Raw genomic sequence first — 57671 nt, forward strand, 5'->3', positions numbered from 1 at the left:
GCCGATCCGCGGCTGTCCCCGGCCCACAAGCTGCACAGGGGCCTGTCCGCACTGATGACGGTCGGCCGCCGTCAACCGCACCTGTACCGGCTGATGTTCGCCTACCCGGCAGGCGACCCGGCCGTGATCCACGCCGCGAAGCAGGCGGGCGATCGCGCGATGGACGAGTTCCTCGCCATCATCGGCGGTGTAGTCGGCGCAGAGCACACCCGCCGATTCGCGCCGCTGCTGTTGACCAGCGTGCACGGGATCACGGACATGGAGGTCAACGGACACTTGTCCGCGGACAAGTGGCACATCACGGCCGAGGAACTCGTCACGACCCTGGTAGCCATGATCGACCGACAGGCCCACAGCGGGTAGCCGTGCGGCAAGCGGCCAAGGCGCTGCTCCCGTTGTCACGCGAGTTCTGCCAGCCGGACAAGGATCGGGCGCAGCGGCCGGGCCCGGACGCGACCCGCTGTGCGACGACCGCCGCCAGTACTGGACGGCGCTGGACCCGCGCGCGTTCGACCGTATCGACGCCCGCTCCCCGGCTGACCCGGCCGTCAGGTCGTACGGTCGAGCGGCGTGATGCGGAGCCCGCCGCGCGCCGTCGTGCGGACGGCGGGCGACGGGCTCCCTGGTGGAAACGTGCCGTTACGGCGCTCAGCAGGGGCCGAAGGAGCTCAGCTTGTCGTTGGTGTCGCTGCCGATGTTGGACGTGGAGCGCCCGGCCCCGACCGGGCCGAGAACCAGCGTGCCGTTGTTCACGCGCCAGAACATCTTGTTCCTGAAGTTGGTGTCGGCGTAGATGCAGATGTCGCGGTTGGTGCGGTTCCAGAACGAGCTGGTGTGGTCGTTGATGTTGAAGCCGAACGGCGCGGTCGCGGTGCCGACGTTCGGGACGTTGGCGGCGCTGCCGAAGAACAGACCCCGGTAACCCGTGTCGCCGAAGATGCAGAACATGCCCGGCTTGCACAACGCCAGCTTGTCAGCTGCGGTCTGTGCGACGGCCGGCGTGGCGGTGGAGGTGGCGATGGCCAGCGCGGCCAGGGCGGGGGCGGCGAGGGCGCGGACGATGCGAGAGATCATGAGGGTGCTTTCCGTGATGTGGTGGACGTGCTGGTGATGGGGTCGTGCGGTCAGGTGCGGGCGCAGGCGGCGAAGGAGCTGGTCGCGTCGTTGGCGAGCTTGCCGACGTTCGGGGTGAACTGGTTCGGGGCGATGCCCACGGCGATCGCGGTGCTGTTGGGAAGCTGCCACTGGAGCGGGGTCCTGAAGTTGGTGTGGGTGAACAGGCACATCGTGCGGCCGGTGCGGTTCCAGAACGAGCTGGTGTGGTCGTTGATGTTGAAGCCGAACGGCGCGGTCGCGGTGCCGACGTTCGGGACGTTGGCGGCGCTGCCGAAGAACAGACCCCGGTAACCCGTGTCGCCGAAGATGCAGAACATGCCCGGCTTGCACAACGCCAGCTTGTCAGCTGCGGTCTGTGCGACGGCCGGCGTGGCGGTGGAGGTGGCGATGGCCAGCGCGGCCAGGGCGGGGGCGGCGAGGGCGCGGGCGACACGAGAGAACATGAGAGTGCTTTCCTTGGGTCTGGGGTTGTCCGGGGACGAAGGCAGGGAGCGGCCCGCGGGTCGCTCGGTGGCGAAATACGCGCTTGGTCGCGAGGTGATCGGGGTCACGGCGGCTACCGGGAGGGCTCAACGGGGTGGTTGGCTCTGATCACGTCGCCCGGGTCGTAGGTCTGCTTGACCCGCCGCAGCCGCCGCCGTACATGGTCGGGCTCGAAGCCGACCCCGTCGTCCGGCCGCCGCCGTTCGGTGAAGTTGCGGTAGGCCAGCGGCGCCCGCCAGGGCGCGAGGACGGCGGCGAGCGTGTCGAGGGCCGCGTGCACGGCGGCCGTGGAGGACGCGTCGAAGGTGAGGCCGCCGGAGAAGACGGCGAAGGCCGCGTCCAGCGAGGACACCGCGCCGCCGGGCAGGGCGTCCGGGGCCAGGGCGCCGCCCAGGTGGCGGGCCTCGACCGTCAGCAGCGGTACGTCGGCGTCAGGGCCGGCCACGGCCAGCAGGGCCGCCAGCGTCTCGTCGGTGAGAGCGGCGAGCTGGAAGCCGTCACCGGTGGCCGGGGTGGGGCCGGGCGGGTCCAGGTGCAGCAGGTCGAGCCGGGACGGTGGCGTGGGCGCGAAGGTGTCGAGCTCGGGACCCAGCTCCCGCAGCGGCGCGAGCAGGGCGTCGGCCGCTTCCTGGCCGAACTGGGCGACCGCTTCGACGGCGACCAGCGAGCGGCCTCGGAAGGGCTGCGGAACGTCCTCCAGCGGTGGGAAGCGCAGCAGCCGGCCCAGGGAGGTGATCGCGTCCGGCACGCCGGCGGTCCAGTCGCGCCACCGGGTCAGCACCTCCCCGGCCCGCTCGATCGGCCAGTACAGCGCGCCCGCGTACACCTCGGTGATGGGGAACAGGGCGAACTCCAGCTCGGTGACGATCGCGTACGCGCCCCCGCCGCCCCGGAGCGCCCAGAACAGGTCGGGCTCGTGGCCGGCGTCCACGCGCAGCACGCGGCCGTCGGCGGTCACCACGGTGGCGCCGGTGACGTGGTTGGCGGCCAGGCCGTGGGAGCGGGCGAACCAGGACAGGCCGCCGCCCAGGGTGTAGCCGACCACGCCGACGTCGGAGGCGGTGCCGGCGAGCCCGGCCAGGCCGTGCTTGGCGGCGGCCGCGCTCACCTCCGACCACACCACCCCCGCGCCCACCCGGGCCAGCCGCCGCACGGGGTCGATGTGCACGTTCGCCATCTCGAACGTGCGCAGCAGGATGGTGTCGTTCAAGTGTCCGAGCGGGGCGGCGTTGTGGCCGCTGGACTGCGGCGCGACGCGCAGGCCACGGGCGCGGGCCGTCTTCAGTGTGGCGGCCACGTCGGCGGCCGAGCGGGCCAGCACCACGGCGGCCGGACGCTGGTCCACGGCCAGCTGCCAGGCCGCGCGGGCGGCGTCCCAGCCCGCGTCACCGGGCAGGACCAGCGCTCCTTCGAGCCGCGAGCCCAGCGCCCGCAGGCCGCCGGCACCGTCAGCGCCGGGGCCGGGGCCGGGAGCAGGAGTGACAGGCATCGTTCGTCCTCTTCGATCAGTGATTGGTCGTCGTCCTGATCGACGATGGCGGGACGAGGACGCCGATCCCATCCCGCCCGCCGGGGGCATTCAGGGCCGCCACCCCCCGCGGCTGCGGGATCGGTCAGGCGGATCAGGGGCGGCGGCTCGTCGCGGGCCCGCCTGATGTCACGACGCCGGCCCACCCCCCTCAGACGGGGGATGGGAACCCGTGGGACGGCGTGCGACCATGGCGGCGTGGACACCATCGGGGGGTTGACCGGCGTGCGCGCGTGCGCCGGTGAGCAAGCGCTGGAAGTGTCGGGCAAGGGGTCGGAGGTGTTCGCGGCGGCCGCGCGCCGCCTGCGCCGCGTGGTTCCCTACGACGCGGCGGCCTGGATCGGCACCGACCCGGCGACCGTCCTGCCGGCCTCGCCCATGCGCGTGGAGAACATCGGCCAGGAGCACTGCGAGACGTACTGGCAGCGTGAGTACGGCGCGCACGACGTGTTGACTTTCCGCGACGTCGCCCGCTCGGCCGCCGCCGTGGCGACGCTGCGGCAGGCCACCGTCGGCAATTTAGGCAGGAGCGTGCGTTTCCGGGAGTTCATGCGCCCGCTGGGATACGTCGACAACCTGCGCGCCGCCTTCCGCATCGGCGCGGGCGTGTGGGGGGTGGTGGACCTGTTCCGCGCCGCCGACCGGCCGCCCTTTGACGAGCGCGACCTGCGGCACGTGGCCGCGCTGGGGCCGGAGATCGCGCTGAGCCTGGCCGGGCTGGCCGTCGCCGGCAGGCAGGAGGGCGGGGTGTCAGGCGCTTCCGACGCGCCGGGAACGGCGCTGTTCGACGCCGGCGACCGGGTGATCTTCGCCGACGCCCAAGCCGAGCACTGGTTCGCCGAGTTGGGCGGCTCTCCTTGGCTGCCCTTGACGGTCAGTCTGCGGACGGGAGCCGTCGCCTCGGTGGTGGCGCGGGCCAGGGCCGTGGCCGCCGAGCGCGAATCCGGCCCCGCCGTCATCCGGGTGCGCGGCGGGAGCGGGCGCTGGGTCAGCATCCACGCCTCGGTGCTGCAGGACGGCCGGGGCCAGGCGGGGCCGGTCTCGGTGGTGTTCGAGCCGGCGACGGCGACGCAGATCGTCCCCATCATCGTGGAGGCGTACGCGCTGACGCAGCGCGAGCGCGAGGTTACCGAGTGCGTGGCGCGCGGGCACACCACCGCGGAGATCGCCACGCGGCTGCGGCTGTCGTCGCACACGGTGCGCGACCATCTCAAGGCGATCTTCGCCAAGGTGGACGTCAGCAGCCGCGGCGAGCTAGTGGCGAGGCTGTTCGGCGAGCACGCGAGCCCCCTCCTGCATGCCCCCGGCGCCGATATCGGGCACGTGGACGTTTGAGAGCCGCCGCCGGCGCTGCTGGCCAGGCTCGCGCTGGCGGCCGGTCGCCCGGCTGTAAGGCGATGACCGACACGACCGCCCTGCATCTCGTTCACCGGGCGCAGGTCGATCAGGCCCGGCACGCCAAGGTCTCCACCGAACCCGGCGCGATTCAGGCGGGTTGCGTTGCGATGGCCGGGGGTCGTCGGTGTCGGCCTGGCATACGGCAGCGGTCACGAGCTTGCGTGATTCGCGAAAGGTTGCCTTTGCTCGGGAGAGCGTCATCATACAGTCTGAGTGATCCTATGAGGACTGCGGGGGCGCCATGCCTGGTGGAGCAGCCGAACCGATCGTGGTTCTGGGCGCGGGCCTCGCCGGGCTCGCCGCCGCGATGCGCCTGTCGGCAAGAACGGTCACCCTGGTCGAGCGCGAAGAGACGGTCGGCGGCAAAGCCAGGACTCACCGGCGCGACGGTTTCACCTTCGACGTCACCGGCCACTGGCTGCACCTGCGCGACGCCACCGTGCGCGCCCTGGTCCATGACCTGCTCGGCGGGGACGGCCTGGTCGACATCGGCCGCCGGGCGAAAGTCTGGATCAACGATGCGATGGTCCCCTATCCGCTGCAGGCCAACATCCACGGGTTGCCGGGGGAAGTCCGCAGACGCTGCCTGGCCGGATTCCTTCGGGCACGGGCGGGGCGGCTGGTCCGTCGAAGGCCGCCGCCCGAGAGCTTCCACGACTTCATCGTCGCCCAGTATGGGCAGGCCCTGGCCGACCATTTCTTCACGCCGTACTACAGCAAGTTCTGGGGCCTTTCGTGCGACAGACTGACCTTCGACTGGCTGTCGGGCTATTTCCCGACGCCGAGCACCGTCCAGGTGGTCGGTGGGGCGCTGGGCATCAGGCAGGACCGCGTGGGGTACAACGCCCGGTTCCTCTATCCGGCAAAAGGCGGCATCGACCTGCTGCCACGTGCGCTCCTGGAGGCGGCGAACGAGGGCGGGCGGCTGAGCGTGCGCCTTTCCACGGACGTGGAGGAGATCGACCTTCAGAGCGGCCGGATCAAGCTGACCGGTGAACCCTCGTGGCTGGACTGGCAAGCGCTGGTGTCCACCATTCCGCTGCCCGACCTGCTCGACCGCATCCCGGGGTTGCCGCCTCACATCGCCGCCGCCCGCCGCGCACTGTGCTCGATCCCCCTGCGCTACCTCAACGTCGCCCTGCGGTCGCCGACGATGATGCGCGAGCATTGGGTGTACCTGCCCGAAAGGCCATACCCGTTCTACCGCATGGGCGTGTTCACCAACGTGGTGCCGGAAATGGCACCGCCCGGCTGCGCCGCCCTGTGGGTAGAGGTCGCCGACCGGAGCAGCCTGCTGGACCTGCCCTCGGTGATCAGCGGGCTGGAGCGCATGGGCGCCATCGGCTCAGCCGACGACGTGCTGTTCGTCGAGCAACGCGATGTCGAGCATGCGTACGTGGTCTTCGACGACGCCAGGCGGGCGGCAGTGGACCTGCTGCTCGGCTGGCTGGCCGGGCACCGCGTGTTCTCGTGCGGCCGTTACGGCGGTTGGACGTACGGCTCGATGGAGGACGCCATCCTGGACGGTTCCCTCGCGGCGGGCCGGGTGATGGCGCTCAGTGGACGACAAGTTCGACGAGGAGAGTGCGATGTTAGCGGAGATCCCCTTTGAAGCTCTTGAGAGCTTTCTGGGTGACCGGCAGGCGCCGGGCGACATGTCGGACTTCTGGAAGGCGTCGCTGGCCAAGGCCGCGCGCTCGCCGCTCGACGTGCGGGCCGAGCCCGTACACGACACCCCGCTGCGTACGGTGGACGTCTTCGACGTGACGTTCGCCGGAGCCGGCGGCCACCCGATCAAGGCGTGGTATCTGGTACCGCGAGGCCTCGACGAGCAGCGCCCGACGGTGATCGAATACATCGGCTACGGTGGCGGCCGAGGTCTGCCGCACGAACTGCTCTTCTGGTCGGCGTCCGGCTACCCGCATCTCATCATGGACACGCGCGGCCAGGGCAGCGCGTGGCGGACCGGCGACACCGCCGACCTGGGCGCGTCCGGACTGCCCCATGTGCCGGGCTTCCTCACCGACGGCCTGCCGGACCGGGACGTCTACTACTATCGCCGCCTGTTCGTCGACGCGGTCCGGGCCGTGGACGCCGCCGCCGAGCTTTCGCATCGCGCCTCAGCCGCGCTGGTCACCACGGGTACCAGCCAGGGCGGCGCGCTGTCGCTGGTGGCCGCCTCGCTGCATCCGGGTGTGGCCGCCGCCATGCCCAATGTGCCCTTCCTGTGCAACATCCGCCGCTCGGCGCATGTCGCCACGACGGGGCCGTATCCGGAGTTGGTCAGGTGGTGTCATACGCACCGCTCCCTGGTGGACGGGGCGTTCGAGACGCTCGCGTACTTCGACGTCGCGCTGCTGGTGGATCAGGCGCGCTGCCCGGCGCACTTCGGCGTCGCCCTGCATGACACCACCTGTCCGCCCTCAGGTGTGTACGCCGCCTTCAACCGGTACGGCGGCCCGAAGGACATCGTCGCCTACGAGTTCAATGGTCACGAGAGCGGCGAGGCTCACCACCTCGATCTCCAGGCCAGATGGCTGGCCGAAACCCTCGCCGGGTAGTCGTTCACCACCGGCCCGACGATCGGCTCGTCTCGCAGGTGCGCCGCCCGAACTCGCCCTGGCCATAGCGGTAGACCGTCAGGGGCGCACGACAGCGGCCGGCCAGGCCTTCGACTCGTCGACCCTGGAGATCAGGCTGACGTCACGGATGTCGCCATGGTTGAGCACCCACATGAGGAAGCGCTCTACCCCCAGACCGAAACCGGACGTACGAAGGGGAGCCACTTCTCGCATCCGTACATACCAGGCATATTCGGATTCGTTCACTCCATGCAGGGCCATGGATTTGCGTAGTCCCTCAGCGTCCGCGTGCCGCTCGCCGGCGCCGGCCACTTCGCCCATCCCGAAGTAGAGGTCAGCATTATTTGCGATTTTTCCGGAAGGGTCGACGAATGCCTGGTAAAAGGGGACTGCGAGGCTGTCGAAGTGACGGACCCAGACGAACTCGCTGACGCGTTCCATGAGGAGCAACTCACCCTTGCGGGTGAAAGAACGCCAAACTCCGTTATCCAGCACCGCGCCGTCCTCATCGTTCACGACGCGCACGGCCTCCTCAAAGGTGAGTTGTTCGAACGCCTCGCGACGGCCCACCATGCGCTCCAGGTGAGAGATATCCCCACGCGCTTGTGCCAAGCGGTCGCCCAGGCGGTCAAGAACCGAGGCCGCCAGGGTGCGGACATATCCATCGACATAGCGAATCAAGTCGTCCAGATCACCGATGATTTCAGCTTCGCTGTGGGTGAATTGGCCTAGATGGGTCGAGTCAGGTTCCTCCGCACGGAACGAAGGCATGATGGTGTAACAGCCGCTACGAGCCATCCTGCACCCGTACTCCAACGCGAACTGCATGGAGTCGGCGAGATAGGTCGGAACCCCGTTGACCTTCACCGGAACCGGCTCCGAGTCGCTACCCAGAGCAGTGGGACAGGTGATCGTCCTTGTGGTCAGGGGCAACTGCAGACTCTTGAGACCCCGTGAGCTCGCATAGGTCACGGTGGTCGGCAGAATAACGTCGTGGAGGTCGGCAACAAGCGCAAACCAGGGAGAATGCAGCGCCGCAACCATAGATTCCGGAGCATTGTGGTCTGATATCTGCGGGGGGTTCACAGGGGTGTCGAACGATCCAGACATCGGCACAGAGACGCTTCCCTCTCTATCACGGCGCAGTGGTGGGTGCGGGAGCAATATTCTGGTTGTGGCGCAGGATGTTCTCCGGGTCATAGCGCTGTTTGACCTCGGCGAGTCGCTGGTAGCGCTCGGCACCGTAGACATCCGCGGCCTTGGCGTTCTCATCGTGCACGTAATTCACGTAGACGCCCGCCGACTGGAACTCCCGCAGCCGGTTCACGCTCCTTCTGGACCAGGCGATGTTCTCGGCGTCATCTTCGGGGTCGGTCCACTGAGCCGATGCGGTGAAGATGTATGGCGCGTCTCGATGCGGAAAAGCGGAGTTCTCGTCAGGAACGTCCGTCATCGCTCCCCTCAGGAACTCGAAATCGATCGAGGAGCGGCGCGAACGAATGTCCCGCGCCGCCGCTACGAAACTCGCCGCGACCCCGGCGGGAAACTCCCGGAGATAGCAGGACTTGGTGTAGTACCGGTGACCATGAGGCTCGCCGTGGTCGCCGAGCGACTGCAGTTCGGGATAGGTGAGGGTCCGGATTCGGGAGGCTTCGGGAACAGCGGTCTCGAACAGGGGGGCTGTCCGGGCCTGGGCTTCGGCGAGGTCACCGAACCATGCGGCGGTCAGGAAGAGGAGCGGCTCGTGGCGTAACTTTTCCGGGATCCACTCCTGGACTCCGGGGTAGGCCAGGCTGCCCACAGTGTGCAGGTCGCGGCATTGCCGTTCCGCGAAGTCCCCATACGCGGCCAAGGCTGCCGATGCCGCGTCCAGCGTGTAGGCCCCGCTGTGCAGATGAACAGGACCGCATGGGCGCAGCCGTAAGGTGAAGCGGGTGACAATGCCGAAGTTTCCGCCTCCACCACGCAGCGCCCACAGTAAATCCTCATACTGATCCTCGGTTGCCTCGACGATCGAGCCGTCCGGCAGGACGATCTCGACCGCCATGATGTGATCGCAGGTCAAACCCCACTTGCGAGCCAACCAGCCATACCCGCCACCCAGCGCGAGCCCGCCAAGCCCTGTGTGCGAGACCACTCCGGCTGGACACGCCAACCCCAGGGGTGTGGTTGCGGCGTCAAGGTCACGTAGAAGGCAACCACCCCCGGCATGGGCCAGTCGTCCGGCGACATCGACTGCCACCTCGCTCATCAGCGAGAGGTCGATCATGACGGCATTGTCGGCCACAGCAGTACCGGCAACGTTGTGGCCGCCGCCGCGTACGGTCACCCGGAGATTCTCGGCGAGCGCGTACCGCAGGGCCAGGCTCACCTCGGCGGCTGTCCGGCAGCGCGCGATCAGTGCAGGTCTCCGATCGTGCATGGCATTCCACACGCGCCGTGACACCTCATATTCCCGGTCACGTGGAAACAGGAGGCGCGCGCCCAGGGCGGACTCGAGTTCGGACATCGAACCGCTTCGGGAAGTCAGTTTTCCCATCGTGTCCCGCCATCCCGGCCAGGGCCGATCGAAGAGGGCGGGCTCGTGTCGGGCTGGTCTCCGGAGCCTTCCGCAGCCTGGTCGGTGGAGATGGTCAGCGGGCCGTCAGGAGGCGATGAAGGCTCTACGGAACGAGCGGTGGCATGCAGGACGTCCATCCAGACCCGGTTGAGCAGCGTGATCAGCGCCAGGATCAGCCCTACGGCCACCAACGTGCGCAGCACAGTGCTGTCGGGGATGGCTCCGGCCAGCGCCAGGATACACACGGCAAGGTCGGCGATGGTGATCGTGGCGACGGTCAGGGCGTAGGCGCGCACTCGGGGTTTGGTCCAGAACCGTACTCCATCCGCCGAACCACGCGGACGAAGGTGGCGCCGCTGGGTTCGCAATCTCTCCAGGAACCGCGAGTCCCATACGAAAGCCAACAACAACACCGGCAGGACCTGGGCAACGGTGGCGTAGAAATCACGCGGCATAGGGCTCTCCGACGAATAAGGGTGAACCAGACAGCGGCTGATCGAGGTTCACGCCTTCCATGCCTTGTCCCTCTTGTTCGCGGCGTTCGGCGTGAGCGGGGTGGGCAGGATCAGCTCGTCGAGCAGGGCGACCTGGAGACCACGGATCAGGCAACGTCGGATGCCGGAAGCGTCGCGCGTGATCTCCGCCTCCGTCTTGGAACGGCCATCCGTCACGCTGACGTGGGCGCATTCACCGCCGAAAAGCACGGTTCCCGGTGCGAGTGCCGCCAGCGCCAGGGTGATGCCGCCGGTAAGGGGCAGCCCCGGGTGCCATTGGCCGAGGTATATGGTCCGGCCGACTATTTGCCGTCCAGGCCCCCGACACGCGATGGCCGCTTTGGGGAACTCGCCGTCCAACGGTCCGCCGAGCAGTGCCCCGACGTGACGCCGCAGCCGGCACAGCCGGTCGAGAAGCGCCGGCCCAGGGTCGCGGGCGATCAGTGTGTCCGCGGTCGCACCGATGTCCGCAGCGTGGACGATGACATAGGGGTTCATCGCGTCCAGCACGCTCACCGGCACGCCTATCGAGTCGGTCGGCACCGCCAGCACGAACTCGTCGGCGCTCCGTCCAGCCAGGCCCTCGGTGAAGTCGGCTTCGACCAGTTCCCAGCTCGACCGGCGTCCGCATCGGCGGATCGAGGCCACCACACCCGTGCACCGATTACGCATCCGAAGGTCCGTACGCCCGGTTTCATCCGACACGGCGAGCATGGCCGCCACCATGGAATTGCCACAGTCGCCGCGCGTCTCCACGCGTATGCCGGCACCTGCTGCTGCCCCCCGTACCTGTATGAAGTCCACCAGGACTTCGCCATCGTGCACGCCCCGTATCACGATGGCCTTCGTGCAGGTCCATCCTCGGGCCCAGACGAGCGGCAGCAGCTCGGACACGTAAGCCCCTTGGTCGTCCACCGCGAGACCGGGCTCGTCGAAGATGGCGGTGACCGATGGTGCGGCGCTCGTCGTGGCGATCCGGATCCGGGTGTCCATCGGTTCGTTCACCGCCGTAGGGGAGCGGGCGAACGGGACGAACTCACCACAAGGCCTCTTCCAGCGCGGCCCGCATCGCGAGTCCGAAAGAGTCGAGGAACAGCGGGTGGACGGAGGTGTGGGAGCCGACATTGGCGCCGTTCATCTCGATCGGCGCGATCCGGCCCGTCTCGGTGATGAGGAAGTCGACCGAGCCGTAGGCGAACGGCAGCGCCATTCCGGTCGTGACCCGCTCCGCAGTGACCGCCCGGCTCCACAGCAGGACCGCCACCCGCCCGAGTAGTTCGAGCTCCTTCTCCCCGATGCCGAGTACGGCCAGGACGTCTGGATCCGACAGCGGCAGTTCGCGCGGGATGGGCACCGCCTCGGCGTCAGGTGGAGCGTTGAGGTTCGTCAAGCACGTGGCCGTGCCGAGCTCGTCCCGTTCGCCGAACGGGATCTGCGCGAGGCCGACCGCGCCGGGGATCGCGCGTAAGGCTGAGGCCTGTGGATCGGCGACCACGAACATCCGCAGGTCACACACTCGGCCGTCGATCTTGCGGGACTCGACGAACGTCGAGAGCGTGATCGGGTAAGGGTCGGCTCGCCCGTACGTGTCCGCCATGGTCGCCTCCATCGCATCCAGGACCTCCTCGACTGCGCGTCGCCGTGGCTGGGAGCCGCGGGGGCCGAGAAACGAGACGGCGGTGCCGCGTGAGGACGCGAACGGCCGGTAGACCACACCGTGCCCCTGCGCGAACCACGCCTCGCTCGCCGCGACCGCCTCCGCGCGGTCCCATGCGACGCGTCCCTGCGGCATCGTCACACCGAGGCCGGACAGGCTGTCGCGCCGGCGCTGGAAGAGTGCCATCTGCGCGGCCTTGAACAGCGCGAGTCCCGTTCCGTTGACCAGCCCGGTGCGCAATCGGTCGATGGCCGGGAGGTGGGCGAAGTCCGCCCCGCGGGCCGGCTTGGGCCACAGCCCCGCACGCATCAGGTACCCCATGATCATTTCGCTGGCCACCGCATGGACCGGTCGATCGTCGACCGTGAGCAGGGAGTCGGCGATGATCGACAGGCGAGGTAACACGGCATCGAACGGGCAGAACAGCAGGATGTTCTCGGCGGGGTCGGTTTCGGCCAGAGCGCCGCGGTCGAGGCCGTATTCGGTGACGATCCGAAATCGTGGATGGGCGCGTAGAAACAGGTCGGCGCAGTTCGCGCGGTCGATGACGTCGGACGAGCCGCGCGGGTACGGCCACAGAAGCGTGACCCCCGGGGACGCCGATCCGCCGGTCCACCCCTGCGTCGCCGGCTTCGGGAGCGGCAGCGCGGAACGCTCGTAAATCTGGCGGGTGGTCCGCTCCGACTGGCGCTGCGCCACGGATTCTTCATTCGCCACCCACGAGCTGTGCTGCGCAGCTCGGAACAGTGCCTCGCGCATGGGCTACCTCGCCGGCGCTGGGAACGGTAGCCATGGAGCCGGTGGCCACCTTGGGGTTACCAACCGTACTGACACAATCGCCCTTTTGACAGGGGGCTGTCCTTGATCGGACAGCGATCATGCCGACCGTTGGATCCTGGTCCGATCCTCCCTCGTCCCGAAGAGGGTTCGATGGAGGTCCAGGGCGAGGACGCCGGTGCGGAGACCGACGGTGATGGTGGCGCCGTCGCCGGTGCGTTCGCGAGCACGGTCGTCAGGCGCCTGCTGGAGCAGGGCGTGGACGGGAATGCCGAGCGGGATGGTGTGCACCGGTTCCCCGGTCATGGGGCGCCAGAGGCGGACAGTGCCGTCCTGGCTGCCGGAGACCAGCAGGCTACGGCCGTCGCCACAGGTGGCGACGGCAACGGCCCGTACCTGGTCGGTGTGGCCGGTCAACTGCTCCCCGGTGTGGCGATGACCGAGGGGGTCCCAGAGGCGGACCGTGCCGTCTGCACCGGCGGAGGCCAGCTTCGGCGTCTGGCCGGGACCGCCCGGGACGGGTGCGAGGGCCCAGACCCAGCCGCGGTGACCGATGAGGGGTTCACCATGCTGCGTCCAGGTCGCCACATCCCACAAGCGGATCGTGCCGTCGTTGCCGGCCGAGGCGAGCAGCGGCGGCGAACCGTCGCGATGAACGAGGCAGAGTGCGCGGACGGGACCTTCGTGGCCGTGCAGCGGCGGCCCCGCGGGTTCGGCGGTGGAGATGGCCCAGGTGGTGATGACGCCGTCGCGTCCGCCGGTTGCGACCCGGGCGGGGGTGCCTGGCAGTGGTTGCAGCGCGAGTACGGCTCCGGTGTCGATCCGTATTGGCGGGGCGAGGTGTGCCACGGTGGCCGGATCGGTGATGTGAACCTGCCCAGAAGTGTCGCCGATGAGGAGAACCGGATGGTCGGTCCCGGTCAGTGAGGCAACCGCTGAGGCGCGTTGGGTGCCGGGTGTCGTGGCCAGGCGGGAGGTGGAGGGGGTCCAGGTACTCAGGAGGCTGTCGCCGCGCAGGACGACTTGGTCGGTTACGTGGGTTGGGGACTGCGTGAGGGCCTCGGCCGCATCGGGCGCTCCGCCGAGCGGCGCGCCGACAAGTCGGCTGGTGGCCGGGTCCCATACCCGCACCGTCCCGTCATCTCCGGCGGAGGCCAGCAGCGCCCGCCCGGAGCCGTCCGGGACCGGCAGCGCGCACACGGCCCTGATCGGGCCGGAGTGCCCGGTCAGGGGGGTGCCGACTGGCCGGCAGGTGGCCGGGTCCCACATGCGCACCGTCCCGTCGGACCCGGCGGAGGCCAGCAGCGCCCGCCCGGAGCCGTCCGGGGCCGGCAGCGCACACACCCAAAGGATCGAGCTGGCGTGCCCCCTCAGGGTTCCCACTGGCCGGCCGGTGGCCGGATCCCACACCCGCACCGTCCCGTCACCCCCTGTCGAGGCCAGCAGCGCCCGCCCGGAGCCGTCCGGGGCCGACACCGCACACACCCATATGGCCGGGCCGGAGTGCCCGGTCATGGGGTCTCCTACCGGCCGGCCGGTGGCCGGGTCCCACACCCGCACCGTCCCGTCATCTCCGGCCGAGGCCAGCAGCGCCCGCCCGCTGTCATCCGGATCCGGCAGCGCACACACCCCCGTGGCCGGGCCGATGTGTCCGGTCAGAGGGGTGCCTACCGGCTGACTGGTGGCCGGATCCCACATGCGCACCGTCCCGTCGGACCCGGCCGAGGCCAGCAGCGCCCGACCGGAGCCATCCGGATCCGGCAGCACACACACCCCCCAGATCGGGCCGATGTGTCCGGTCAGAGGGGTGCCTACCGGCCGGCCGGTGGCCGGATCCCACACTCGGACCGTCCCGTCGTACCCGGCCGAGGCCAGCAGCGTCCGCCCCGTGCCGTCCGGGGCCGGCAGCGCACACACCCCTCTGACCGGGCCGAGGTGTCCGGTCAGAGGGGTGCCTACGGGCCGGCCGGTGGCCGGATCCCACATGCGTACCGTCCCGTCGGCCATGGCCGAGGCCAGCAGCGCCCGGCTGGAGCCGTCCGGATCCGGCAGCGCACAGACCCCCCTGACCGAACTGGTGCGTCCGGTCGGGGGGTCGCCCACCGGCCGGCCGATGGTCGGATCCCACATGCGCACTGCCCCGTCGGCCCCGGCCGAGGCCAGCAGCGCCCGACCGGAGCCATCCGGATCCGGCAGCGCACACACCCCCCAGATCGGGCTGGTGTGCCCGGTCAGAGGAGTGCCTACCGGCCGGCCGGTGGCCGGATCCCACATCCGCACCATCCCGTCATCTCCGGCGGAGACCAGCAGCGCCCGCCCGGAACCGCCCGGATCCGGCAGCGCACACACAGCCCTGACCGAACTGGTGTGCCCGGTCAGGGGGGTGCCTACCGGCCGGCCGGTGGCCGGATCCCACACTCGCACCGTCCCGTCGGCCCCGGCCGAGGCCAGCAGCGCCCGCCCGGATCCGCCCCGATCCGGCAGCGCACACACTCTCAGAACCGGGCCGGAGTGTCCGGTCAGGGGGGTGCCTACCGGCCGGCCGGTGGCGGGATCCCACATTCGCACCATGCCGTCGTACCCTGTCGAGGCCAGCAGCGCCCGACCGGAACCGCCAGGATCCGGCAGGGCACACACCCCCGTGACCGGGCCGGAGTGCCCGGTCATGGGGTTTCCTACTGGCTCGCCGGTGGCCGGATCCCACACTCGCACCGTTCCATCGGCCCCGGCCGAAGCCAGCAGCGCCCGCCCGGAGCCATCCGGGGCCGGCAGCGCACACACCCCCCAGATCGAGCTGGCGTGCCCGGTGATGGGCGTGCCTACCGGCCGGCCAGTGGCCGGATCCCACATGCGCACCGTCCCGTCGGCGCCGGCCGAGGCCAGCATGACACGGCCGTTGGCCAGGGTGACCGCGCAGATGTCCTCGATGGTGCCGGTGTGGCCAGTGAGCGGGGCTCCGATCGGGGTGACGTTCTCGGGGTTCCAGAGCCGGACCGTGCCATCGTCGCCGGCCGACGCGAGCGCGGTGCGCCCGCCCGGTAGCACGAACCCGCACACCTGTCTGACGAGTGCGGTGTGGCCGGGCAGCCGCACGTGCATGGTGACGTGTCCGGCCTGGGCCGCCGCGACTCCCCACCAGCCAGCGGTGGGTTCGTCCACCCGCTGCCGGGAACTGTGGGTGGTGGTGGCCAACTGTCGCAAACCTGCGCGGTCGCTCCGAGCAGCTTCCAACAGCGCATCGCGGGCGCCGATGACCCCGGCCACCGGAGGGGGGACCGGACGTCGAACGAACAGGGAACGCAGCGCGTCGGCGGTGACCGCGGCCGGGTCCAGTTCGTCCAGCACCTGCGGGTGCTCGGCCAGGTCGTCCCAGATGTCGGCGTCGGCGACGTGCCCGGACAGGTGCTGGGCCAGGTAGCCGGGCACCCCGGCCGGGTCATCGGCAGCGATGCGGGCGGCGAGATCCAGCAGGGCGGTGGCGGCCAGCCGTTGCCTGCCCGTGTCGGTGTCGTTCGGATGGCCGACGTCGGTGAAGTGTTCGACGAAGGTACGGTGCGCCAACCGGTACACCGTCTGTCCGTCCGCTGCGCCGTCATCGGTGCGTTGCGCGGGCGCGCCGGCACCGTCAGCGGGGGCCCGATGCATGCCGGCGGTCTGTGTGTCGACGATGACGTAGGCCGCGGCCTGGTTCAGCAGTCCGTGCACGGCCGTCGACCAGCTCACCCCCTCGTCCGTCAGATCTTCCTCATCATGGTCGTCCACGACCTGCCGACGCGGTCGGGGGGTGAGCGCGGCCGTGACGGCTGCCCAGACGCCATCCGCCTCGGGCAGGCCACGGCCCCGGGCAAGGGACAGTGCCCGTAGCAGGATCGGATAGCGGTCGTTGTGCCGTGCGAGACGGTCCAACGCCTTGGCGAACAGGTCCTGGTGGTCCCCGTCGAGCAGATCCTCCAGCGACTGCGCTCGCCCCCGGGTCAACAGCCACGGGTCCTCGATCAGCTCGTACACGGCCAGGCGGGCGAACAGGAACTGCCGGTCTCGGCGCGCCACCGCAGCCGCGACCCGCTCCAGGTCGTCGTCGGTGACCCGTTCGAAGCCGGGCACGGCGACGCCGGCCACACCGTGGTCGCGGGCTTCCCGCAGACGCCGGCCCACGTACCTGCGTATCGCCTCACGCTCCCGGGTGACCCACACTCGGTTGTCCCCGTCATCGGCGGTGTCGGGGCGGACGACGCTGGGAGCGACCGCCAGGGCCTGGAGGAGGTTGTCGTCGCGAGCTGGTGCGTCGGGTGCCTCGTTGGTGGAGGCGCGGGTGCCCACGAGCACCCGGACCCCGGGCAGTGCGGCGATCCGGGCGAGGAGGGAGCGGGCGATTTCCAATGGGTCGGTTGCCTCATCCAGGGCGTCGACCAGCACGGTGAACGGCTCAGGCCATTCGGCGAGCCGGTCGGCGAGCCAGTCCAGGTCGGTGGCGACCCCGGCGGCCGGGTCGCTCCACGAGGGCAGCGCGCCGAGCCCGGCGCGAGCCACGCGGGCGACCACCTGGGACAAGGTCAGCCCGCTCAGATGGATCGCTGCGTCGAACACCCCGTCCGGCGGTAGCTGGACGGGGTCAAGAGCACGCAGCAGGCCACGGCGGGCCAAAGCCTGCCGCAGCTCAGGCAGCGAGTGGACCAAGACGTTACCCAGCAGCGCGGACTTGCCCGATCCCGCCCGGCCGGTGACCACCAGCATCCCCGAGTCGGCACACCGCAGCCAGCCCACGATCCGGGACCGCTCCTGTTCCCGGCCCTCGAAGAACCAGGACAGCTCTCCGTGCTCCGCCCCCTGAGCCTTGGCCAGGAAATGCCGCCGCGCGTCCGGGGTCAGCCCGTCCAGGACCTCCTCAAGGTGGCGGACCTCGTCCAGCGGCGCCGACATCCACGACGCCACCGGCAGATCGGTTGGTACCAGCGAGGCCTCGATGAGCCCATGCTGGTAGACCCGCGCACCGGGCAGCAGCCGGGGTAGTTGATTGGCGAGCTCCGTCAGCCGGATCCGCCGATTGGCTCGGAAAGTGTCCACCAATACGGTGCGCAGCGCGTCGGTGAACCGCCCCAACGACGTCGACCCCGACCCGGACACCCCCACCAGCAGTACCCGCTCCGGCGGGTCATAACTGGACAGGGCCGCGTTGAGCAGCTCGACGAACCGCGCTGACCGGCAGGTGTCGATCACGACCATCGCCCACCCGCCGCTGTCGTCGTCCTCTTCCGGTGAGATGAGGGCCTGGTGGGCGCGGACTGCGTCTGCCACCTGATCCGGGGTGACTCCCGCCATGGCGACTGTAGCGGGGCTGTCGGTGTGAGCGAGTGTGGCACGGGTGCCGTCCGACCAGCCGTGACCGACCCAGTACAGCAACGAGCCCGGCACCTGGGTGCCCTCGGCCGGGCGCCACGCCAGCAACCGTCGCTCGACCGCGCCCGCCCCCCGCTGGCGGGCCGGCCACGCCCACCGTTGGTGCCAGGCGCCGAACGGCGCCAGCAGGTCGAGCAGCCGGCCTACCTGGGAGTCGACGTCCAGGTCGGGCAGGGCCGGGTCGGTGTAGTGGCCGATCGCCACCGGGAACACCTCTAACGTCTGACCTGAGTCGGTGTCCTCGGTTCGGTCTCGATCTTCTTCCCCCATGGGGCCGCCGTGGGTCATGCCCGCGCTCCGCTGCCGATGAAGTCGGTGGCCGGCTCTGCGCTCTCGTCGGTGCGATGGCTCATCGGGTGCCGTCCGGGCGGTCGGCGCCGCCGTACGCGTCGTCTGGCAGGTCGGCGCTCAGCAGCATCTGCGTAACCGGTGACGCGCCCCCACCGTCCACCCGGATCTGGTACAGGCCTGGCGGCAAGGGTGTTCCCTCCGCCACGACCGCGCCGTCGCGCCACCGGGCGGCCGGGGTGTCCACCCGGAGTCCGGTGCCAAGGTCGACCACCGTGCACCGGACGTCAGTGGGGAGCCGCACGCCGGTGACTCCGAACCAGAACGTGCGCCCGGCCCGTACGATGTCGGGCGCGTCCAGGCCGATCTCGCCGGCGCCCAACCACGGGCCGGTCCGCCGGTCGAGCAGCGCGTCCTGGGTGACCAGCACCGCCTCGGCCGTGGCGGCGACCGCCCCGTGGGACTGCGCCAGCGGTATCGCCGGTCCGGGTGGCAACTGCGCCGACTCCCGCGGAACTGTGCTGTCCCCGCCCGTGTCGACCCGCGTCACTCCGCCCTGGTCCGGACGGTACGTGAACTGGTGGGCCGTCACCGCGCCGTTCTTGATCGTCACGGCCTGCACGGTCGGCTGATGCGCGCCGACGACCTGCACATGCCCGGCGGGCGGGAGGAGCGGCCGAGCCTCGCTCAGCGCCAGCGACTCGGTGGCGAGCTCGGAATCGCCGCCCAAGCTCGAGATGTCTGAGATGTCAAGTCGTCGTGCCGAGCTCCCGTCGGTCACGCACCGGTAGGCCGGTAGCAGGTCGTAGACGCCGGGAAGAGTGAGCATCAGTTGCCTGGCGCGGTGACGGGGCAGCGGGACACCCCCGCCCGCGCCGAACAGCAGGACGGCCTTCGGAGCCCCGAAGAACGGCGTTCCGAGCGTCACCGTTGTCCGCACCCTCCGGGTCAGATCCGTGTCCTGACAGGCCAGCCAGGCCAGCAGTCCGCCCATCGAGTGCGCGACCAGGACGAGCCGTGGGAAGGGGTCGCTGTCGGGGCCGCTCAGATCGGCGCGGCCCGCCATGTACGCCGGATGGGCCTGCCACGCATCGAGATGCCGCATTGCGAACTCAGTCAGCAGGGCCGCGTTGTGCGCTACCGGAAGCCGCCAGTCGTACGCGAACTCCGCTACCGCGTCCCGGTGCCAGACGACGGCATGCAGACCCTTGATGAGGGACCGGTACGGCATCAGTCCTGACAGCACGGGCACGAAAGCTGGAAAGCGGATCAATCGCGTCGCGCGAATCCGGCCATATCGCCCCATTCGCTCATCTGCCGACAGTTGCAACATGGCCAACGACGCCCCTGACGTCCATGCCGACACATACCATTGCAGGTCTGACAGTCCCCACAGCACGCGGCCCGACTCGGTATCGACCAGTTCGCTGCCCATGATTCCGGGAATCACGATCACCGCATCCCCGGTCCGAGGCCGATCTACCGCCACCATCGCCTCCGTTGCTTTGTGTAGGCCTGATCCAAAAGCGGAGCGATTCCGGCATGAGCGAATAGCCGTCCGGAAGCACGTAAACCTCGCTTCCCCAACCGTGCTGGGCAGGTCGAGCGCCGTGCCGCCGAACGCGCGCATGCTAACACAACGGGTCCGTATCCCCCTGCGGAGTCGTCGAATGGCTTCATGAGGCGGCCCTTGAGTGATTCTCATCGGTCGCCCCAAGGATGTCCGAACTCGCCGGGATCAACAAGGTGACCAGGACGAGGAAAAACCGTGTCACAAGAAAGCACGCATTCCCGGTAAATCTGGAAATGGACGACCATGTACTTCAGAGCAGGTCCAGTACCTTGCGCCGGAACTCCGGCGGGAAGCCATGCATCTGGCCGGTCGAGAAAAAGGCGTTCCGCCAGTGGCTGACACGGTGGCCGGCCACCATGCAGGGCTTAGTTGTTCAATCCATGCGCTGACCTGCAGCCCTCGGCGCCATGGCCGGCGACGACATCGCCGAGGTGCTCCTGGTGTCCGAGCGTCAAGAAAAGAGATCGAGCCCCGATCAACAGCAGCCAGGCGTGGAGCCGGGCAAGGCCTCAGGCGTTGGCGAGAACTGCAGCCGTGTCGGGCCGTCGCGGGCAGCGTCCCAGGCCTCAAGCCCGCGGCGCACCTCCGCCGAGCGCCACAGCGAATCGCCGGGCGACGTCGACTACCAGGTGATCACGGGCGCGATGGTCGGCGTGGTGCGGCAGCAGGCTCAGGCCGAGCAGCGCAGGACGGCCGCCGCGCTGGAGGAGGCGCGCGGCGAGCTCGACCGGCTGCGCGCCGCGGAGGCCGAGCACGCCCGCCAGGCCGACGCCCTGCGGGCCGAGCTGGCCGACGCCGTCGCCGCCCGCGAGCGCGCCGAGCACGACAGCCGCCAGGTCCGTGCCCGGGCCGAGACCGCCGAAAGCCACGCCACGACAGCCCGGCAGGAGGCGAGCGAGGCGCGCCTGGCCCTGGCTGCCGCGCAGGGCGAGGCGGCCACCGCCGCGCGGCTGCAGGAGCGCGCCGAGGACGAGTTGCGCCAGGCCCGCGCCGACCGCGACCTCCAGCGTGAGCGCGCCGTGGCCGCCGAACAGCAGGCCCGCACCGCTCAGGCCGAACGCGAACGCACCGCCGAACAGATGCGGGACCTGCGCGAGCGGCTGGCCGCCGCGCAGGTGGCCGCCGGCCTGGTGCTGCCCGACCTGGCCGACCTCAGCGGCGACCTCGGTGACGGCGTCCGCGGCGTGGCACTGCCCGAGGCCGGCATCTGCGTTGCCCGGCAGCCGGACGGCGCCGTGGTGCTGCACCAGCAGGACCGGCAGATCCGGCTGGGCGAGGACGAGCACGCCCCCGCCTACGGCCGCGCCCTCGCCGCGGGGCTCCTGGCCGTAGTAACGTCCCCCACGACCAGGCAAGAAGGCGACGACCATGCCTGACACTGCCCGCAGCGCCCGGAGCCGGGCCCCAGCTGCCCCGCCTGCCGCCGCCCCCAAAGGTGCCGCGGATCCGCTGAGCATCGGACTGCAGGCCCGCAGCCGCCTACTCGCCGTAGCGTCGGACGCCAACGCGCTGGACCGGGGGCGTCCCCATCTGGGCAAGCTGAGGAATCTCGCCGCCCGGCTGAAGGTGGTCGGGCTGCCGCTCTGGGTGCCCGAACCGGTGGCTTGGGAGTGGGCCCAGCACATCGCCGAGGACTGGCAGGCCCAGTTCGGGCCAGCAGGTACGGCATATCGGCGACTCGGCGACGCGGGCCTGCAGGTGACCCCGCCCTCCTCGCCATATCCGGATCAAGAGGCGGTCCAAGACGCGTTCCTGAAGTCCTTGACACAGAGATCGAGAACATCACCGTGGTGCCGCTGTCGGCGGCCAATGCCCGGGAAGGATTGCGGGATCAGATCCTGCAGCGTGCACCGGGACGACGCAAGGACAGCGTGAAGACCGGCGGCGCGGACTCGGCTTGGCTCCGTGACCTGCGGGACTACGCCGGCAGGGATCTCAGCAAGGTGCTTCTGGTCAGTGCGGACGCCGACGTCAAACGGGCATGCGAGCAATGGCGGACGCCGCTGCCGCTGACACGGCCATGGGGCCAGCTTCTGCAGACCCTGTTCACCTTCGACCTGGACGACTCCGACGCGACGGTGACCCGTCTAATCGTCGGTTACCTCCGTGAACGTCTCAGTCGGGACCCGTCAAGCCCGTGCGGATTCACCCTGGTGGCCGACCCTCACCAACTCGTGGCTCTGGCCGGAGAGACTCTGGCGAGCATGCTGGGCAGCGACTGGAACCGGTACCTGATTTCTGCGGAGCTGACCCATCTGAACCAGCTCATCGGGCTCACCGACGTCGTGGTGCAGACCCCAGATCCCGCCTTCGGCCGCGTCCCGAGCCGACCCGTTACCCATACCGCGCTGGCGCGGGTGTTCTTCCTGGGCATCGTGGAGCTCCTCTATCACGTCCGCGGCTCGCGACCGCTTCCACAGCCGGCGCGAGGATGACGTCCTGGTCTGGGCAGATCTCGCCTTCGACATTCAAGACGGCGGTGCCGTGATCGGCGTGGAGAGCCGGCGCGAGGCCGCCGTGGGGCGACCGCGATGGTTCGACGAGCCCGCCGACGCGTTGCAAGAGGTGTGCGAGGCGCTGAGCACCGTTCCCCTGGTGAACTTCCCCAGCAACTGGCCGGATGGGCAGGACCATGTCGAGCTCGAAACGCCGGCAGGAGTAGCCGTGTATGCCGAGCTGGAGCAGCGCGTGCCCAGGTGCGGCAATTGGCCCGCCAGGTGCTGGGCGGGTTTGGCCTTGCAGGCGGGGAGCTGGACCAGCGAGTCCCGCGGGAAGCTGACGATGAGCGCGTTGTCACGGTCGGCGGAGATGTGCGCCAGCATGATCGTGTCGGTGCGCTCACCCGCGATATGGTCAACGCCGTCGGCGGCGTGGAAGTGTGCCTCCCCAAGCCGATCGACGACACCAAGGCGCTGCTGCACCTGGCGGCCGGCCGCCAGACACTCAACGGTGAGCAGGCCCTGGGCTACGTGCGCGCACGCTACAGCCTGGGTGACGGCTCTGACATCGGCCGGATCCAGCGTCAGCAAATGTTCATCGCCTCCATGGTCAACAAGGTGATGAGCGGGCAGACGCTGACTAACCCGGCCCGTCTGTTCGCTTTCCTGGGCGCGGCTACGAAGTCGGTCACCACCGACCCCGACCTCACCCCCGGCGTGCTGCAGGACCTCGCGCTGTCGGCCCGCGGCCTGAGCGCCGGTGGCATCCACTTCATCACCACGCCGTGGCGCTATTCCCTCTCCCAGCCCGGCCGCGTCGAATGGGTGCAGCCGCAGGCCAAGAAGCTGTTTCAGCTCGTGGCAGGCGACATGGACATCAACAGCTCGGGCGTCAAGGGCGGCAACCGGGTGGTCCTTCATGGCAGAACCCTGTGGCTGATGAGCGGCCGCCGGAGGGCTCACCTGTCATCGTCCCTTCACCGAGAAACCGGAGGATGCCCCGGCCTGTCCGGTCTCAGGACGTGCGTGACACGGGAGGCGCCTGACACAGGATGCTTGATACAGGGCCGACACGTACAGGGCCACAGCTCGTCGGCATACTGGCCTGGACCCCATGGGCGTTGAGGCTCATGGGGTCCGGCTCGAAGGGGGCTTCGTTTGTTCTTGTCGCTGCCCACCGGTGCATGGGTACTGATCGCGGCGGGCGCCACTTTGGTCAATCTCGCCGCCATGCAGTGGATCATCCAGATACCGACGTACCGCAAGATGCAGTTCTGGCTTCCGGCCATCGGCATCATCATGGTCGGCGCGCGAAGCCTTGCCCAGAGCCACACACTGGCCCAGAGTCTGTACCTGTACGCGGCGTTCATGATCATGTTCCCGGTCATGCTCGCCCCGGTTCGACGTCAGATCACCCGCGACTACTACCGGTGGGTCAAGGACCCGACCACGAAGACCAGCGGGGGTGTGATGGCCTGGATCGTCATCTCCATGCTCGTCATGTTGCTGACGATCGGCGTCGGCTGGGCGGTGGGCGGTAGCACCTCGGCCTGAACCCGCGACCCCAACCCCACAGCCTGAAGAAAGGGCTACAAGGGCTACGACTACCCGCGTCTGCGGGCTTTCCTACGCAGGCGGGGCATCGTCCCCCGCCTCGCTCGCCGCGGAATCGAGTCCGGTCAGCGGTTAGGACGCCGCCGCCGGGTGGGGGAGCGGACCGACCCGATTCTGGGCAGCGACGCGCGACGGTTCCGCCGCGACGAGCTGATCGGTGGCCTCACCTTGCTCATCGTCGGGCAGGTGATCCGCCCGACCTACCGGTGGCTCCTGCGGCAGCGCCTGGCGCTGATGCTGGCCGAGGCGCGTCAGGCGCTCGATCCCGAAGGGTTCGCCCGGCTTGAACAGCACGCCCAGGACGCGATCGGATGGGCCCGCTCAGACGCGATGAACAAGCTCACCTGGATAGTGATCCACAAGGGTGGCGCCGTCGCGGACATCACCGTCGGCGACTGCGTCGAACTGACGGCCGCCCTGGAGGAACATCACTTCCGGGGAAGCGCCGGACGGCCGCTGTTCTACGCGCTGCTGAAGGAGACCGGGATCCTGCCCGCCACCGCTCCACCGCGGCTGCGGGCGCTACGCGTCGAGGCCCGACCTAGCATTGAGCAGGTCGTCGACAAGTACGGCATCGAGTGCCAGCCGATCCGGGACCTGATGGTCGACTACCTCACCGAGCGGGCGCCCGACCTGGACCACACCTCGCTCCGCTCGATCGCCCGCAACCTTTGCCGACTGTTCTGGCGCGACCTGGAACTCCACCACCCGGGCCCTGCGTGATGCAGATCACATCTCCTGACGCGAACTCGTGCCGACCCTTCGGGCGAAAGCTGGTGAACCACCGCTTAGGGATTGGAGCACCATGTGACCGATGACGAATCCGGTAGGGCTGTCGACGCCGAGCTGATACGGCGGTCGGAGCACGACCCGGAGTCCTTCGCCGACCTGTTCGACAGGCACGCGCCCGCGTTACGGCGTTACGTTGCCCGGCGGCTGGGCCCCTCTCTTGCCGACGACATCGTCTCCGACGCCTTTCTGACCGCTTTTCGGCGCCGTGGCCGCTATGACATGAGCCATCCTGACGCACGGCCTTGGCTGTACGGCATCACCGCTCGGCTCATCAGCCGACACAGACGTGTGGAGGTTCGGTTCTACCGGGCGCTGGTCCGCAGCGGTATCGACGAGATCGTCGAACCGTACGCCGAGCGTGTCGATGACCGGGTCGCCGCACAGCAGGCCGGTCTGGCGGCGGCGCTGGCAAAGCTGTCCCCCGGTGATCGGGAGGTGCTGTTACTCGTGGCCTGGGCCGACATGTCATATCAGGACGTGGCCCGTGCACTGGATATCCCGATCGGCACTGTCAGATCCCGCCTGAACCGAGCCAGGACGAGGACACGCCAGGCGCTCGGGGGATCCGACCCCGCGATGACCCGAGAGGAGTCTTTCGATGGATGACCTGCGATCGTTGCACGAGTGGCGTGCCAAGGTCCCCGAGCCCGGCCATGAGTGGATCATCTCGGAGCGCCGGCGGCTGCTGAAGCGGATACGGGGGCGCAGGCGATCAGTGGGGCGACGCCTGCTTGCGATCGGGGCGCTGGGGGCCGCCGCCTCGGTCGCCGTGGCCACCCTATGGCCGCAACCGCCTGCTCAGGGGCCAGCGGCTACACCCTCAGTCGTCCGGCTCGACTCCAGCGTGGTGCTGGTCCGCGCCGCCGATGTGGCGAGCAGGCGTAGGAGCGCCCAGGTGCCGCTGCCGACGCAGTGGCACTACACCAAGACTCTGGACAAGCAGCCGAACTCAGAGACGACCAAGACCCGGGAACAATGGCTGCGCTATGACGGCAGGCAGGCCGCCTACTTGGGCGAGGACGGCCAGCTCACCGTCGGAGAGGAACACAACCCGCTGGATCCCGGCGATGACGACCTGTCGCCGCAGCAGTACGACGCCAAGCTACGCAAGCTGCCCACTGACCCGAGGAAGCTGCTGGCCAAGATCACAGGTGATCGTCACTGGATCGAGGGAGCCCGCGAGGAGGGGGTGCCCAAAGGCGTCGAACCCGCCGACGCCCGCGCTTATCGCGCGATCATGCTCTACCTGAGCAGGTACGGCACGATGCCACCGCGGCTGGAGGCGGCCATGTTCCGCGCTCTGGCGCTCATTCCCGGCGTCCGGATCGAGCAGGGCGTGAGCGACGCCGCCAGTCGCAGTGGGCTGGGCGTCTGGCTGGAGCGCGCCGGCGATGCGCGGCCCTTCCGCCGATACGACATCCTGGATCCGGCCACCTATCGCTACCTGGGAACTCGGACGGTCTGGCTGCGCGATGCGTTCATGCCTGGCAACAGCAAGCCCGCCATCCGCAAGGGAGCGGTGTGGAGCACAGCCTTGCTGACGTCGATGATCGTGGAACGTCCCGGTCAGCGGGGCTGAGCGCTCACCCGTGGGGGGAAGCACGCAAAGATGAGGGCCGGCTTGGGGCCTGTTCGTCGTGCGCGGCCGCATGAGCCAGGACGGTGGACGGCATGCACAGGGGCGCCGGGCTTGGCGTAATAGCGTCGTCGCGGGTTCCCAGGTTGGTGATCAAGGCTACTGGCGTACAGGATTTCGGGCCTGAGCATGCGGAATGGAAGCGGCTTGGTCTGATCGCATGCGTGTTCCACCGCAGGCCACGAAGCATCGCGCAGCCAGAGTCCCGCTCCGCTTTCGCCGGCTTGAAAGACTCACTCACGCCAGCTGGCCTGAACCGGGTTCCGTCCCAGCATCCGCACCTGGCGTTCCCGGGCCGGCTTTTGCCGAGGCGATCTTCCCCAGATTCTTCAGGAAGGAGCGAGATATGGATGAAGACCCGACGGCCGAGGCCATGACCGTGGTCGCGGAGGAGCTCATCCGTGCCTACCGCCAGACGGATTATTCGGCGGTTGAGAGAGCGCTGACCGCGGAGATCATTCGCTCCGTTGAAGCACTCCATCCCGCGCTAGGCCCCTCCAGCTCCCACTCTCTGCGCATCGGCAGGGGTCCTTTCTCGGACTTGAGATATTATCGAGAGCTACTTTTGGGCTGGTCGCGTCAACCCGAGTAGGGGCCCTCAAGGCCGGCAGGCAGCCGATCACCTTCCGCGGCGTCGCCCGGGAGGCCGGGGTGTTGCCCTGGCTGGTCTATGCGCCGGGCGTCCGCGAGCACCGAGCGGCGTGAGGCGATCGAGTGGGAGGCGGCCACGTCCGGCACGCGCCCGTCGGTCATCACCTACGTCGTCGGCCACCCAAGGCGGTCGAGACCGCTCCGCTGGCCTCCAGCACCAGCACCCGTACGCCGTGCAGCCGCAGCTCGGTCGTCGGCATCAGGCCGGTGGGCCCCGCCGCTCGTGATGATCACTTCATCATGCGCTCCAGTCGGGGCCGTCGCCCCGGGACGTGCCGCAAGCCCCGGGGCATTCCAGAGCGGCGGTCAGTGGCCTTGTCTCTTCAGGATGGGGCGCAGGACCTTCTCGTACGCGCCGGCGTACGTCGCCATGCCGAGGTCGCTCGGATGCGAGCCGTCCACCAGCTCCTCAGGTCCGGGGAGGTTGTCGGCCGAGAGGTAGGAGAGACCGCTGACGCCGGAGCGGCGCAGGTTCGTGTAGGCCGTGCGCAGGGCTGCCGCGTTCTGGGCGTTGCGGGTGCGGCGGAACTCGACGAACTGGCCGTCCCCGTACCGGCGGTCCTCGACGAGCACGATGGGCGTGTCAGGGCGGGCCGCGCGCAGGATGCGGACGAAGGGCTCGGCGCGATCCGCGATCTGCTGCGGGTTCATGTTGGGGGAACTGTCGACCACGTAGACGGACGCGTCGAGCTCGGTGAGCAGCTCGGCGATCTCGGGCTCCATCCGCGCGTTGCCGGAGAAGCCCAGGTTGACGGTGGGGACGTCGAAGCGGCGGCCCAGGAGCGCGGTGATGGACATGCCGGGCCTGGACGCCACGCCGCCCTGCATGATCGAGCTGCCGTAGAAGACGGCGGGCGGGGTGGTGCGCGGTGCGACGCCGAGGAACTTGGCGCCGGACTGCACGCCGATCTCCAGCCGCTGGGGGCTGTTGTACAGCGGCAGGTAGGCGGTGTAGAGGCGCTCTCCTGGGTCGACCGCGATGCCCATCTGCTGGTCGACGTTCTGCGTTGCCGGGTGCGTGTTGGCGAGCCAGGCGTCGTGTCCTGCCGGGGTGCGCGCGTACAGGTCCACGCCGCTGTGGCCGATGGCCGGCATGTGGTACATCGCGACGGTGGCCAGGCTGAGCCGGTAGCGGGCCCGGAAGATGGTCGAGTCGGTGACGAACCGGGCCAGAAGCCCCGAGGAGTTGCGGCTGCGCGCCCAGACCTCGGGGGTCACGACGCCTTCGGCCTTGGCCGGGAGCCGGTCGTAGTAGGCCGCCGTGTCGGACCAGCCCTTGCCCTCGACGCCCCAGTGCGAGACGTCGTACCAGGCGATGTCACCCTCGATGGCGGGCGTCACCTCGACGAACTCGGTGGGCCACGCGGCGGGCGGGTTCGGAGCGGCGCCGTGCGCCGCCGCCGGTAACAGGACGGGGATCGCGAGGGCGGCGCCGCCGGCGCCCGCGAGCCCGAAGAGATGACGTCGATTGACCAGGTGGTTGCCCATCGGTGCTCCTTTGTCGGAACGATGCTGCTCAGGGCTGAGGCCGGTCGGTGAAGGCGCGGGTCGGGGCAGGGTGGTCAAGCGTCGGCCCTGATGCGACGATGATCGGACCCGGCCTGACGGTCGCGGCCAGCCGTGGGACGGAGGAGTGGCGGTGACGTCATCGCGCCCCGCCCTGGTTCACCGGAAGGTCATGATTCTTCGGTGACTGTAAGAGTTGGTATACAAGTCGTCAATACCAATCCCTGGCCGCAGCGTAAAATGCGGGAGAAGTTCGGATGTCGCCGTGAAGGGGTTGGAGGGGGTGGACGTGAGCGACGCGGACGCTCGTCGCGGGCGCAAGCACAACATGGTCCGCGAGCGGATCATGAGCCTGCTCGAAGACCTCAACGTGGGTGATCCGATCCCGCCCGAGCGCGTGCTTGAAGAGGACTGCGGCGTCTCCCGGCTCACGGTGCGGCGCGCCGTCGACGACCTGGTCAGGGAGGGCCATCTCATCCGCAAGCAGGGCAGCGGCACCTACGTCGCGCGGCCCACGATCACCCAGTCGCCGACGGCGTCGTCGTTCTCGATGGGGCTGCGCCGGCGCGGCATCACGCCCTCGACCCGCCTCGTCGGCGTGGAGCGCTCCGACGCGGGCGTCCGCATGAGCTGGCGGCTGCAGATCGCGCCATCCGACACGGTCGTGACGATTCGCCGGCTGCGGCTGGCCGACGGCGACCCGATCGCGCTCGCCACCACGACGCTTCCCGATGCGCTGGTGCCCGGCCTGCCCGCCGAGGAACTCGAGGAGAAGTCCCTCTACCGGTTGCTCTCCGACCGCTACGGCCTGAAGGTGGCGGCGGGCACGCAGACCATCGAGCCGACGGTGCTCAGCCAGGAGGAGTCGGCCGTGCTGGACGCGCCGCCGTACTCTCCCGCTTTCCTCTTCAGGACCGCGACCCGCACGTCGGACGGCGTTGCGATCGAGTTCACCCAGACGTTGTTCCGCGGCGACCGCTACATGATCACATCGGAGCTGGACCTCACGTCGACCCCGGAGGAGGACCTCGGACACCCTCGCGGTGTGACCCACAAGGCGACGTCTTTGGCATGACGACCAGCCAATTGGTCTACAAGAGATATTGACATCTTGCGTGACGGATAACACCATTTCGTGCATAGTGACCTTGCACCCCTTCCTATGGGCGCATCGATCCGAAGGCGGTCACTCATGCACAAGTCCCTGTTACGAGTCGCCGCAGGCGCGCTCTCTCTCGCACTCCTCATGCTCGGGTCGGCCTGCGGATCCGGCGGCGACGACGCCGCATCCGCGTCCGGCGGCACGGTGACCTGGTACACGCCGATGCCCGAGGAACCCGCCCGGCGGCTGGCCGAGGCGTTCAAGGCCGAGTCGGGCATCGAGGTCGAGGTGCTGCGGCAGAGCGCCGGCGAGCTCCTGGCGCGGCTCAAGGCCGAGGCCGGCCGCCCCGCGGCCGACGTGATCGGCCTGGCCAGCGGTGACGCCGGGCCGCTCGCCAAGGAGAAGCTGATCCGGTCGTTCAAGCCCACGGCCGAGGGCATCGACAAGCGGTTCGTCGACCCCGAGGGCTACTGGCACGCCAACGAGCTCATCCTGATGACCGTCGGCGTCAACGCCGACCGGTGGAAGGAGGAGACCGGCGGCGCCCCGCTCCCGACGACGTGGGACGAGCTGCTGCGCCCCGACCTGAAGGGCCAGCTCGTCATGCCGAACCCGACGCTGTCCGGCACCGGGTACACGTTCGTGGCCACGCAGATCTTCCGCCACGGCGACGAGGCGGGCGCGTGGAAGTTCCTCGACGAGTTCCACAAGCTGATCGGCCAGTACACCGACAGCGGGGGAGCGCCGTCGCAGCTGGTCGCCACCGGCGAGTACGCCGCCGGCGTCTCCTTCGCCCACGACCTGCTCAACGTGCGCGGGGCCGGGTTCCCCATCGAGCTCGTCTACCCCAAGCCCACCGGCGTCGTCATCTCCGGCAACGCGCTCGTCCAGGGGGCGCCGAACCCCCAGGGCGGCGAGAAGTTCGTCCAGTGGCTCCAGGGCAGGAAGGCGTCCCAGATGATCGTCGACCTCGTCCACTCCTACCCCGTGCGCAGCGACGTGGACCTGCCCGACGGCGCGCAGGGTCTCGCCGAGCTCGACCTGGTGGACTACGACCCGGTGCGCGCGGGCGAGATGCGCGACGCGGTGTCCAAGGAGTTCGCCAAGCGGTACGGGGTCTGATGCCCGTGCCCTCGACGACCCAACAGACCATCGCACCAGAAGAGCGGACGGAGCGGGCCCCCGCGACCCGGCCGGACTGGCAGCGGCGCAGCCGCAGACGCCTGCTGGCCGACCGGATCACGGTGGGCACGCTCGTCGCCTACGTCGCCGGCCTGCTCCTCCTCCTCGTCCTCGTGCCGACGGTCGCCATGCTGTTCGAGCCAGACGGCGAGGCGTGGAGCAGGCTCGCCGAGCCGCGCGTGGCGACGGCCGCGAAGAACACCGCCGTCATCGGCGTGGCCTCGACGCTGAGCGCCACCGTGGTCGGCTTCCTGTTCGCCTACGCCCTCAGCCGGCCCGACATCAGGGGCCGGGCCGTGCTGCGGGTGATGGCCCTGCTCCCGCTGATCTCGCCGCCGTTCGTCGTCGGCCTGGCGGTGCTGCTGCTGTTCGGGCGGCGCGGCCTGATCACGCACGAGCTGCTCGGCCTGGACATCAGCCTCCTCGGCCTCGGCGGGCTCTGGCTCGTCCAGACGCTCGCCTTCTTCCCCATGGCCACGCTGACCCTGCTGCCGACGCTGAAGAACATCGGCTCCACCCTGGAGTGGGCCAGCCGGGACCTCGGCTGGACGTGGTTCCAGACCTTCCGCCGGGTCACGCTGCCGCTGGCGTTCCCCACGATCCTGAACGCGCTGCTGCTCGTCGGCATGTTCGTCATCACCGACTTCGGCAACCCCGTCCTCATCGGCGCCGGCTACCAGGTGCTCTCGGTCGAGGCGTACGTGCAGGCGGTGGGCCGGCAGGACTTCGGGATGGCGGCGGTGCTGTGCGTGCTGTTGTTCGTACCGACGCTGATCCTCTTCCTCATCCAGCGCCGCGTGCTCGCGCGGCGCTCCGCCGTCACCGTGTCGGGCAAGACGGGGAGCCTGCCGCCCGCGCCGCTGCCCGTGGCGGTGCGGCGCGGCCTCCTCACCGTCCTCGGCCTGGTCAGCGTCCTCATGATCCTCATCTACGGAAGCATCCTGTTCGGCTCGTTCACCCGGGCGTGGGGCGCGGACTGGAGCCTCACGCTGGACCACTGGCAGACGGCACTCCTGCGCGGTGACGACATCCGCAACTCCGCGCTGTTCTCCGCCACGGCGGCGGTCATCACGACGATCAGCACGCTGGTCGCCGCGTACGTCGTGCACCGCACCCGGGTCTTCGGCCGCGGCGTGATGGACGGGCTCGCGGTGCTGCCGTCGGCCATCCCCGGGACGATGATCGGCATCTCGTGGCTGCTCACGTTCAACGAGCCGCCGATCGCGTTGACCGGCACCGCGCTGATCCTGGTGCTGGTCATGGTCGTGCGGGCCATCCCGGTCGGCTATCGCACCGCGGTCACCACCATCAACCAGATCAGCCCGTCGATCGACGAGGCCGCCACCGACCTTGGCGCCTCGCGCGCCCGGGTCATCGTCCAGATCATGTTCCCGCTGCTGGGCGGCGCGTTCACCACGTCGCTCGTGTTCGGGTTCCTCCACGCGATCAACACGCTGAGCGCCGTGATCTTCCTGACCTCGCCGGGCATCGGCCTGGGCGCGCCCACCATCGTCAACCTCGCCGAGTTCGGCCAGTGGGGCGCCGCGACCGGCGTCGCGGCCGGCCTGATGGTGGTCAGCTTCGCCGGGCTCGCCGTCGCGAAGCTCGCCCTCGGCTCCCGGCTGCGGCTCTACGACCTGTGACACCTGCTGATGGAGATTCCATGATCGAACTGAAGTCGTTGTGCAAGTCGTTCGACGAGGTGCCGGCCGTTCGCGACCTCGACCTCGTCGTCGGCCGCGGCGAGTTCCTCTGCCTCCTCGGCTCCAGCGGGTGCGGCAAGAGCACCACGTTGCGGATGATCGCCGGGTTCATCCAGCCGGACAGCGGGAGCGTGCTCATCGACGGCGTGGACGTGTCCGGCTACGGGCCCGACGCGCGGCCGACGTCCATGGTGTTCCAGGACTACGCGATCTTCCCGCATCTCACCGTCGCGGAGAACATCGAGTTCGGGCTGAAGGCGCAGAAACTGGCCAAGGACGAGCGGGCCCGCCGTACCGCGGAGGCGCTCGACCTGGTCGGCCTCACGGGACTCGGCGGCCGGCGGCCGAACGAGCTCTCGGGCGGGCAGCAGCAGCGCGTCGCCGTCGCCCGGTCGCTGGCGATCCGGCCGTCGGTGCTGCTCATGGACGAGCCGCTGTCCAACCTCGACGCGAAGACCCGCATCCAGTTGCGCACCCAGCTCCGCGAGATCCAGCGCGACACCGGGACGACGATCGTCTACGTCACCCACGACCAGGAGGAGGCGCTGGCCCTGGGCGACCGCATCGCCGTCATGAAGGACGGCTCGCTCGAACAGCTCGGCAGCGGGCACGAGATCTACCTGGCCCCGTCCAACGGGTACGTCGCCGACTTCGTCGGCATAACGAACTGGCTGGCGGGGGAGTACGCCGGCGGGTCGGACGAGTCGTGGAAGGTGAACGTCGCCGGAGCGGTGCTCTCCGCGACGCCCGCGAGCACGTCGACCTCCGTCGCTCCCGGCTCGCCCGTCGATCTGTCCATACGCCCTGAGGACGTGTCGCTCAGCGAGGAGGACGCCCCCGGTGAGGGAGAGCTGCGCGGCGTCGTCCGCGACGTGCAGTTCCTCGGCCCGGTCGTCCGCACCTACGTCGAGGCCGCCGGCTCGGTGATGATCGTGCACTCGGCCCAGAGCGGCTGGTCGCCAGGAGCGAACGTCCGCCTGAGCATCGGCAAGGGCGCGGCGCGGGCGTTCCCCAGCGTCGAGGGCGCGTGGCGCCCACCGCAAGCCGCCGCCCGGCCCGTCGTCGCGGCCGCGGCGAGCTGACGGCATGGGCATCGCACACGAAGAGGCGGACCTGCACGACCTGCTCGTCGAGCGAAGCTTGTCCGGCGGCATCAGGACCGTCCGCCGGCAGTCACTGGCGTACGCGCACAAGATGCTCAAAGGAGACCCTGACCACACCTTCGGCCTGGAGGAGTGGCGTGCCGCGTCCATCGACGAGGTCGTGACCGCCGTCGAGGCCGGCATCGGCGACCGCATCACGGACGGCGACCCCGAGTTCGGGTACATCGCGCCCGGGCACACGCTGGCCGGCATCAGGGCGCACGCCGACGCCCTCGCCCCCTTCCTGCGAGACGGCGGCGGCACGGTGCTGCTGGCGACCGGGCACCCGACCGGGCTGCTCGACCACTACGCCGACCTGGCGCGCGCGCTGCGGAACGCGGGCAACCAGATCGTCCGCGTCCTCGACGACCACCGGCTCGACCGCGCCGTCGGGGCCCACGCCGCCGGCGAGACGGGGATCCGGTTCTTCGGCGGGGTCGCGTGCGCCTTCCACGACGAGGCGATCCTGCACACCCACCGGCCCGACCACATGGAGGCCATGATCGCCGCGGCGACCACCGGCGGCGTGCCGATCGATCTGGTCATCGCCGACCACGGCATGGCGGGCGCGGCGATCGCGGCCGGCCTGCACACGCTGTCGATCGCCGACGCCAACGACATCGCCCTGTTCCTGGCGCGCGCCAGGGGACGGCACGAGCACGTCCTGCCGATCGAGGACAACTTCACACCCGCCGAGTTCGCGCCGGTGACCGCGTATATGCTCCGGCGCGCGACCGGTATCGCTGTTTGAGGAGGATGGTCATGTCCCGTCACGGTTTGATGCGATGGAAAGTCCCCTCTGCCTTGTTATCGGCGGCTCTCGCCCTGGCCCTGACGGGGCCGGCGTACGCGGGGACGCCGGCGCCCGCCGCCGCGCCCGTCCTCGCCGCGCCCGTCCTCGCCGCGCCCGTCCTCGACGGTCGCACCGAGACCTACCGCGAGATCCAGCCGGTCGCTCCTGGCGTCGAGCTGAGCACGGTCGAGCTGTACGGGCCCGACGGCGCCACCGGGGAGCCCGGCTGGCTGCAGACGTACCAGATGTCCGTCGACCTCAAGGCCGGCGTGCAGATCGGGCGGCTGTTCCCCGGCCAGGTCGCCGCGCGGCGGCCGCTGCTCGACATGGCGCGCGAAGCGGGCGCCGTCGCGGCGACGAACGCCGACTACTTCGACATCGCCGCCTCCGGCGCGCCTTGGGGCGTGGCCGTCCAGGACGGCGAGCTGCTGCAGTCGCCGCTGCCCAACACGAAGGCCACCCAGACGAACCGGACCGCGGTGATGTTCTCCGAGGACCAGGTCGGCGCCATCGGCGAGATCGTCTTCGAGGGCACCGTCAAGCTGCCCGGCAGGACCGTCCCGCTGGACGCGCTCAACAAGGCCGAGTTGCTCAAAGACCAGATCGGGATGTTCACCCCGGTCTGGGGAACGTACTGCCGCTGCCATCCGGTCAGGGGCGTCGCGCGGACCATCGAGGTGGTCGTGCGCGACGGCGTCGTGGCCGAGGTGGTGGACGTTCCCCGCGAGGGCGCGATCGCCGAAGGCGCGTTCGTGCTGGTGGGACGCGAGGCCGGCGTCGACGCGCTGTCCTCGCTGCGGGTCGGCGACCCGGTCTCCGTGGACTATGCCGTACGGGCTCCGGGCGACATGAAGGTCAAGGCGGCCGTGAGCGGGCGTCAGCTCATCGTCGCGGACGGCAGGCCGCTCGAGCTTCCGCCCGAGAACAACACGCCGGAGCCCAGGACCGCCGTCGGATTCTCCGCCGACGGGACCAAGATGTGGCTGGTCGCAGTGGACGGCCGGCAGCCCGAGTTCTCCCGCGGCATCGGGCTGAACGAGCTGGCCAAGATGATGGCCGACCTGGGCGCCCACAGCGCGCTCAACCTCGACGGCGGCGGCTCGACGACGCTCGTCGTGCGCGAACCCGGTCAGAAGCAGGCCGACCTCGTCAACCGGCCGTCCGACGCGGCGGGCACCCGTCCCGTGCCGACCGGGCTGGCCATGTTCCTGCCCAAGGGCAGCGGCAAGGCCAAGGGCTTCTGGGTGAGCACGGCGACGGAACGCGACCGGTTCCCCGGGCCCGAGGCCGCCGCGTCGTGGCGTACCGAGCGGGTCTTCCCCGGACTGACCCGCCGGCTGACGGCGGCCGCGTACGACGAGACCTACGGTCCCGCCGGCGTGCCGCCGCGCATCAAGCCGCAGTGGCGGGTCGAGAACAGCCGGATCGCCCGGGTTGACCGCGACGGCGTCTTCCGCGCGCTGTCGTCCGGTGAGACGACCGTGACGGCCCAGCACGGCAAGGCCGCCGGAGACATCGACCTCACCGTGCTGGGCCGGCTGGCCCGCCTGGAGACCGACACCCGCCGCATCAACCTGCTGAAGAAGGACGCCCAGGGAACCTTCGAGGTCAACGGCTCCGACTCCGCCGGGTACGAGGCCCCCATCGACCCCGCCGACGTCCACCTCACCTACGACAAGGCGGCGCTGGACGTGACCGCGACCGGTACCGGCGCGTTCACCGTCACCGCGCTGGCCGCCGAGGGCGAGCACGTCGTCACGGTGTCCGCCGGCGGCGTGCGGACGGAGCTGGTCGTCGGCATCGGGACGTCCCAGGACGTCGTGGACGCCTTCGACGACACCTCGAACTGGAACTTCTGGAGCCTGCGCGCCACCGGCACCGCCTCCTCCACTCCTGACGGTCATGTCGGGAACGGGCTGAAGCTGGACTACGACTTCACCCAGAGCACCGAGACGCGCGGCGTCGGCATCTGGCCGTCCGCCAACCTCCTCCCGGTGGCCGGCCAGCCGACGGCGTTCAAGCTGTGGGTGAAGTCCGAAGGCCACGACCAGCGGACCCGCCTGGAGGTTGTCGACCGCAACGGCACTCTGCACACGATCGAACCCGCCTTCATCACCGAACCCGGGTGGCAGCAGATCACGTACGACCTGCCGGACACCATGGCGTACCCGGTGAGCCTGCGCCGCATCTTCTTCAACGAGATCAACCCTGACGCCCGCTACACCGGCACCCTGGTCCTGGATGAACTGACCGCCGTGGCCGCCGGCTGACCGTCTGGGCGCGGCACCTCTGGTGCCGCGCCCGATGACGGCCCTGCCATCGGTGCGATGTTCAGTCCAGATCTCCCGGGGCAACTTACCGACGCGACGCTCCCGGCATCCGTGCCTGGCGATGGCGGCGTTCAAACCTGGCGAGGGATCAGCGATGGGAGCGCGCCGACCGCGATCAGACCCGTCAGCTGCCCCGAACCACCTGTTTGCACCGGGCAAGATCACCGGGCGAAGTCACCAGCAAGATCGCCAACTAGCCGGCATAGGCCTCCCGGGCGGAGAACGTGCCCTTCCCGCGCACGGTCATGGAGACCCTCGCGCGAGGGCTGCAGACCGCCAGCCACCCTGCTCGCGACCAGTCAAAAGAAGCCCTGGACATCCGTGCTGCGTGAGGGCTCATCCGCTTCTGGCCCGGCAGGTGCCGGAGGTGCGGAAGGTCGCGGAAAACTGATTTCCCCCCTTGCAAGATCAGACCCAGCTCCGATGTGGCCCAGCCCTGCTCTGCGAGATCGTCGTGGCCATGTTCACGCCACTCGTTCTCTCCCTGACGCTCCTCGGCTCCGGCTTCCAGACCCAGCAGACCCCCGCCTTTGACTGGGCCGCCTGCCCCGGCGACAAGGTCGGCATGGCCTGCGCCGACCTCCAGGTCCCTGTCGACTGGCAGAAACCCGACGGCCGCAAGATCACCCTCAAGCTGGGCCGGCTGAAGGCCACCGGCGTCTCCAAGGGCTCGGTCCTGATCGCGTACGGGGGTCCCGGCGCCCCCGGCATCGCCATGACGCAGGAATACGCCCACTGGTGGGCCAACCTGCGCAAACGGATGGACATCGTCACCTGGGACACCCGCGGCTACGGCGAACAGTTCGGCGGCCTCAGCACCGGGCTGCCCTGCGTCTGGACCCGCGTCCCCTTGCCCGAGTTCCCCGCGGACGACGCCGACTTCGGCCGCCTGTCCGACACCAACCGCGGGCACGCCGAAACCTGCCGCAACAAGGACCCCGAGCTGTTCGCGAACATGAGCTCGGCCGACCACGCCAGGGACATGGAGGCCATCAGAAAGGCGCTCGGCGAGTCCCAGCTCAACTTCTACGGCGCCTCATACGCGGGCATCTACGCCCAGGACTACGCTCGGCTGTTCCCCAGCAAGGTGCGCACGATGGTGATCGACGGCACGATCAGCCACGTCGGCGACGACTGGACCGCCGAGATGATCGAAACGGCCAAGCTCAACGAGAAGGTCTTCGCCCGCTTCTTCGACTGGTGTGCCGGAGAGGGCAAGTGCCCGGGAACGCCCGCCCAGTGGCGTGGCCTGATCGCCAAGGCCGAGCGCTCCCCGATCCCCGTCAAGCCCGTCGGCATCGCCTACACCAGCGGCGACCTGCAGGCACTGGCTCTCGGGCTCGCCATGCGCGGAAAGGACAACTACCCCAAACTGGCCGCGGCCATCGGGAAGGCCGTACGCGGCGACGCCTCCGGCTTCGTGCCGGACCGCGGCGCCCGCTACCCCGACCAGACGACCGGCGTCACCGAGTGCACCGACTGGCCACGCGCTGCCAACCGGGCCGACCTCGACAAGGCACTCGCCCGCGTCCGCAAGGTCGCCCCGAACGCGGGCGCAGCCAACACGCTGTTGACCGGCACCCTGGCGTGCATCGGCTGGCCGGTGACCGTCACCAACCCGCCCGCCCCGCTGCCCAAGGGCCTTCCCCCGATGCTCGGCGCGGGCGCCTGGCGCGAGTCCGACGCGGTGGCCCGCGTCTTGAAGCAGGTGCCCGGCAGCGCCACCGTTCACAACGACGAGCCGGGGCACACGCTGTACGGGTTCAACGCGTGCGCCCGTGACCACATCGACCGCTACTTCACCGACCGCACCCTGCCCGCCGAGAGCACCTCGTGCTGATCGGCAACGTTTGCGACGCGGCGCGTCGGGGTGCGCGCTACCAGTGCGGTACATCGTGGTTGAGGAACCGGCCCTCTCCAGGCCGGTCGGCCTGCCACTCGGCGCTGTACCTGGTGGCGGGGGCGCTGCCGTGTTTGCGGGCGCAGAAGGCCTTCCACGTGCGCTTGACCTCGACGTCGGCCAGTGCGTACAGGCGGGCGTCGGTGGCGCGTGCGACGGCCCGGGCCTACTCCTCGACGCGCAGGGCGGCGCGAGCTTGCCGGTTGGCTTCGTCGTGGGCCTGCTCGGCCCGCCGGCGGCGCTCGGCGGTGCCGTTGAACCTGCCGTGCCTGGTGTCGTCGCGCGGCGCCTGGTCGAGGCCGGCATCGGCCAGTGGCGAGCTGACCCGGGGGTGGCCGCCCGAGCTGGTGGATCACGCTCACAGTCGGCGGCGCGGGTAACGCCGAGCCTGGGCGGCGGTTTGAGCCGCGCCACCCGCCGCCCACGTACGTGGGCGCGCAGGTGGGCGTGCACGCACGCGAGCCGTGCCCGGTCCGGCCCGTCCGGTCGATGCGTGCGGGCCATCGGCCCATCCTGGCGTCCTTCACCGCGCGGTCGGGCCGCGACTAGCGGGCGCATCCTCCGGTGAAGGCGCAGTTGTCCTCGTTGGTCGCCTTCCCGCCGTCGGTCTCCACCGCACGTCCAGGTGGAGCGCCGCGAGGTTCCAGCCAGGAGCTGATTACCTCGCCGCCGGGCAGGGATCAGCCGTCCTGGTCGCCGACGGGCATCACCGCGATCGTCGTCTCGGCCGAGGATCCGGGCACCGGGCCGACCGTGTCGCCCGGTTGCGCCGAGGCCGGCTCGTGCGGATCGGCCGGCCCGCGCCTGCTGGTGTGTCCGGCCTTCCGCCCGACGCCGGAAGGGGCGAAGACCTCGCTGTACGCGGCGACGGTACCGGACCTGTCCGGCGGCAGCCACGTCGTTCCCGGCCAGCCCCAGCCTCGAAGCAGCCAAGTGAGAGATAACAATTACGGGTCGTGGTCGTTGCGGGTGGGTGAACGGGGCTGGTCGGCCGGGGTTTCTACCTAATCGTGTACATATCGGCGCCTACGCGATTCGACGGCGAGTCGCGAATCGCTGTCACCAACGTCCGTGGTCAGTACACCTGGGTCAGGATTGTCGGCGAGTGTGCGCCGTGATCGCTGCGGCGAGGGGCGGCACGATCGCGCGGGGCAGCGCGTGACCAAGGCCGGGCACCGTGACAAGGGTGGCGCTGGGGATGGCGCGCGCCAGCCGGGTGGCGTGTGGAGGCGGCACGATGGGATCCTCCGGCGCGTCGATCACTAAGGTGGGCACAGAGGTGTCGGCGAGTTCGGCCCCGCGCTCCATGCCCGACTGGTCGGCCAGGGCATGGGCGGCGGGGCTGTGCCAGGTGCCGCTGTGGGCGGCGATCCGGCGTTCGAGGTCGGCGAACTCCTGGTCGTCGAAGGGCAGGACGTCGCCGTTGAGCACCCTCCAGTGCTCGACACGCCACCGCAGCTCTGCCTCGGGGTCGCGCTCCTGGCCGAGCTCGGCCCACAGAGCGAGCAGCCGGGAGTCGGGCCCGGGCAGGTCGTCGTCGGAGATGCCAGGGCTGGTGGGCGCTCCGCCGAGCAGCGCGGAGCCGAAGATCGTGGCGCTGGCCAGCCGGTCCGCGTGGTCGAGCAGAAGCAGCTGGACGAGAGTGCCGCCCAGCGACATCCCGACCACGTGAGCGCGGGCGATCCGCAGCGCGTCGAGGATCGCGACCGCGTCCCCGGCCAGCGCCCGGATCGGGTAGGGACGCTCGTGGAAGGCGCGGGTGGAGCGTCCGGTGTCGCGGTGGTCGTAGCGGATGACGAAATGGTCCCGAGACAGCAGTTCGACCAGCTCGTTGGGCCATCCCAGTCCGCTCGCGTTGGCTCCCATCACCAGCAACAGGGCGGGACGCCCGGGATCGCCGGTCGACTCAACCCAGAGCCGATAGCCGTCCGAGACCTCCACGAACGTCTCGGTGCTACGAAGTCCGCCGGTTCGCGGGTCGGTCTTTCTGGTCATGATTCACTCCTCATAAGATCTGCCAGGCTGCGCAGGACGCAGAACTCGTTGCCTTCGGGGTCGGCCATGACCACCCAGCGGCCGCCGGGGCCCTGACCCACGTCCTTTTTGACGGCGCCGAGGCCGGCCAGCCTGGCCACCTGCGGGCGCTCGCCGCCGTCGGGGGGCCGGGGTCGCGCTCTCGGTGCCGGCCTGTATCCGTCGCTGCACCTCAACCTCACCGAGTGCTACCGCAAACTGGGCGATCTCGACCGCACCCGCGAGCACCTGCGGCAGGCCCGGGCCGAGATCGGCAGGCTCGGCGACGACGACTACGGGCGGCTCATCAGGGGCGGCCTGGAGCGGCTGGAACAGCAGCTGGGCGAGGCCGACGACCGGGCCGCTCCGCCCTGCCCGCCCTGAGCTCCAGGTGGGAGCCGGTGAACCTGGCCCGCACGCGCCGGTCATGGGTGACGATGACGAGCGCGCCCTCGTAAGCGGCCAGGGCCTCCTCCAGGTCGTCCATCAGGTCAGGGGACAGGTGGTTGGTCGGTTCGTCCAGGAGCAGCAGGTCAGCCGGTCGGCTGACCATGCGGGCGAGTTCGAGTCGGCGGCGCAGGCCGGGAGAGAGGGTGGAGACCGGCGAGGCGAGCTGGGCGGCGTGGAAGAGCCCCAACGCGAGCAGCGCGTCGGCGTGTTCGGCCGGATGTCCGGGGCGGCCCGCCGCGAACGCCTCCAGGAGCGTGCCTCCCTCGTACGCCAGGTCGCCGTGCTGACGCAGGTGACCCACGCGGGAGGCGCTGCGGACGGTGCCGCTGTCGGGCGCGAGCTCGCCGGCGAGAACGCGGAGGAGCGTGGTCTTGCCGGCTCCGTTCGGGCCGGTGACCAGGAGGCGCGCCCCTGGTCGCAGGCGCAGCGACTCGAGGTGCAGGCGCTCGCCGACCCGCACATCGGTCAGCTCCACGAGGAGGTCACCGACGCCGGCGGTGGCGAGGGGGGCGGTGAACCGCAAGGGCCGCGGAGGTGGCGGAACACGGTGCAGGTGGAGCTGGCGCAGCCGTTCCCTGGCACCGCGGACCCTGCTCATCGCCCCGTGCGCCCGCGACCTGGCGCGGAAGGCGCCCGCGCCGCTGAAGGCGGCCGGCGCCTTGCGCGGGATGGCGGCCAGCCGTCTCGCGTGGGAGTCGGCCAGCTCCTCCTGACGCCTGACCTCGGCGCGCCACTCCTCGTGCTCTCGCGCCCACCGGGCCCTCGCCGCCGCTTTGGCCGCCAGGAACCCGCGGTAGCCGTCGCCGTGACGGCGCACGGTGCGCAGATCGTGGTCCACCTCCACGATGGTGGAGGTGACCCGCTCCAGGAAGAGCCGGTCGTGGGTGACGACGACCAGGGTGCCCCGATGGGCGCGCAGGTGGTTCTCCAGCCAGGCGATGGCCTGGTCGTCGAGGTCGTTGGTGGGCTCGTCCAGGAACAGCACCTCGGGAGCCGCGGCCAAGGTCGCGGCCAGCGCGAGTCTGGCCCGCTGCCCGCCCGACAGCAGGTTCAGCGGAAGGTCACGGTCGAGGCCGGGCAGGCCGAGGGCGGCCAGCGCGATCTCGACCCGCGTGTCGGCCTGGTATCCCTCGCGGGCCTCGAACCGTGCGACCAGGTCGGCGTAGTGGGCCAGCTCGGCGGGCGTGGCGTCGTCCAGGCCGAGCTCGGCCCGCCGTATGCGATGCTCCAGGTCGCGCAGGTCCGCCAGCGCCACGTCGATGGCGTCGCCGGCCAGGGCGGTCATGGGCAGATCCAGCGTCTGGGCCAGATAGCCGATGCCGCCGGGCGCCGTGACGGTGACGGAGCCGTTGTCGGGGCGGCGGCGGCCGGCGAGCAGGCGCAGGAGCGTGGACTTGCCGGAGCCGTTGTCGCCGATCACGCCGACCTTCTCGCCGGGCTTGACGGTCAGCGAGACATCGTTCAGCACCACCTCGTCGTCATAGCGCGCGGTGACGCCGGACAGGGCGAGCTGGGTGCCGGGCGAGGGATGACCGATGCGCATATGAGCGTCCTCCTGGTGTCGGTACGGCCGGGGGCGTGGCGGGTGCGTCAACGGCCGCTCCCCGGGGCGGGAACGGCGTGCTCGGCGTCGCGGCTGACCTGCTCCCAGGCGGCCCAGGTCGCCATCCGCTGCCGGGAGAGGTCGAAGGCCAGGTCGTACACCATGCTGCCGAGCAGCAGCCGCAGCGGCGGGTCGTCGCTGTCGACCAGCTTCAGCAGCGCCTCGGCGGCCAGGCGCGGCTCGCTGTCGACCGAGCCCTCGGCCCACTGCTTCTCCAGCTCGGCGCGCAGGGGTGCGTACTCCTCCTTCGGCGTGGCCATGGTCATGCTGGTGTAGAGGTCGGTCCAGTAGCCGCCGGGCTGGACGATGCTGAGCTTGACGCCGAACGACGCGGCCTCCATCGCCAGCGACTCGCTCATGCCCTCCAGCGCGAACTTGCTCGCGCTGTACATGCCGGTGCTGGGGAAGCCGCCGAGCGCGGCGATGCTGGAGACCTGCACGATGTGGCCGGAGCGCTGGGCGCGCAGGTGCGGCAGGACGGCCTGGCAGACCCACATCGCGCCGAAGAAGTTGACGTCGAGCTGGGCGCGGGCCTCGGCCTCGGTGAACTCCTCGATCATGCCCGAGGACATGGTGCCGGCGTTGTTGACCACGATGTCGAGCCGGCCGAAGTGCTCGGCGGCGGTGTTCACGGCGGTGAACACGGCGGCGCGGTCGGTCACGTCCAGGGGGAGGACGAGCAGGCGGTCGGCGTACTGGCTGGGGAAGTCCTCCGGGGTAACGGTGCGGGCGGCGGCGGCCACCCGGTCGCCGCGCTCCAGCGCGGCCAGGGCGAACGCGCGGCCGAGGCCGCGACCGGCGCCGGTGATGAACCAGGTGCGGGGGGCGGCGGTTTCCGGGGTGCGCATACGCGATCTCCGATCGGTCGGTGCTTAGCGACACGAGACGGTTCGTCTCGTGTCGATGCTGTGAAGGTACCGGCTCTCCTTCGTCACGTCAAGACGGTCCGTCTCGTCTTGTTTCGCGCCGGTCCCGTCGGCTGCGGCGTCAGGCCGGGCGCAGGACGCAGAACTCGTTGCCCTCCGGGTCGGCCAGCACCCGCCACGGGACGTCCCCCTAGCGGGCACATACTCACCCTCACCCGTCCGCGAGCGATGACTATCGGGGGCAACCGCGCCCAGCGCGTTACAGTTCCACGCAAGCATCGCTCGCCAGCCGCCGGAAAGCTCTTGAGCGTGTTGTGGAGCCTTCGCGGGGTGTCGGGATCAGAAGATTTGACGGCACCCTCTGATGGGGCCCCGCAAGCCCTCCCGGAAACCGAACATCGAGTGACAAACCGTGACGTCGGATGGCCGGTTTCGCACGCGAATTGACGACAGGATTCCCGACAGGAAGATCGGGCCGCAACCCTTCCTGAGGAGAGCCCGGTGCAGATTGTCTACTCCCGTGTCTCCACCGCGACCCAGTCTCTGCTGCGGCAGCGCCACATCGGCCCTCGAGGAATCTGAGTGCAGAAATTGGCGGTAGCGATGATCACGGATTGTTATCACAGCTGCTGTCCTCGGGTTAGCCGTGAACGCCCGTACGGCCAGCTCAGCGAGCGGCCTTCTTCGAGGGTCAATCCCTCTTCATGAGAGCTGGCTGCTGGCCTGCGCGAATCTCTTGCAGGTCGGGGATGTGGTTGTACAGGGTGCCGACCGAGACGCCGAGCAGCTTGGCGATGGAGGTGAGCGAGCGTTCGGGGTCGGGCAGCAGGTCGCGGGCGGCCTTGAGGAGTTCGGGGGTGACGACGGTGGGGCAGCCGCCGGTGTGGCCGCGGGCATGCGCGGCGGCCAGGCCCTCGTGGGTGCCGGCCACGATGAGCTCGCGGATGAACTCGGCCAGGGCGGCGAAGACGTGGAAGACCAGCCGACCGCCGGGGGTGGTGGTGTCGAGCTTCTCGTGGAGGCTAGTGAAGCCGATCTCGCGGCGGCGCAGCTCGGCGACCATGGTGATGAGGTCGTGCAGGGAGCGGCCGTAGCGGGCCAGCTCGGGCACCACCAGTGTGTCACCGGCGGACAGGAAGGCGTGGCAGGGGTGCGGCCGGAATGCGCCGGAAACGGGCCGCCGTGGTGACAGAGGCCGGTTGATCGCTAAGGTAGCGGCCTTGTCCGCTCGGTGATCTTTCCGGGTTATGGGTGACGTCGGTTGATCGCGTACCCGCGGGTGATGGCGGCCGGGAGCTGACCGAGACGTTCACCCCCACAGACGACGAGATGCGCTGGCCTTGCTGGTGTGGCTGAAGTCCGGCCGGAGACATCTCGCCATCGGCATACCGTCGCCGGATGGAGCGCCGGGCGGCCAGAGGCCGTCCGTCAACAAAGGCCCTGCTCGCTGAGCTGCTTCTCTTCGGAGGCCGAGAGCGCGGCTGCGTGAAGGTCGGCGTGGTTCAGGTGAGGTCGAGGCGGGCCAGCTCCCGGCGTGACCGGATGCCGAGCTTGCGGTAGGCCCGGTAAAGGTGGTGCTCTACCGTGCGCGGGCTGAGGAACAGGTGTGTAGCGATCTCCCGGCTTGTGCTCCCGTCCCTGGCCAGACGTACGACCTGGAGTTCCTGGGGCGTGAGCCGCTCCAGCGGGTCGGCGGCCGTCGGCTGGGCTGCCAGGACGGATTCTCCTGTCGCCTTCAGCTCCGCCTCCGCCCGCGCCCGCCACGGCGCGGCCCGCAACCGCTCGAAGGTCTTCAGCGCCGCCCGCAGCGGGATGCGGGCGTCGATGTTGCGCCGCGCCCGGCGTAGCCACTCGCCGTACACCAACTCGGTGCGCGCCTGCTCGAAAGGCCGGTCCGCGCGCCGGTGCGCCGCCAGGGCCCGCAGATAGTCGTCCTCGTCGTCACTCAGCAGCGCGCGGCAGCGGGCGCTGACCGCCTCGGCCCATGGCTGTCTCCCGGCGCCCGCCCAGGCTTCCAGGCGGCGCAGGGGCTCCTCGGCCCGTTCGGGCTCGCCGAGCCGCACGGCCGCCTCGACCTGCTCGGCTCCGGCTGTGACCAGCATCGTCAGGTGGCGCAGCGGTCCTCGCGCCGCGGCCTCGAGCCGCTCCAGCACCCGCTCGTAGCGTCCGAGCCCCACGTCGAGCAGGCAGAGCGCGGCGAGGCCGACCATGCCGCCGGAGTCCGGCTGGTCACCGGCGAGCCGGACGCAGCGTTGCTCGTCGCCCTCGATCGCCGCCGCTCTGGCCAGCACCGAGTGCAGCCGCGGCACGCGCTGGTGCATCCCCATGTGGCGGGCCAGCTCAACGGCCTCCGCAATGCACGCCTCGGCGTCACGGTGTCTGCCGGCCTGCACGTGCACTCCGGCCAGATCCTGCAGCACCTGCGGCAGTGCCCCTACCAGGCTCTGCCGGCGCAACCGCGCCACCTCGGCGCCGGCCAGGGCGGCGGCCGCGTCGTCGTCGGCCATGACCATCGCGCAGAAGGCGGCCCACCGGATGGTGGCGCCCTCCAGAAGGGTGCCCGGTGCCTGGCCGGTGACGTCGGGCAGGGTGTGCGCGACGAACTGTGCCAGCAGGGGCAGGCCGCGCGCGTAGTCGTCGTCGACCAGGTGCGCCAGACCCTGGATCATCGGATCCTGTGTGCCCATGGCGGGCAGGCGTGCGGCCGCTCCCCGGATCACCTCCGCCTCGCCGCAGAGCCAGGCGTACCCGGCTGCCGTGCGCAGCATGGGCACCGCGCCCACCGGGTCGGCAGAGGGGCACCGTTCCATCAGGAGCCGAGCGGCCGACCGGCCCTTTCCCCGCTCGAACTCCACCGCCGCTCGTATCTCGGTCAGCGTGGCGAGGGACGTGGGATCGTCCAGCAGGTCCTCGGCCTGGCCGACGAGGCCGGCGGCGTGGTCGGCGTGGCCGGACGACAGCGCCAGCGCCGCCGCATGGCCCAGCCGGACGGCCCGGTCGCGCGGGCGCGGGGTGTAGGTCGCGGCCTGTTCCCACAGCCCGGCGGCGGCGGCGAAGGCGGCCCGGCCGCGAGCCCGTTCGGCGGCGCGCGTCAACGCCACCGCCAGGTCCTCGTCAGGTGACGTCGTGGCCGCGGCCCGGTGCCGGATCCGGCAGTCGTCGTCGGTGGCCGCGTCCGCCAGCGCCCGGTGCACGGCGATCCGCCGCGCCAGCGGCGCGCCCTGGTAGGCGGCGGTGCGGATCAGGGGATGGCGGAAGGCGATGGCCGCGGCACTCACCTCGACCAGTCCGGCCTTCTCGGCCTCCTCCAGGTCCTCCGGTCCGACTCCGAGCGCGTCCGCGGCGCTCAGCAGCATCGGCAGGTCGCCACGGCCCTCGGCGGCGATCATCAACATCATGAGACGGGTCTTGTCGGGCAGCAGGGCGATGCGTGAGCGGAAGGACGCGAGCACCCGGTCGGCGATCGGGATCGGGCCGGCCGCCGCGTGGTAGCGCCTCCGTTCGGAGGAGAACTCGATCAGCGCCAGCGGGTTCCCCTCGGACTCGGCGATCACCTGCTCCCGGGCCGCCGGCGTCAGGCCCCGGTGGGCCAGCACCCGTTCCGCGTCCTCCTGCGACAGCCTCGACGGGCGGATCTCGGGCAGACCGGCGGCGGCGAACCCCTCCTCCCGCGCGGCGAACAGCAGCGCCACCTTCTCCTCCGTCAGACGGCGGGCGGCGAACAGCAGCGCTTCGGCGGTGGCGTGGTCCAGCCAGTGCGCGTCGTCGACCAGGCAGAGCAGCGGCCCGTCGTCGGCGAGATGGGCCAGCAGGGTCATCACGGCCAGCCCGGACAGGAACCTGTCCCGCGCGCCCGCGCCGCCCGAGCCGAGCACCGCCCGCAGGGCGTCCGCCTGTGTCCTGGGCAGCGCTTCGAGGTGTTCCTGGACCGGCCAGAGCAGTTGGACGAGCCCGGCGAAGGCGAGATCCGCCTCCGTCTCGATGCCGGTGACCCGCAGGACGCGCACCCCGATGCCGGTGCAGTACTCGGCGGCCCAGTCGAGCAACGCCGATTTGCCGATGCCGGGCTCGCCGCGCAGGACGAGGCCGCCGCTGCGGCCGCCACGCGCGGCCTCCACGAGGTCCTCGATCGCGGCCTGCTCGCCCGCCCTGCCGTACAGCAACCGACCATGCCTTTCGTGCGGGGATTACGTACGGCCGTGCCGTCCGGGATACGTACGCGATCCCAGTAGTCCCGTACCGAAATCTTACCGATTCGGCCCGTAGACGCCCGTTCATACCTTCGTGGCAACGAAGACGATCCCGTGACGAGGAGGGTGACGTGAACGAGCTTCTCACGCCGGTGACCATCGGCGAGCTGGATCTTCCCAACCGCCTGATCATGGCGCCCATGACGCGCAGCCGGGCACGGGGCGGGCTGGTCGGTGAACTGACCGCCGAGTACTACGCCCAGCGCGCCGCCGCCGGTCTGATCATCACCGAGGGCACCCAGCCCTGCGTGATCGGCCAGGGCTACATCGACACCCCTGGCTTGCACACGCCGGAGCAGATGGCCGCCTGGCGGGTGGTCACGGACGCGGTGCACCGGCGAGGCGGCCGCATCGCGGTCCAGATCATGCACTCCGGGCGGATCGGCCATCCCTGTCTGTATCCCGGAGGGGAGCTTCCCCTCGCTCCGTCGGCGATCTGCTCCGGAGAGCGGCTCTACACCCCCGAAGGGCTGCTGGATCATCCGACGCCGCGGGAGATGACGCTGGCCGACATCGACCAGGCCATCGAGGATTTCGCCGCTGCGGCCCGGCTGGCGATGGAGGCCGGCTTCGACGCGGTCGAACTGCACGGCGCCAGCGGCTACCTGATCCACCAGTTCCTGTCGGACAACACCAACCGGCGCACCGACGCCTACGGCGGTTCGGTGGCAGGACGGCTGAGGTTCGCCGTGGAGGTCGTGCAGGCCGTCGCCGACGTGATCGGGCCTGGCCGTACCGGCATCCGGATCTCTCCCGGCATCTCCTACAACGGCATGAAGGAGAGCGACACGGAGATCCTCTACACGGAGCTGGCCCGCGCGCTGGCACCGTACGACTTGGCGTACCTGCACGTCTCGGAGAACGACACACGCGACGTGACCAAGCTCATCCGCGCCGAGTGGGAGGGTCCGCTCGTCCTCAACCCGCACCCGCGGAGCGGCGAGGAGCCGGCGAACCCCGCGGACGGGATCGAGGCGCTGCGCTCCGGCCTGGCCGACGCGATCTCCTTCGGCCGGCTGTGGCTGGCCAACCCCGACCTGCCCACCAGGATCGCGGCGGACGGACCGTACACCGAGGCCGACCCGAGGACCTTCTACGGCGGCGACCACCGCGGCTACACCGACTACCCGGTGCTGTCCGTGAGCGGGGAGGACAGATGAGCAGCTCATCCCCAGCCCCCTTCACCCACGCCGGAGCGCCCGATCAGCTCGGAGCTCCGGACCGCGGGGTTCCGGCGGCCTGGCTGGCGCTGCTGGCGGGACCGCTCTCCTTCGGGATCGCCGGGCCCAGCCTCATCCTGCCGGACGCCGCCCGCGACCTCGGACTGACTCTGGGTGCCGTGACCTGGATCGTCACCGCCTTCGGCTGGGCCATCGCGATCGGCACCCCCTTGATGGCGGGCTTGCAGAGCCACCAGGGCGTACGCCGGGCCCTGCTCACCTGTGCCGCGCTGGTCGCCCTGGGCGCAGTGCTCGTGGTGAGCGTGCCCTGGCTGCCGTCGCTCGTGCTGGGCAGCGCGGCTCAAGGGCTCGGCACTGCCGGGTTCACCACGATCGCCATGAGCCTCACCCGCTCGGCGCGCTCCATGGGACTCGTCACGGCCTCGCTGGCGACGGTCGGTTCCACCGCGCCGCTGATCGCCGATCTGGCCGGAGAGCTGCTGTCCTGGCAGGCGGGCCTGGCCCTGCCCGCGCTGAGCCTGCTCGCCGTTCCCGGCGTGCTGCGCCACCGACCCGCCGACCCGGCGCCGACCGCTCCCTTCGACCCGGTGGGTGCGGTGCTGCTGACGGCATTGGTCACCGCGCTGGTGTTCGTGCCCCACTCATGGCCGGTCGCGGGGACGGCCGCCGTGGCCGCCGGTGGCCTGCTGGCGCTGCACCTACGGTCCAGGCGCGACGGATTCGTGCCCGCCTCGATCGTCCGCGCTCCGGTGTTCCTGCTGGCATCCGGACTGGCGTTCCTGCTGGCCGCGACCAACTTCGGCATGATCTATCTGCTGCCCGCCCTGCTCGCCGGGCAGGCGGGCTGGACCAGCGGCCAGGTGGGAGCCGCCATCCTGTGGCCGCTGATGTTCGGCGGGCTGGCCTCCTACGGGATGATCGCCGCCACCGCGAAAGCGCCGGTGAAGGCCGTTGCCGGGCTCTTCCCCGGGCTGGCGGCGGCAGGCGTGGGACTGGCGTGCTTCAGCCTCTCGCCGGCCGTCCTCCTCATCGCCCAGGCGCTTACCTCCCTCGCCGCCGCCTCCGGACAAGGGGCGTTCGCGGCACGCGCCGCCGCCGCGGTGCCCGACGGCGCCAGATCGACGGCGATGGGCCAGTTCAACCTCTGCTACCTGCTCGGCGCCGCGTTCGGCCCCGCCATCGCCGCCGCGCTCGCCGGCTGACGTCGACGATCCGGCCCTACGAAAGGCAGCACCATGACGACGACAACAGCAACGACCGACACCCCCACCACCGCGGCGAACCGGGTCACCGTGCTCGGTCTCGGCACCATGGGATCGGCGATCGCCACAACGTTCGTCGAAGGCGGATATCGCACAACGGTCTGGAACCGAACGGCAGGCAAGAGCGCGCCGCTGGTCGACGTCGGCGCCACCGTGGCCGCCACGGCCGCGGAGGCGGTGGCGGCCAGCCCGCTCGTCGTGGTCTGTCTCCTCGACGGCGCAGCAGTCGACGAAGTGCTGGCCTCGGTCGATGACGTGGTCGCCGGCAAGGTGCTGGTGAATCTCACCAGCGGCTCACCCGCCCAGGCGCGCGCCAACGAGCGCTGGGCGGGTGAGCGCGGCGCCGAGTACATCGACGGCAAACTCATGGGAGACCCGCCGTACGTCGGCACACCGAACTTCACCGTCCTGCTCAGTGGTTCCCGCAGCGCCTTCGACGCCCACGAGTCGGCCCTGCGGGTGTTGGGCGGCGTCGGCTACCACGGCGAGGACCCCGGCTTCGCCGCCGTGGAGTTCATGGCCCAGGTCGCCATGGGTTACGAGATGCTGATCGGCTTTCTGCACGTGCTCAAGCTGGTTCGGGCGGAAGGGGGCGATGTGACGGAGTTCGCTGAGCGCTTCGCCGGCTCGCTGGCCGCCTATCCGCCGTTGCTGACCGGGATCGCCAAGGCGGTCGCGAGCGGCGAACGCCCGCCGGACCTCGGTCCGCTCCGCGTCCAGGCCGCGCTGATGGACGACATGATCGACCACCGGGAGTCCGCCGGCGTGGAAGCCGTGCGGATGCGCCAGGTCAAGGCACTGATGGATCGCCGGATCGCCGACGGCCACGGCGAACAGGGCTTCTCGAGCCTGTTCGAGCTGCTGGAGAAGGAAGCCTGAACCGCGTCATGAGCCACCAGGACGAAACACTCCTCCTCTTCCGCAACACCATGCGAATCACCGACGGCCACCTGGAGGATTTCCGCGACGCCATCGCCCGAGCCGTGGAGTTCGCCCAGCAGCACGGCCCGCAGCTGATGGTGCAGACCTTCGTGGACGAGAAGCGGATGCTCGCGCACAGCTTCCAGCTTTACCGGGACTCCGACGCGGTCCGCCTGCACTGGAAGCTCGCGGACCCGTTCATCCAGGACGTGATGAAGCACTGCCGGGTGGAGCACTTCGAGGTGTTCGGTGAGCCGGACGCCGAGGTGGCGGCGGGCCTGCGCTCGTCGCTCGGCGAGCAGACCCCGCTCACGTTCTCCCCCCGCATCGCCGGCTTCCTCCGCTTCGGCGCGGCATCTCAGGAGTAGCCGACGCGCCCGCACACCGCCCGGACGCGAAGCCGAAGCTCCCCGTCGGCGTCATCCTCGCCGGCACCTTCGCCAACGGCCGAGCGAACCTGCCGGTCAGCCAGTTCCAAGGCCGGTCCGTCACGTCACGCACGTAGGCTGCTCGCGTTTGCTGGGATGGCGCAGTCGCGCCGATGCGTTCATGGACACACACTCGGAGGGCCGGGGCCCGGCGGCAGGGATGCGACGATGAGGTCGCACCTGGCGCCGATGGGGCAAGCACGGACTCCAGGTTCGACGGCAACGGGGTCAGAGGAGGCCGGCCTCGTGGACCAGGATCGCCGCCTGCACCCTGTTGGTGAGGCGGAGTTTGGCCAGCGCGCGGCTGACGTGTGCCTTGACGGTCGTCTCGGACATGGCCAGCTCCCGCCCGAACTGCCGGTTGGACAGGCCGCGGGCGACGGCGAGGACGACCTCGTGCTCGCGGTCGGTCAGCTCGCCGAGGAGTCGCCGGGCGTCGCCGGACCTGGAGGGGTGGCGCCGTTCGGTGAACGCGCTGATGAGCCGCCTGGTCACGGTGGGGGCGAGCATGGCGTTGCCGGCGGCGACGGTGCGGACGGCGGCCGCGCGGTCGCGGGGAGGGGTGTCCTTCAGCAGGAACCCGACGGCGCTGGCGCGCAGCGCCTCGTGCGTGATCGCCATCGTGCCGCCGGGTCGGCACGGCGATAGCTTCGAGTCGGCGGCACGATGGCGACGTCGGGGAGGCGCCGCGCTCGGCACCTCGATGAGCAGTTCAGTCGCCGCTGATCAGCGCCTGGCGGGCGGCCTCGAGCACGCGGTCGGAGATCTCCGTACCGGCGGTGGCGCGGGCGAGCACGATGGCGCCCACGAGCGTGGCCACGTCGGCGAGGCTGCCCAGTTCCCGGGCATAACGATCGACGCCTTTCGCGTAAGCGTCGACAGCGGTCCCCTGGTCATCGTGCGAGAGATCGCCCCCGAAACCTGCCGCAGGGCAGCCGTCGCCGCGCCGGTCACGGTGCTCCGCGGACAGGTATCCCCGGACGAAGTCCTCCCGGCTCGCCGCCGCCAGGCGCTCTCCAGCCTCACCGAACGCCTGCGCCACCGCCTCGGCGACCAACGCGTCCTTCGAGGCGAACTGCTTGTAGAAGCCGCCGTGGGTGAGCCCCACCTCGGCCATCACGTCGGCCACGCTGACCCCGGCCACGCCGCGCTCGCGGAACAGCCGGGCCGCCGTCTGGACGATCCGCTTGCGGTTCTCCCGCGCCTGCGCCTGCGACACCCGTCCCATACCGGCAAGTATAGATGGTGGATGTCATCTATCACCTTGCTCAATTTAGATGTCAGGCGTAATCTAACGGGCATGGACCTCACGACTTCCGTAGCCCTCGTCACCGGCGCCAACCGCGGTCTCGGCCGCGTCCTCGCCGCGCAACTGCTCGAGCGCGGCGCCAAGGTGTACGCCGGCGCCCGCAACCCGTCCGCCGTCGACCTTGCGGGCGCTTTCCCCCTGCAGCTCGACGTCACCGATCCGGCCTCGGTCGAGCGTGTCGCCAAGGCGGCCCCCGACGTCACCCTGCTGATCAACAACGCCGGCTCCAGCACCGGCCAGTCCCTGGTCCACGGCGACCTCGACCGGATCCGCCTTGAGATGGAGACGCACTACTTCGGCACACTCGGCGTGACCCGCGCCTTCGCCCCGCTCATCGAGGCGAACGGCGGCGGCGCGATCCTCAACGTGCTCTCCGTGCTCTCCTGGCTGCACCCGGGCGGGGCCGGCGCCTACAGCGCCGCGAAGGCGGCCGCCTGGGCGCTCACCAACGCCGTACGCGACGAGCTCGCCCCGCGCGGCATCGCCGTCTCCGCCCTGCACGTGGCCTACATGGACACCGACATGGCCGCCCACGTTCCGGCCGAGCAGAAGACCGACCCGGCGATCGTGGCCGCGCTCGCCCTCGACGGCATCGCCACCGGGGCCCGCGAGATCCTCGCCGACGACGTGACCCGCCAGGTGAAGGCCGGCCTCGCGGCCTGAGATCCGCCCCTTTCGCCGGGCGAGATCGAAAGCCGGGCGGATCGCTTTCCGACGCGACGGCCTGGAGGAGGCTGCGATCGTCGAGCGGCGGCGCCGGCGAGCCCGCCGAGGCGTACGCCATGGTCCAGCCCAAGATCCAGGGCGCGCTCTCCCAGGGCGACACCTGCTACCTCAGCCGGACCGGCGGCTCCGCCGCCGCAACGGCAAGCTGCTGGTCCACCGCGGCGGCCAGTTCCAGACCAGCCCGTTGCCCATCGGCCCCGAGACCTCACCGCCGAAGGACAGCGCGTTGGCCACGAACGCGCCGGGCAGCAGCGCCATCAGGCCCACCGGGATCACGCGGGTCCATCCGTCGCCGGCGGAGCGCGTGACGTGCACAGTCCACACGAACGCGAGCAGTCCGGCGACGGACACCATGCCGGTGACTGTGTCGAGCGTCTGGACGCCTTCCTGAACCCTGTCGCCGACGATCACGGTGCCGACGCTCCAAGCGACGGCTCCGTCGGCCAGCAGGAGACCGGAGATCCTGGTCTGGGCCGGGCTCTTGCGGATCGACATTGTTGGGCGCGACGTGGCTGGACATGATGCTCCTCGGGTGCGCGGGTCGGTGGCAGCACTTTCCCGCCGGAGCGCCCCGGGCGCCCAGGGAGCACGGCCACGCACGCGGTCGGATGTACCCGGCCCGATCAGGGACCGCTGTCCCGGGCGGACGGGGACATTCCCGGGAGCCGCTGTCCGGCCGTCGGTCAGACGTGAGCGAGGTATCGCATGTCGGGATGAGACAGGAGCTTTCGGGGTCCCCGCGGAACAAAAGCCGTCATGTGCCACCAGTCGGCCCGGCACACCCACCTAGCTAGGAGGCGAGCGATCTCTGGCAGGCCGGCGCCGTCATGGTCGAGGGCAGGTCTCGCGATAGGGCGCACCCGTGACGTAACGCGCCCACTCCGTCCTGCTCAACGGGTTCCTGGCCCGGGCGCACACCGCCGCCGCGACCGCGCCCGGCTCGACGAGCTGCTCGCGTATCGTCCCGTTACCGTCGAGCACCAGCACCCTCGAACCGTCGGCGGCAAAGGCCAGGGCCCGCACCCCGTCCTGGTTGGCGTCGGCCAGCACACCCAGCGATGCCTTTCCCGCCAAGTCGAACAGCTGCACCCGGTCGTCCCGGGTGACCGCCGCGACGACGTCCTCGCGAGGCGATCTGACCGCGTACCCGCTGAGTTTCCCGCTGATCGCCTCCCCGGCCGGGCGGCGGGTGGCCACGTCGTAGACGGTCAGGCGCCCGCGCGAGTCCACGATGGCCAGCGACCGGCCGTCCCGGGTGAAGACCGCGTCGGTGAGCGTGATGCCCTGGCCCGCGCCGCCGAACGGGCCGCCGATCGGCCGGCCGGAAGCGGCGTCGTAGAGGCGCTCGGCGTCGGTGGCGACCGCCAGCGTCCTGCCGTCCGGCGCGAACTCCACGTCCTGAGCCCGGCGCACGTCGTGTGACCACAGCAGGCGGCGGGCCTTCCAGTCCCACATCGCCAGCGAGTACGTGCGGGCGGCGCCATCCTCCGGCCCCTCCACCACCGTGGCCAGCCGCGTCCCGTCCGGGCTGAACGCCACATGTTCGGTGGTGGTGAAGGTGGCAGGGGTCAGCCTGGCCAGCTCCCGCCGGGCGTTCACGTCCAGCACGGAGATCGTCCGGGAGCCGCCGACGGCCGCCAGGCGCCCGTCCTGGCTGAGGGCGAGCGCGGTCGGCCCATCGTCGTCGGCCCGGCGCTGAAGGATCTCACCCGGCCCGCCTGGCGTCATCATGTGGACCTCTTCACGGCCGTCGGTCTTGGCCCCCAGCAGGCGTCCCGGAGTCAGCGCGGCCTCCGCCCAGGACGTCCCCCCTGAGGCCGGCGACAGGTCGGCGAGGTTCACGGTGATGACCCGGTCCACCAGGAGGTAGCGCAGGACGCGGCCGTCGAAGGCGACCTGGGGGATGGCACCCTGGGCCAGGGTCTCATCCGACAGGCCGTCAGGAAGCGTCACCTTGGTGAGGAAGTGGCCTTCCCGCATCCACACCTGGATGTCGTCGCGGGTAGCCGTGGCGAGCAGCCGCCCGTCGGCGCTGAAGGTCACCTCGCCCTGGTTCCAGAGGACGCCGCGGTCCCCGATCGTGTCCATGACCGAGCCGTCCGCGACCGAAGTGATCACCAGGCCGTCGTGCACCGCCTGCGCCAGCCCGCGGCCGTCCGGCGTGAGGGCGAGCGGCCATCCGCACAGGTCGCACCGACCGGCCGCGCGGCGGGTGGCCTGCGTGGCGAGGTCCGGGACGCGCCGCCGGTCGATCCGGGTGGGCGAGACGGAGCCGGAGGAGTAGATGGCCGTTCCCGACGGTGTCATGGGGCCGAGCGTGTCGGCGGTTTTGGCGCGGCGGTTCCGTTCCAGGTCCCAGAGGTAGTCGTCGTGGTCGATGCGGACCACCGCGTATCTGTCCACGCTGCCGTAGTCCACGGTGACCGGCAGGTCCACGCCTTGCCCGAGTTCCTTGTCGAACCGCCACGTCGCGATCCGCCGGCCCGTTCGCAGTTCCCACACCCCGGCCTGCGTGCCGGTGGCCACCAGAACCCGGCGGCCGGTCGGGGAGAGCGCGGCGTCGGCCGGGCTGACGTCCCCGAGCCCCAGCCTGGCGATCCCGCCCGCGGATCTGCCCGTGGTCACGTCCCAGAGCCGTACCGCGTCGCCGCTCACGCTGGCCATCGTCCGGCCGTCCGCGCTGAGCACGCGAAGGGTGTCGCCCGCCGTCGCCGGGTCCCTGAACATCGACACCTCGCGCTGCGTCAGCGAGGCCGTCAGCGCCGTCCTGGTCCGCGGCGTGCGGTCCAGCCGCCAGGCGGCCAGGCTGAGGTGCATGGCCAGGCGGGGATCGCTGTGCCGGAACGTGTCCGCGACCTGTGCCAGTCGCGCCGCCTCCGCCTGGCCGAGCTGAACGGAGATGCGGGCCGCCCGCTCGTCGGCCAGCCTGCCCTGCTGCACCGCCAGGCCGCCCGCGACCAGCGCGATCGCCAGCAGCCCCGCCAGGCTGAGCGTGACCAGGCGGCTGCGCCTGGACCTGCGCCTGGTCAGTGCGGCGGCGGACTCCAGGAAGTCGCGTTCCGTGGGGGAGAGGGTGATGTTCCTGCGGGCGGTGGCCGCCCACTGGAGGGCGTTCTCCAAGGCCGAGCCCTGGAACAGGTCGCCGTCCCTGCGGCCCGACCGATCCCAGCGCCGCGCCGCGGTCAGGATCTCCCGGTGCACGGCCAGGCCGTCCCGGTTGGCCTCCACCCAGCGGCGGTAGCGCGGCCAGGCGCGCGGCAGCGCAGGACGGGTCAGCCAGACCGACTCGCCGTCCCTGCCCAGCAGGTACCCGAACACCTCCAGGATCCTGTTCACCGACGAGACCTCGGGCAGCGACCTGCCCTCGACCAGCTCGGGCAGCTCCGCCCGGCACGCCGACAGCCCGCCGTTCTCACCCACCGTGACCAGCCTCAGGAACACCTCAGGCACCAGCTCCCGCTCCTCCGGGGCGAGCATCCCGTACGCGTCCTCGGCCAGCGCCCCGAGGCCGGGATCGGCGGCGCCGGTCACTCCGGCAGCCTCCCTGCCGCCCTCGGCGAGCAACTGGCCCAGGTCCGGCCCTCCGCTGACCAGGGCGAGCAGCAGCTCGCGGGCGCTCGGCCGGCGCAGCGGCTCCTTGCTGAGCGCCGCCGCGACCAGCGGGCGCAGCGAGCCGGGCAGCGCCCCCAGGTCCGGGACGGACGACAGCACCCGGTGCATGACGGCGCCCAGGGCCTCGGCCTCGAACGGGTCCTTGCCGGTTGCCGCGTACACCATGATCGCGCCCCACGCGAACACGTCGGCGGGCGTCCCCGCCCGGTCGCCGGTGAACACCTCTGGCGCCATGTACGTCGGCGTCCCCCTGACCAGGCCGGTCGCGGTCAGCGACATCTCGGCCGTCCTGGCGATTCCGAAGTCGATCACGCGCGGGCCGTCCGGGCCGAGCAGCACGTTGTCGGGCTTGAGGTCGCGGTGGATCACCCCCGCGTCGTGAATCGCGGTCAGCGCGGTGGCCACCGC

General features: G+C 70.4%; 46 protein-coding genes and 3 pseudogenes (2 of these 49 cut by a window edge). 25 read left to right on the forward strand and 24 right to left on the reverse strand.

Annotated features, from left to right (window positions below; genetic code table 11):
* Positions 1–363, forward strand: partial view of a TetR/AcrR family transcriptional regulator gene (locus AC27IY_RS32900; RefSeq protein ID WP_487180304.1) — the 3' portion only. 231 nt of this gene lie to the left of the window's left edge; 363 of the gene's 594 nt are visible here — the last part of the coding sequence; the start codon falls outside the window, past its left edge; the stop codon is at positions 361–363.
* A 285-nt stretch (positions 364–648) separates the two neighbouring features.
* On the opposite strand, the gene AC27IY_RS32905 is transcribed toward AC27IY_RS32900, so the two are convergent.
* From AC27IY_RS32905 to AC27IY_RS32915, 3 genes are all read right to left on the reverse strand, one after another.
* Positions 649–1074 carry a peptidase inhibitor family I36 protein gene (locus tag AC27IY_RS32905; RefSeq protein ID WP_423475661.1) on the reverse strand — a complete coding sequence of 142 codons (426 nt, stop codon included), beginning with the start codon at positions 1072–1074 and terminating at the stop codon, positions 649–651.
* A 50-nt stretch (positions 1075–1124) separates the two neighbouring features.
* Positions 1125–1559 carry a peptidase inhibitor family I36 protein gene (locus AC27IY_RS32910; RefSeq protein WP_423475659.1) on the reverse strand — a complete coding sequence of 145 codons (435 nt, stop codon included), beginning with the start codon at positions 1557–1559 and terminating at the stop codon, positions 1125–1127.
* A 113-nt stretch (positions 1560–1672) separates the two neighbouring features.
* Entirely contained in the window at positions 1673–3088 is a 1416-nt protein-coding gene (locus AC27IY_RS32915; protein WP_487180305.1) for an FAD-binding oxidoreductase, read from the reverse strand.
* A 237-nt stretch (positions 3089–3325) separates the two neighbouring features.
* On the opposite strand from AC27IY_RS32915, the gene AC27IY_RS32920 reads away from it, so the two are divergent.
* From AC27IY_RS32920 to AC27IY_RS32930, 3 genes are all read left to right on the forward strand, one after another.
* Entirely contained in the window at positions 3326–4462 is a 1137-nt protein-coding gene (locus AC27IY_RS32920; RefSeq protein ID WP_487180306.1) for a helix-turn-helix transcriptional regulator, read from the forward strand.
* Between the two features lie 331 nt (positions 4463–4793).
* Positions 4794–6137: a protoporphyrinogen/coproporphyrinogen oxidase gene (locus tag AC27IY_RS32925; protein WP_487180307.1), complete on the forward strand. Its 1344-nt coding sequence runs from the start codon at positions 4794–4796 to the stop codon at positions 6135–6137.
* Positions 6115–7086 (forward strand): acetylxylan esterase, encoded by a 972-nt coding sequence (locus AC27IY_RS32930; RefSeq protein WP_344207190.1) that lies wholly within the window; start codon positions 6115–6117, stop codon positions 7084–7086. Before AC27IY_RS32925 ends, AC27IY_RS32930 begins: the two co-directional genes overlap by 23 nt.
* A gap of 78 nt (positions 7087–7164) precedes the next feature.
* Here the strand turns inward: AC27IY_RS32930 and AC27IY_RS32935 are convergent, their stop codons facing one another.
* The 7 genes from AC27IY_RS32935 to AC27IY_RS32965 all read right to left on the reverse strand — a co-directional run bounded on the left by AC27IY_RS32935 (position 7165) and on the right by AC27IY_RS32965 (position 19736).
* Positions 7165–8151, reverse strand: coding sequence for an amino acid--tRNA ligase-related protein (locus AC27IY_RS32935; protein ID WP_487180308.1), 987 nt, complete (start codon positions 8149–8151; stop codon positions 7165–7167).
* 91 nt (positions 8152–8242) lie between these two features.
* A complete protein-coding gene (locus AC27IY_RS32940) occupies positions 8243–9616 on the reverse strand; it encodes an FAD-binding oxidoreductase (protein ID WP_487180309.1) in 1374 nt (457 codons plus the stop codon).
* A 17-nt stretch (positions 9617–9633) separates the two neighbouring features.
* On the reverse strand, positions 9634–10122 hold the full coding sequence (locus tag AC27IY_RS32945) for a hypothetical protein (protein ID WP_344207194.1): 489 nt from the start codon (positions 10120–10122) through the stop codon (positions 9634–9636).
* 48 nt (positions 10123–10170) lie between these two features.
* Positions 10171–11166 (reverse strand): hypothetical protein, encoded by a 996-nt coding sequence (locus AC27IY_RS32950; RefSeq protein ID WP_487180310.1) that lies wholly within the window; start codon positions 11164–11166, stop codon positions 10171–10173.
* A 31-nt stretch (positions 11167–11197) separates the two neighbouring features.
* Positions 11198–12577, reverse strand: coding sequence for a hypothetical protein (locus tag AC27IY_RS32955; protein WP_487180311.1), 1380 nt, complete (start codon positions 12575–12577; stop codon positions 11198–11200).
* 117 nt (positions 12578–12694) lie between these two features.
* On the reverse strand, positions 12695–18196 hold the full coding sequence (locus AC27IY_RS32960; RefSeq protein ID WP_487180312.1) for a hypothetical protein: 5502 nt from the start codon (positions 18194–18196) through the stop codon (positions 12695–12697).
* Positions 18197–18341: 145 nt separating this feature from the next.
* On the reverse strand, positions 18342–19736 hold the full coding sequence (locus tag AC27IY_RS32965; protein ID WP_487180313.1) for an alpha/beta hydrolase: 1395 nt from the start codon (positions 19734–19736) through the stop codon (positions 18342–18344).
* Positions 19737–20260: 524 nt separating this feature from the next.
* Between AC27IY_RS32965 and AC27IY_RS32970 the strand changes: the two genes are divergently transcribed.
* Both AC27IY_RS32970 and AC27IY_RS32975 read left to right on the forward strand, forming a co-directional pair.
* Positions 20261–21229, forward strand: a complete 969-nt coding sequence (locus tag AC27IY_RS32970; RefSeq protein ID WP_487180314.1) for a hypothetical protein — start codon at positions 20261–20263, stop codon at positions 21227–21229.
* 411 nt (positions 21230–21640) lie between these two features.
* On the forward strand, positions 21641–22288 hold the full coding sequence (locus AC27IY_RS32975; protein WP_487180315.1) for a hypothetical protein: 648 nt from the start codon (positions 21641–21643) through the stop codon (positions 22286–22288).
* Between the two features lie 33 nt (positions 22289–22321).
* Here AC27IY_RS32975 and AC27IY_RS32980 read toward each other — a convergent pair whose 3' ends face one another.
* On the reverse strand, positions 22322–22675 hold the full coding sequence (locus AC27IY_RS32980; protein WP_487180316.1) for a hypothetical protein: 354 nt from the start codon (positions 22673–22675) through the stop codon (positions 22322–22324).
* Here AC27IY_RS32980 and AC27IY_RS32985 point away from each other — a divergent pair.
* The 6 genes and pseudogenes from AC27IY_RS32985 (at position 22559) to AC27IY_RS33010 (ending at position 26276) form a co-directional block, all read left to right on the forward strand.
* Positions 22559–23416, forward strand: coding sequence for an LCP family protein (locus AC27IY_RS32985; RefSeq protein WP_487180317.1), 858 nt, complete (start codon positions 22559–22561; stop codon positions 23414–23416). The genes AC27IY_RS32980 and AC27IY_RS32985 overlap by 117 nt on opposite strands.
* Before the next feature lie 39 nt (positions 23417–23455).
* The gene (locus AC27IY_RS32990; protein WP_487180318.1) at positions 23456–23845 is read left to right on the forward strand and encodes a hypothetical protein; all 390 of its coding nucleotides are present in this window, start codon (positions 23456–23458) and stop codon (positions 23843–23845) included.
* Between the two features lie 72 nt (positions 23846–23917).
* Positions 23918–24010 (forward strand): annotated as a pseudogene (locus AC27IY_RS32995) (IS5/IS1182 family transposase); the annotation flags it as partial.
* A complete protein-coding gene (locus tag AC27IY_RS33000) occupies positions 23996–24628 on the forward strand; it encodes a hypothetical protein (protein WP_487180319.1) in 633 nt (210 codons plus the stop codon). The pseudogene AC27IY_RS32995 and the gene AC27IY_RS33000, both read left to right, overlap by 15 nt.
* 84 nt (positions 24629–24712) lie before the next feature.
* On the forward strand, positions 24713–25303 hold the full coding sequence (locus AC27IY_RS33005) for an RNA polymerase sigma factor (RefSeq protein ID WP_306861939.1): 591 nt from the start codon (positions 24713–24715) through the stop codon (positions 25301–25303).
* The gene (locus tag AC27IY_RS33010; protein ID WP_487180320.1) at positions 25296–26276 is read left to right on the forward strand and encodes a CU044_5270 family protein; all 981 of its coding nucleotides are present in this window, start codon (positions 25296–25298) and stop codon (positions 26274–26276) included. Before AC27IY_RS33005 ends, AC27IY_RS33010 begins: the two co-directional genes overlap by 8 nt.
* Positions 26277–27290: 1014 nt before the next feature.
* On the opposite strand, the gene AC27IY_RS33015 is transcribed toward AC27IY_RS33010, so the two are convergent.
* Complete coding sequence (locus AC27IY_RS33015) at positions 27291–28472, reverse strand: SGNH/GDSL hydrolase family protein (RefSeq protein ID WP_423475623.1); 1182 nt, start codon at positions 28470–28472, stop codon at positions 27291–27293.
* Between the two features lie 307 nt (positions 28473–28779).
* Here AC27IY_RS33015 and AC27IY_RS33020 point away from each other — a divergent pair, with 307 nt between their 5' ends.
* From AC27IY_RS33020 to AC27IY_RS33050, 7 genes are all read left to right on the forward strand, one after another.
* Positions 28780–29565 (forward strand): GntR family transcriptional regulator, encoded by a 786-nt coding sequence (locus AC27IY_RS33020; protein WP_371247637.1) that lies wholly within the window; start codon positions 28780–28782, stop codon positions 29563–29565.
* A 117-nt stretch (positions 29566–29682) separates the two neighbouring features.
* Complete coding sequence (locus tag AC27IY_RS33025) at positions 29683–30714, forward strand: ABC transporter substrate-binding protein (protein WP_423475619.1); 1032 nt, start codon at positions 29683–29685, stop codon at positions 30712–30714.
* A 5-nt stretch (positions 30715–30719) separates the two neighbouring features.
* On the forward strand, positions 30720–32417 hold the full coding sequence (locus AC27IY_RS33030; protein WP_487180321.1) for an ABC transporter permease: 1698 nt from the start codon (positions 30720–30722) through the stop codon (positions 32415–32417).
* A 20-nt stretch (positions 32418–32437) separates the two neighbouring features.
* Positions 32438–33559 (forward strand): ABC transporter ATP-binding protein, encoded by a 1122-nt coding sequence (locus AC27IY_RS33035; RefSeq protein WP_487180322.1) that lies wholly within the window; start codon positions 32438–32440, stop codon positions 33557–33559.
* A 4-nt stretch (positions 33560–33563) separates the two neighbouring features.
* Positions 33564–34370, forward strand: coding sequence for a phosphatase (locus AC27IY_RS33040; protein ID WP_423450305.1), 807 nt, complete (start codon positions 33564–33566; stop codon positions 34368–34370).
* A 53-nt stretch (positions 34371–34423) separates the two neighbouring features.
* A complete protein-coding gene (locus AC27IY_RS33045; protein ID WP_487180323.1) occupies positions 34424–36682 on the forward strand; it encodes a phosphodiester glycosidase family protein in 2259 nt (752 codons plus the stop codon).
* A gap of 520 nt (positions 36683–37202) precedes the next feature.
* Positions 37203–38582, forward strand: a complete 1380-nt coding sequence (locus AC27IY_RS33050) for an alpha/beta fold hydrolase (RefSeq protein WP_487180324.1) — start codon at positions 37203–37205, stop codon at positions 38580–38582.
* A gap of 740 nt (positions 38583–39322) precedes the next feature.
* Here the strand turns inward: AC27IY_RS33050 and AC27IY_RS33055 are convergent.
* The 3 genes from AC27IY_RS33055 to AC27IY_RS33065 form a co-directional block, all read right to left on the reverse strand.
* Positions 39323–39589 carry a hypothetical protein gene (locus AC27IY_RS33055; RefSeq protein ID WP_487180325.1) on the reverse strand — a complete coding sequence of 89 codons (267 nt, stop codon included), beginning with the start codon at positions 39587–39589 and terminating at the stop codon, positions 39323–39325.
* Positions 39590–39731: 142 nt separating this feature from the next.
* Positions 39732–40637 (reverse strand): alpha/beta fold hydrolase, encoded by a 906-nt coding sequence (locus tag AC27IY_RS33060; RefSeq protein WP_487180326.1) that lies wholly within the window; start codon positions 40635–40637, stop codon positions 39732–39734.
* A complete protein-coding gene (locus AC27IY_RS33065) occupies positions 40634–40777 on the reverse strand; it encodes a VOC family protein (protein ID WP_487180327.1) in 144 nt (47 codons plus the stop codon). Before AC27IY_RS33065 ends, AC27IY_RS33060 begins: the two co-directional genes overlap by 4 nt.
* Between AC27IY_RS33065 and AC27IY_RS33070 the strand changes: the two genes are divergently transcribed.
* On the forward strand, positions 40746–41039 hold the full coding sequence (locus AC27IY_RS33070; protein WP_487180328.1) for a hypothetical protein: 294 nt from the start codon (positions 40746–40748) through the stop codon (positions 41037–41039). The two genes, AC27IY_RS33065 and AC27IY_RS33070, sit on opposite strands and share 32 nt — an antisense overlap.
* Here AC27IY_RS33070 and abc-f read toward each other — a convergent pair.
* From abc-f to AC27IY_RS33095, 5 genes and pseudogenes are all read right to left on the reverse strand, one after another.
* Positions 40963–42648, reverse strand: coding sequence for a ribosomal protection-like ABC-F family protein (gene abc-f, locus AC27IY_RS33075; RefSeq protein ID WP_487180329.1), 1686 nt, complete (start codon positions 42646–42648; stop codon positions 40963–40965). The two genes, AC27IY_RS33070 and abc-f, sit on opposite strands and share 77 nt — an antisense overlap.
* Before the next feature lie 47 nt (positions 42649–42695).
* Positions 42696–43556, reverse strand: coding sequence for an SDR family oxidoreductase (locus AC27IY_RS33080; protein ID WP_487180330.1), 861 nt, complete (start codon positions 43554–43556; stop codon positions 42696–42698).
* A 139-nt stretch (positions 43557–43695) separates the two neighbouring features.
* Positions 43696–43755: pseudogene (locus AC27IY_RS33085) on the reverse strand (hypothetical protein); the annotation flags it as partial.
* A 510-nt stretch (positions 43756–44265) separates the two neighbouring features.
* On the reverse strand, positions 44266–44823 hold the full coding sequence (locus tag AC27IY_RS33090; RefSeq protein ID WP_487180783.1) for a recombinase family protein: 558 nt from the start codon (positions 44821–44823) through the stop codon (positions 44266–44268).
* A 253-nt stretch (positions 44824–45076) separates the two neighbouring features.
* On the reverse strand, positions 45077–47737 hold the full coding sequence (locus AC27IY_RS33095) for an ATP-binding protein (RefSeq protein ID WP_487180331.1): 2661 nt from the start codon (positions 47735–47737) through the stop codon (positions 45077–45079).
* A gap of 158 nt (positions 47738–47895) precedes the next feature.
* Here AC27IY_RS33095 and AC27IY_RS33100 point away from each other — a divergent pair, with 158 nt between their 5' ends.
* From AC27IY_RS33100 to AC27IY_RS33115, 4 genes are read left to right on the forward strand one after another with little or no spacing between them, the layout of a single operon-like run.
* Positions 47896–48984, forward strand: a complete 1089-nt coding sequence (locus AC27IY_RS33100) for an alkene reductase (RefSeq protein WP_487180332.1) — start codon at positions 47896–47898, stop codon at positions 48982–48984.
* Positions 48981–50207: an MFS transporter gene (locus tag AC27IY_RS33105; protein ID WP_487180333.1), complete on the forward strand. Its 1227-nt coding sequence runs from the start codon at positions 48981–48983 to the stop codon at positions 50205–50207. Before AC27IY_RS33100 ends, AC27IY_RS33105 begins: the two co-directional genes overlap by 4 nt.
* Positions 50208–50240: 33 nt before the next feature.
* Positions 50241–51146 (forward strand): NAD(P)-dependent oxidoreductase, encoded by a 906-nt coding sequence (locus tag AC27IY_RS33110; protein ID WP_487180334.1) that lies wholly within the window; start codon positions 50241–50243, stop codon positions 51144–51146.
* A gap of 8 nt (positions 51147–51154) precedes the next feature.
* Positions 51155–51556 carry a hypothetical protein gene (locus tag AC27IY_RS33115; RefSeq protein ID WP_449957835.1) on the forward strand — a complete coding sequence of 134 codons (402 nt, stop codon included), beginning with the start codon at positions 51155–51157 and terminating at the stop codon, positions 51554–51556.
* A 288-nt stretch (positions 51557–51844) separates the two neighbouring features.
* Here the strand turns inward: AC27IY_RS33115 and AC27IY_RS33120 are convergent.
* Both AC27IY_RS33120 and AC27IY_RS33125 read right to left on the reverse strand, forming a co-directional pair.
* Positions 51845–52225, reverse strand: a pseudogene (locus tag AC27IY_RS33120) (LuxR C-terminal-related transcriptional regulator); the annotation flags it as partial.
* A gap of 103 nt (positions 52226–52328) precedes the next feature.
* Positions 52329–52844, reverse strand: a complete 516-nt coding sequence (locus tag AC27IY_RS33125) for a TetR/AcrR family transcriptional regulator (RefSeq protein ID WP_487180335.1) — start codon at positions 52842–52844, stop codon at positions 52329–52331.
* Positions 52845–52916: 72 nt separating this feature from the next.
* On the opposite strand from AC27IY_RS33125, the gene AC27IY_RS33130 reads away from it, so the two are divergent.
* A complete protein-coding gene (locus AC27IY_RS33130; protein WP_487180336.1) occupies positions 52917–53588 on the forward strand; it encodes an SDR family oxidoreductase in 672 nt (223 codons plus the stop codon).
* 171 nt (positions 53589–53759) lie between these two features.
* On the opposite strand, the gene AC27IY_RS33135 is transcribed toward AC27IY_RS33130, so the two are convergent.
* Together AC27IY_RS33135 and AC27IY_RS33140 are read right to left on the reverse strand one after the other, a co-directional pair.
* Complete coding sequence (locus AC27IY_RS33135; protein ID WP_487180337.1) at positions 53760–54146, reverse strand: hypothetical protein; 387 nt, start codon at positions 54144–54146, stop codon at positions 53760–53762.
* A 330-nt stretch (positions 54147–54476) separates the two neighbouring features.
* On the reverse strand, positions 54477–57671 hold the 3' portion of the coding sequence (locus AC27IY_RS33140) for a protein kinase domain-containing protein (protein WP_487180338.1). It continues 342 nt past the right edge of the window; the window shows 3195 of its 3537 coding nt (coding positions 343–3537); its start codon lies beyond the right edge, outside the window; it ends in the stop codon at positions 54477–54479.

Source organism: Nonomuraea sp. B208, from assembly GCF_057536035.1.

Coding starts and splice junctions, on each gene's coding strand:
- AC27IY_RS32905 (WP_423475661.1), bottom strand. CDS start 1,074: ATGATCTCTCGCATCGTCCGCGCCCTCGCCGCCCCCGCCCTGGCCGCG.
- AC27IY_RS32910 (WP_423475659.1), bottom strand. CDS start 1,559: ATGTTCTCTCGTGTCGCCCGCGCCCTCGCCGCCCCCGCCCTGGCCGCG.
- AC27IY_RS32915 (WP_487180305.1), bottom strand. CDS start 3,088: ATGCCTGTCACTCCTGCTCCCGGCCCCGGCCCCGGCGCTGACGGTGCC.
- AC27IY_RS32930 (WP_344207190.1), top strand. CDS start 6,115: ATGTTAGCGGAGATCCCCTTTGAAGCTCTTGAGAGCTTTCTGGGTGAC.
- AC27IY_RS32935 (WP_487180308.1), bottom strand. CDS start 8,151: ATGGTTGCGGCGCTGCATTCTCCCTGGTTTGCGCTTGTTGCCGACCTC.
- AC27IY_RS32940 (WP_487180309.1), bottom strand. CDS start 9,616: ATGTCCGAACTCGAGTCCGCCCTGGGCGCGCGCCTCCTGTTTCCACGT.
- AC27IY_RS32945 (WP_344207194.1), bottom strand. CDS start 10,122: ATGCCGCGTGATTTCTACGCCACCGTTGCCCAGGTCCTGCCGGTGTTG.
- AC27IY_RS32955 (WP_487180311.1), bottom strand. CDS start 12,577: ATGCGCGAGGCACTGTTCCGAGCTGCGCAGCACAGCTCGTGGGTGGCG.
- AC27IY_RS32970 (WP_487180314.1), top strand. CDS start 20,261: ATGGCCGGCGACGACATCGCCGAGGTGCTCCTGGTGTCCGAGCGTCAA.
- AC27IY_RS32980 (WP_487180316.1), bottom strand. CDS start 22,675: ATGCTGGCGCACATCTCCGCCGACCGTGACAACGCGCTCATCGTCAGC.
- AC27IY_RS33010 (WP_487180320.1), top strand. CDS start 25,296: ATGGATGACCTGCGATCGTTGCACGAGTGGCGTGCCAAGGTCCCCGAG.
- AC27IY_RS33015 (WP_423475623.1), bottom strand. CDS start 28,472: ATGGGCAACCACCTGGTCAATCGACGTCATCTCTTCGGGCTCGCGGGC.
- AC27IY_RS33025 (WP_423475619.1), top strand. CDS start 29,683: ATGCACAAGTCCCTGTTACGAGTCGCCGCAGGCGCGCTCTCTCTCGCA.
- AC27IY_RS33035 (WP_487180322.1), top strand. CDS start 32,438: ATGATCGAACTGAAGTCGTTGTGCAAGTCGTTCGACGAGGTGCCGGCC.
- AC27IY_RS33040 (WP_423450305.1), top strand. CDS start 33,564: ATGGGCATCGCACACGAAGAGGCGGACCTGCACGACCTGCTCGTCGAG.
- AC27IY_RS33050 (WP_487180324.1), top strand. CDS start 37,203: ATGTTCACGCCACTCGTTCTCTCCCTGACGCTCCTCGGCTCCGGCTTC.
- AC27IY_RS33060 (WP_487180326.1), bottom strand. CDS start 40,637: ATGACCAGAAAGACCGACCCGCGAACCGGCGGACTTCGTAGCACCGAG.
- abc-f (WP_487180329.1), bottom strand. CDS start 42,648: ATGCGCATCGGTCATCCCTCGCCCGGCACCCAGCTCGCCCTGTCCGGC.
- AC27IY_RS33080 (WP_487180330.1), bottom strand. CDS start 43,556: ATGCGCACCCCGGAAACCGCCGCCCCCCGCACCTGGTTCATCACCGGC.
- AC27IY_RS33105 (WP_487180333.1), top strand. CDS start 48,981: ATGAGCAGCTCATCCCCAGCCCCCTTCACCCACGCCGGAGCGCCCGAT.
- AC27IY_RS33110 (WP_487180334.1), top strand. CDS start 50,241: ATGACGACGACAACAGCAACGACCGACACCCCCACCACCGCGGCGAAC.
- AC27IY_RS33115 (WP_449957835.1), top strand. CDS start 51,155: ATGAGCCACCAGGACGAAACACTCCTCCTCTTCCGCAACACCATGCGA.
- AC27IY_RS33125 (WP_487180335.1), bottom strand. CDS start 52,844: ATGGGACGGGTGTCGCAGGCGCAGGCGCGGGAGAACCGCAAGCGGATC.
- AC27IY_RS33130 (WP_487180336.1), top strand. CDS start 52,917: ATGGACCTCACGACTTCCGTAGCCCTCGTCACCGGCGCCAACCGCGGT.
- AC27IY_RS33135 (WP_487180337.1), bottom strand. CDS start 54,146: ATGTCGATCCGCAAGAGCCCGGCCCAGACCAGGATCTCCGGTCTCCTG.